Raw genomic sequence first — 56,457 nt, 5'->3', positions numbered from 1 at the left:
TAGGGCAGTTCAGGGAACCGCTGCTGCATTTCGGGATCGGCAACAAATCGACACGGATCGACAAAAACCTCGCCCCGGTCCAGGCGAGGATGCAGGACGTCGCCGAACACCTCCGTGGTGTAGGACATCCGCCATTCGGAGGTCAGAACGTGGATGCGCACGGCAGCGCAAAGCTCGTCTGCGACGTAGACGCCGAAATTCCAAACGTTGGGCGCGCTATCAAAACGGTCAGTTACTCGCTGGGACTCGGACGGTGGGATCAGTCCTGCTTGCAGATAGGCGCGGTAGCGCATCCGATACAGGGTTTCATTGTCCTCCGGCGTTTCGAGGAGGCGATAGTCGATGCGATCGAACAGCGCGGCTCCGCGCGGAAGGAGCGCCGTCTGCGGTTCGGCCCCGGACTTCATCTGCAATCTCTACGCTCCGAACAACCTCTGCGAGTAGGTAGAGATTAATGGTTCATTAACGGAATTGCAAAGACTTGAATCGGTTACGGTTAACCCCGTACGACTACGGTGATGCTGAACGAGCGGAAACGAAGGGATATTGAGAACTGGAAGTCAGGCGATCGATCGCGATACGGCGACCACCTGATCCTTGCCGCCGCGAATGCCGTGCGAGGCATTGAGCAATTGGCGCACCCGCACCGCCGGTACCGGCCGGCTGAACAGATAACCCTGTCCCTCGGTCACCGTACCGTCGGCACTGATCAGTTCGAGCTGCTCGTTGGTCTCGATTCCCTCGACCACGACGGACATGCCAAGGTCCGCCGACAGTCTTGCCACGCCGCGCAAAAGCGTCAGCGGCCGGTCGGCGTCGATGCCCTCCAGGAAGGAGCGGTCGATCTTCACCTTCTGCATCGGGAAATTGTGCAGATAGCTGAGGCTGGAGTAGCCGGTACCGAAATCGTCGAGCGAGATGCGCACGCCGAGCGCATGCAGTTGCGACAGGATGTCGTGCGTGAGCTGGGTGTTGCGCAGCAGCGAGGACTCGGTGATCTCGATCTCCAGCCGATGCGCCGGCAGGCCCGACACTTCGAGCGCGTAGCGGATTTCGCTCAGCACGTCCCGCTGGTGGAATTGCTGCGGCGAGAAGTTGACGGCGACGCTGACGCCCTCCGGCCACTTCGCGCATTCCATGCAGGCGCGGCGCAGGATCCAGCGGCCGAGATCGACGATCAGGCCCATGTCTTCGGCAACCGGGATGATGTCGACCGGCGAGACCGTGCCGCGCACCGGATGATTCCAGCGCAGCAGCGCCTCGCAGGTGGTGATCTTGCCGGATTTCAGATTGACCAGCGGCTGATAGAACAGCTCGAACTCCTCGTGAGCGAGCGCCTTGCGCAGGTCGAGCTCGAGGATGCGGCGGGCCTCGACGGTCGCCGCCATCTCGTCGCGGAAGAAGCAGAAGGTGCCGCGGCCGTCGGCCTTGGCGCGGTACAGCGCCATATCGGCGTTCTTGAGCAGCGTATCGGCGCTGGTGCCATCCGGCGAGGTCAGTGCGATGCCGACGCTGGCGCCGATCTCGACCAGATGGTTGTCGATGCGATAGCGCTCGCTCAGCCGCTCGACGATACGGCGGGCCAGCGCAGCTGCGTCCTCGGGCGAGGAGAGGTTCTGCTGGAACACGACGAACTCGTCGCCGCCGAAACGGGCGACGAAATCCTCGGGGCGCAGCATCTCGCGCAGACGGTTGGCCACCGCGCACAGGAGCTGGTCACCGCAGGGATGGCCCAGCGTATCGTTGACTTGCTTGAACTGGTCAAGATCAACGAACAGCAGAGCGGATAGACGCGCTGAATTCCGCGCGACGGCGAGCAACCGCTCGATCTCGTCGCGAAAATTGACACGGTTCGGCAGCGCTGTGAGGTCATCGTAGCGAGCCAGATGGCTGATCCTGGCCTCGGCGTTGCGCCGCTCGGTGATGTCCTCGAGCAGTACCACCGCGCCGCCATCAGCCATCGGCTGGACGGTCCATGACAGCGAACGGTTCCTTCGCGGATCGGGGTCGGTGGTGATGATTTCCTTCGCCTGCGCGGTTTCGATGTCGGCAATAATCAGGTCGCCGCTCGCGGCCGATATCGATCCCGCTTCGACGCATGCGGCGACGACGCCGCGCACGCTCGTGCCGTTCTGGGCGAGATTGTCGGGCAGGTCCATCATCGCGCCAAAGCGGTGGTTCATCACCGCGAGTTGGCCGTCGATGCGAAACATGCAGAGTCCGTGCGGCATGTTGTTGAGGGCCGTGTCGAACTGGCCGGCGAGCGCAGCCTCGCGCTCGCGTGCGATAACCGCGCGCAGAAATATCTTGTGCAGATTGCCGGAGAGCCGCATGACCGAGAGCAGGAACGCGGCGCACACGACGGACATTGCCACGTAATAGGGCGTGCCGCGCAGCGCCAGCGCGACCACAGCCGGGCCGAATATCAAGGTGGCTTGCAGACGAAATATCGACTGCCGTCCGTAAGCTCTCCCCGCTCCTCCGGCCACGATTCCGGTGGTGACCGAGAGGGCAATCATGTGAGCGATGGCGTCGTCATTGCTCAGCAGGGTCGTGGAGCACCATAGACCAATCACGACGGCCTGGATGAGCGCTCCGACTTGGTAGCGCATTTGCAGATTTGCCGCTTGTTCCGCGCTCAGGACCGATTTTCGGGCCTGGTACCGGCTCAAATCGAAGGCCCGTATAGCTCCTGCGAGAATGAGAAGAGGAACAAATCCCCAAATCAGCGTCTGTCCCGTCTTCAGCGCCGTCAAGGATGCCGCGAACGCCGAGAAGATGATGCCGGTAAGCACCGTGCCAGGAGCCTCGAACAGCGAATCGGTCAGCGCCGCCGAAATCGTCGGCGAGGCCTGCTCCTCAGGTTCTCCGCTCTGGCTTGCGAACTGCATTTGTATCTGTACGCGCGTCCTGTTTGGCGCGTAGTTTTACTCAACCCAGATGAAGCCTTTCTGAGGGAACATCGTTAAAGTGGAGTTGTTTTTCGGCAATGGCGAACCTATTTCTGCTGATATTTCAAGCTACTAGGCAAGCCTTGCCGAGCGCAAGGTGAAGGAAAGCTTGCTTTCCTCAGCGAAGCCGAAAAAATCTGCCCGCATTTTCGACAACGTTGCGCGTCTGACCGCGTAACTCTTTATTGGCCCGCCGTCGAAGACAATAGCGGCGACCACGCCGGGTCTGAGGCGAAGCCTGGCGTCGGCACCTTCAGCTCGTTGCGCCCCGAAATGTCGACGCTGTACAGCGACGGTCCGCTGTTGCCGCCGGGGTCGCGAAAGAACATCAGCACGCGGCCGTTCGGCGAGAAGGTCGGGCCTTCGTTGTGGAAGCCGGAGGTGAGCAGCCGCTCGCCGGAGCCGTCCGGCTTCATGACGCCAATCGCGAACTGCCCGCCGCCTTGCCTGGTGAAGGCGATGTAATCGCCCTTCGGCGACCACACGGGTGTCGAATAGCTGGCGTTGGTGTCGTCCTTGGAGAAGGAGATGCGCTGCGCCTGCCCACCGCCCGCCGCCATCACATAGATCTGCGACCTGCCGCCGCGATCGGATTCGAAGCAGATCCGGCTGCCATCTGGAGAATAAGAAGGAGAAGTGTCGATCGCCGGCGTGTCGGTGAGGCGCGTGGTCGAGCGCGAGCGCAGATCCATCACGAACAGGTTGGAATTGCCGCCCTGCTGCAGGCTCATGATGACGCGCTGGCCGTCCGGCGAGAAGCGCGGCGCAAAGGTCATGCCGGGGAAATTGCCGACGATCTCGCGCTGGCCGGTCTCGATGTTGAAGAGATAGACCTTCGGATCGCCCTGGCCGAACTCCATGTAGGTGATCTCTTGCGAGTTGGGCGAGAACCGCGGCGTCAGCACGAGGTCGGAGCCGCGGGTCAGGTAGCGGACATTGGCGCCGTCCTGATCCATCATCGCAAGTCGCTTGACGCGGCGCTCCTTCGGCCCGGTTTCGTCCACGAACACCACGCGGCTGTCGAAATAGCCCTTCTCGCCAGTCATCCGCTCGTAGATCTGATCGGAGATGATGTGGGCGATGCGGCGCCAATATTCCGGCGAGGTGAAATATTGCTGGCCGGCGAGCTGTTGGCCGGAGACGACGTCCCACAGGCGGAATTCGGCCTTGAGCCTTCCGTCGGGCTGCCGCGTCATGCGGCCGGTGACGAGGGCCTGCGCGTTGATGGTCTTCCAGTTCTGGAATTGCGGCGCGACGTCGATGTTGCTGATGCGCTCGATGAAGGCGGCCTGGTCGATCGGCGCGAACAGCCCCGAGCGCTTCAGGTTGTTGGTGATCACCTGCGTGACGCCGTTGCCGACGTCGCCGTCGGCGGGCGAGCCCGGCACGAAGTTGGTGATCGCGATCGGGATCGGCTGGAACGCCGTGGGATCGATGCGAAGGCGGGGCTCCTGGCCCTGCGCGCAGGCCCGGCCGCCCCCGAGCATCGCGAGCGTCGATCCGGTCAGGGTCATGAAGCGGCGGCGGTTCATCGATCGGACGTCATTCATTGCAAAATTCTTTTGTTCGGATGTCACAACATATCTTTCAGGCCGAAAGTCATGGGAATGAGCTTCCAGCTCTCGTACTGCTGCTTCGGCATGAACGAGTAGACCTGACACTGCACGATGGCGCGCTTGGCGCTCTCCGCCACCGCCTGGGCGATCGACCGCGACGGTCCCCTCACCGCGACGACGATCGGCTCGGAGGCGAGCGATCCATCGATCTTCATGGGAATGTCGATGTCGGCCTCATACTGCTCGGCATCCTGCCCGTTATAGGTCGGCGTGAAGCAGCGCTTGACTGCGCCTTGGAATGCACCACGCCAGGTCGCGACGTTGTTGGCGGCCGTCCCCGTCGCCGCTCCTAGCGAGGCCGACGCGTTCAACGTCGAGCCGGCGAGCTCGTGCCGGGTGGCAGCGCGCTTGTCGAGGTCGCGCTGGATCTGGGCGGGATCGAAGGTGCGCTCCTTGGGCTTCGGCTGCTGCTGCGGCTGCACCGCCGCGACCTTTTGCTCAACCGGCTTTGGCGGCGGCTTCTTGGTCTCCAGCTTCTTCTGGAGCTCGGCGATCGGATCTTCCTTGGCCGGATCAGGCTTCTTTTCCTGCGGCTTCGGCTCTTCCTTCGGCTTTGCCTCGGCAACGGGCTTCGGCGGCTCGGGCTTCTTTTCGACCGGCTTCTCGACGGGTTTTGGCGGCGGCTCGGGCGTCGAGTTGGTCTTGATCAGCTCTTTCTTCTCGGTGACCTTGCCGACAGCGTCTTCCTCGGGCTTGGGCTCCGCGATCTTCTCCACCTTCGGCTTCGGCTTGTCCTTGTCGCCGGTCTTCTGCCCTGCCATCATCTTCGCGAGCTGATCCGAGGAGATGATGTCGATCGGAAGCGACTCTTCCGGCGCCACATAGGCCTTGCTGCTAAAGGTGACGAGCCCCCATCCCAGCACAAGGACGTGGAGAGCAATCGACGCAACGAGTGTCTTGTCGACCTTCACCTTCACGGCCTACCCCTGATCCGCTTCCGTGACGAGCGCCAGCTTCTTGAAGCCCGCGCCGGATAACAGGCCCATCACCCTGGCAACCGTTCCGTAATCGGCCTTCTTGTCGGCGCGCAGATAGATGCGTTCCTCGAGCCCTCCGCGGGCGTCCGTGATCGCCTTGAGCTTCGGCACCAGCTCGTTGATCGCGATCTCGGCGTCGTTGATGAACACCTTGCCCTTGATGTCGACTGACATCTGGATCGGCTTCTGGTCGTTCTGCTCGAGGCTTTTCGCCTGGGTCTGCGGCAGATCGAGCGGCACGCCGACGGTGAGCAGTGGTGCCGACACCATGAAGATGATGAGCAGCACCAGCATGACGTCGACCATGGGAGTGACGTTGATCTCGGCCATGACCGGCTTGCGCCGGCTGCGGCGCCCGCCGCCTCCGGACGAACTCGCGACGTTCATGCCCATGGTCTGGTGCCCAATTTGCCCTTCACACTATACATGCCGTCGGTCAGCCCCGCTCGTCGATCTGACGCGACAGGATGGCGGAAAATTCATCCGCGAAGCCCTCGAGCCGCTGGGCCTGCCGGTTCACCTCGGAGGTGAACTTATTGTAGAAAATAGTGGCAGGAATGGCGGCGATAAGGCCGACGGCGGTCGCAAACAGCGCCTCGGCAATACCGGGAGCCACCACCGCCAGAGAGGTATTTTTCGACGCCGCGATCGACTGGAAGCTCGACATGATGCCCCAGACCGTGCCGAACAGGCCGACGAAGGGGCCGGCGGAGCCGACCGTCGCGAGCACCAAGAGCCGGCGTTCCAGCCGCTCGACCTCGCGCGCGATCGACACGTTCATCACCTTGTCGATGCGCATCTGGAGGCCCGCGACCGAGCGGGCATGGCTCTCGAAGGAACGCTTCCATTCGCGCATCGCCGCGACGAAACAGGCCGCCATGGAATGGGTCGGCTTGGCCGAGAGCGTGCGATAGAGCTCCTCGATCGATTCGCCGGACCAGAAGGCCTGCTCAAATCGGTCCATCGAGCGCCGCGTGCGCGCGTAAAGAAAGATCTTGTCGATGGCGATCGCCCAGACCCAGACCGAACAGGACAGAAGTCCCAGCATCACCGCCTTCACGATCCAGTGAGCCTGCCAGAACAGCGCAATCAGCGACACGTCGGCGGAGGCAGCAACCGGAAGGGCTGACTGAGCCACGTCGGCCGGATTCATAAGCAGTATCCTCTCAAGGCGATCGTTACCTGACGTCCTTCGGCCAGCAAATGGCTGCCGGTGTTCCCCAACAGCCGCGCTAGAACCGGCGCGGCTGGCAAGCCCGCTCAAAGCCTTGTCTTTTTGGGGTGCAGGGCTCGTCCAAAGGCTCTTCCAAAGCCGGTCGCCTGCATTCCCCGCCAAGATGTCAAAACTATGGGCTTCGACACGGCTTCGGGCGCGACTGTCCGCAATTACCAGAGCCCGGCGTTGGTTAATGCCGGGTTACCGCCAGCGAGTTTGGCTACGGGAAAGGCAGGCAACGCAGGGGGATGGAGGCAGGCAGGGTCCGCGGCGTCGGGACAGGGGAGTTCCGCCTCCTCCGTCCCGTGCCTGCAGGAACCAGCTCTCGCCCGGAAAAGTTGTCCCAGAAATTCATTTTTGCGAGGTTTTCCATGAGCATCAACCCCAAAACGACCGCCGCAGTCGGCGACCACCCTCTGCACCCCATGCTGATTCCATTCCCCGTCGCGTTCCTGGTCGGCGCGCCCATCGCCGATCTGGCATTCATCGGAACCGGCGATACTTTCTGGGCGCGCGCCGCGATCTGGCTGATCGGAGCCGGCATCGTCATGGCGCTCGTTGCTGCTGCGGCCGGCTTTACGGACTTCTTCAGCGAGCCCCGGATCCGCCGCCTGAATGATGCCTGGTACCACATGGTCGGCAATCTCGCGGCGGTCGTGCTGGCGCTGGTGAACTTCTATCTCCGCTACGCGCAAGGCACTGAAGCTGCGGTCAAGCCGTGGGGCGTGGTGCTGTCGCTCATCGTCGTCGGTATCCTCCTGTTCACGGGATGGAAGGGCTGGGAAATGGTGTATCGGCATCACGTCGCGGTGCTGGACGCGCCAGGCCAGACCAGTTCGGAGCCGGTCACGCCACATCGTGGCGGCGAGAGCCACCGGCGGGCCGCCTGACGCCGTGCCGATGCTGATGTTCTGAAAGGCTTGTGACCTCCGCCGATCGCCACATTGGCGCCGATCATCATGCCGGTGGCACGGTCGAAATCCTCGGCGATCGGCCGCTGCGCTCGACCTGGCGTGCGCTCGGTGCCGTTTCCGTGAGACTACGTGCTTGCATAGCAGGCATTCAGGACCATATGTTCGTCGAGCTTCGGCCGACTGCTTTGGCCGAATGTACCAGCAAAGCATCTCGTTCGCGACCCCGCGGTGGCACGCCATCAGCGGGGTTTTTCACAGGCGGCCGACTTTGGCGCCGCCGGAGCGAAACGCATCATCTTCGTTCAAGGTCACTCTGAAAACATGTCGCCCAACACCGCCGCCGACGACCAGCATGACGACATCATGTATCCCTCCGCCCTGCCGTTTCTGCTGGTCCATCTCGGCTGCGTTGCAGCGATCTGGTCAGGCATCGATTGGCAGGCACTCGTGATCTGCGTCTTACTGTATTGCGTGCGGATGTTTGCGATCGGAGCCGGCTACCACCGCTACTTCTCACATCGGGCGTTTGCGACCGGCCGAGTGTTTCAGTTTATCCTGGCCTGCCTCGCGCAGAGCAGCGCGCAGAAGAGCGTCCTGTGGTGGGCGGCCAAGCATCGGCACCATCACCTGCATTCCGATACGGAAACCGACGTGCACTCGCCGCGTCACCGCGGCTTCCTCTACAGCCATCTCGGCTGGATTTTTTCCCGGCAGCACGACGCCACCGACCTCGTCAAGATCGCCGATTTCGCCGCTTATCCGGAGCTGATGTGGCTGCATCGGCTCGAGCTGCTGCCGGCCTTTGTGCTTGCAGCGCTCTGCTTCCTGGTGGCGGGCTGGTCAGGTCTGGTCGTCGGCTTCCTCTGGAGCACGGTGCTGGTCTATCACGCGACCTTCTGCATCAATTCCCTCGCCCATGTGCATGGACGCAAGCGGTACGTGACGGGTGATGATTCCCGCAACAATTGGCTGCTGGCGTTGTTCACCCTGGGCGAGGGCTGGCACAACAATCACCACGCCTACCAGAGCAGCGTGCGACAAGGCTTTCGCTGGTGGGAGATCGACGTGACCTATTACGTCCTGAAGGTCTTGTCGTGGGTCGGCGTCGTCTGGAACATGAAGGCGCCGCCCGAACAGGTGCTGCGCAACGAGCAACCGCTCGGCTCGCGGGTCATCAATCGGGCGGCCCGCGAACTTGCCGGACGTTTCGATGCGCAGACCTTGGCGCATGCGATCTCGTCGGCGCGGCGCCGGGCCGACCTCGCCCAGCTGCAACTGCCGACGCTGCACGACATCCTCAACCGCGCGCACGAAGGCGTCGATGCGCTGACGCATCTGCATCTGCCGAAGATCCCGAGCCGGGACGAGTTTCTCGCCGAGGCCAAGGCGATGTTCGCGCGAACACGATCGCTCAACGAAATCGTGGACCACGCCTACGAACACTTCCTGGCGTCGGTCCGCGCGCAGCTCGCGACCACGACCTGAACGTTGCGGCTGACCGCCGCGCTTCCCTGAAAACCAAACCGCCCGCCTGCGGGTTGCGCAGGCGGGCGGCTCGGGGCCATCAGGACTTTGGGGGCATGCGCCTGAAGGCTTTGAGAGGTGTCAACCCTGCTGCTGGTCTGTCGGCGGCGGGGTCGGACGCGTCTTGTGCTGCGCCATGAACTGGTCGAACTCTTCCTTGTCCTTGGCGTGACGCAGCCGGGTCAGAAAATCCTTGAACTCGCGCTGCTCTTCCTCGAGCCGCTGCAGCGTCTCGGCGCGATATTCGTCGAAGGCGCGGTTGCCGGATGACGGCGGGCCGAAGCCAAAGCCGAAGCCACGGCGCTCCATGCGATCGCGCATGCGGTCCATCCTGTACTGCATCTTCTCCATCTTGTTCTGCCAGCGATCCTGGTGGCTCCAGCACGACATTCTTCTGCTCCCGAGTGTGAAAAAGAGAAGGGCAAGTCCGATCGGCCACCAGATGATGAAGCCGAGAATGGTCACGGCGATCCAGCCGGGATGCCAGGGCGTCTCCAGCATGTGAGGACGCTGGTACTGTTGGTATTGGTCCGAGGGGCCGCGCCATCGATTGACATCAGCGGTGTAGGCCATTTCCATCTCCATGACGGCATCAGCGCCGTTGTGAATGTAAATAACATTTACATAGCTAGACCATCCCGCGATTTTGTCAAGCCAGCCGCCAGACAGGGGCGCCGAATTATTTGCGCAATTTTATTTCGGCTTGCCCCAGGGGCCGCCGGGCGGCACGCCTGAACCGGAGGACGCCTCCGGTGGCACCGGCGGCGGCTCGGCGCTCTTCTTCTGCGGGCGGCGATCGGTTGGGAAGCCGAGACCGCGCAGATAGATCAGCACCTCGGCTTCGAGCAGTTCATCCGGCGACATCGGCAGTTTTCGTCGCGCGGCATCGCCGCGGGAAAACAAGGAGGCCACGCCATGCGCCATCGACCAGATGTGCAGCGCCATCATCATCGCCGGCGGCCGCGGCGTGCCAGGAGGCGCCAATGCCGCGAGCCGCTCCGCGGCGGCGCGAATGATGTTGAAGGCGCGCTCGCTGGCGGCCTGTAGCGCCGGATTGGCATCGACCGGCAGGCCGGACTCGAACATCGCGTTATAGAAAGCGGGCTCATCGCGGGCGAAGGCAAGGTAGGCCTTGCCGACGCGCTCGAACGCGGTGACCGTGTCGGGACGCCCATCGTCCCAGGCCGAAGTCAGGCGCGCCTCGAACTGCTCGAAGCCGCGCTGGGCGATCGAGGACAACAGCTCGTCGCGGTCACGAAAATGCCGATAGGGCGCCGCCGCGCTGACCCCGGCCATGCGCGCAGCATCGGCAAAGGTGAAGCCGGCCGCGCCCTTCTCGGCAATCAGCCCGAGAGCGGCCTGCAACAGGGCCTCCTTCAGATTGCCGTGGTGATAGCCGCGCTCGGCGCGGCGTTGCTCCTTGCGCCAGCTCATGTGAACGACTTTTACATGAGCCGGGCGTGAAGGTCACTAGCGGCGATGAGGCATCATTAACCCGTATTTCGCACGTCCAGGCCGGTCCGATGCGTCAGTATCGGGCCCAGGAAGGAAGTTCGGCCGAAAGCTACATCTGCGGAATGGGCAGCACGGGCATGACTTCGATCGCCTCGCCCGGGAAGATCGCAAAATGCGGATGGTTCTCGAACAGCCTGGCAGCTTCCTCTTGCGAGGCAGCCCGCACGACCGTGAAGCCGGTCAGGGCATTGCTGACCTCGGTGATGCCGCTCGCGTCGATCCTGCGGGTCTTGCCAAGCGGGCCGCCCATCTCGACGATGACGGCTTGGTGCTTCTCGACCCAGCCGTGCCAGGCGGCCATGCCCTCCTGCTCCCTTGCTTTCCGTTCGGCCTCGGGCAGCGCGCGCCAGGCCGCCATTTTCGTACCCGTCATGCTGCCGAGATAGACAGCGAGAAATTTCTGTTCGGTGCTCATCGGTTCTCTCCTTGTTGATCGATTGACGCTAGCCGCGATTCATCGCGACCCGCTGTGGCTACTTCTTCAGGTCGTCGAATCCGGCGGCGGCGTGCTGCACGTCGGGGGGAAAGTCGCTCATCTCCTGCACCTGCCGGATCTCGATGATTTCGTTCGGCGAGGCCGGACACTTCTTGGCCCATGCGATCGCTTCCTCGCGCGAGGCGACCTCGATCATCCAGTAACCACCCAGGACCTCCTTGGCCTCAGTGAAAGGCCCGTCGGTCACGACAGGCACGCCGGTCGCAAACGAGACCCGTGCGCCCATCGAGGGCGGATGCAGGCCGTCGAGCGTGATCAGCACGCCGGCATCCTTCAGCGCCTCGTTGTAGCGCATCATCGCAGCAACGCGTTCTGGATCGAGCTGCACGTCCGGCGGAGCGCTCTCGTAACCGAGCGGGATCATGAGCATCATAAATCGCATGAGAGTTCCTCGTTATTCGCTATCATTTCCGCGGCGCGACGAAGTCACGAGCCCGGAATCCATTCATCCACCATTGCTGCCGCGCAACGGATTCCGGACCGCGCTATCCGCGCCCCGGAATGACGGCGGCGGAGAGCTATTTTTTCGCCGCATGGGCGCGCGTGCGCTCTTCCTGCTCGCGCAGTTCGGGGGTGAAGGCTTCGCCAAAATCGTCGGCCGAAAACACTTGGCGGATCTCGATCTCGGAGCCGGAGTCGAACGGCGCACGCTTCATCCAGGCGATAGCCTCGTCGAGCGATGCAGTCTTGATCAGCCAGAAGCCGGCGATCAGATCGGGGGAGAGATCGAACGGACCGCGGGTGACGCTCGCCTCCGACCGCGCTGAATATCTGACCCGGGCGCCCTTCACCGTCGGATGCAGGCCCTCGCCGGCCTCGATCACGCCGGCCTTGGCCATCTCCTCGTTGAACCTGCCCATGGCCGCCAGCATCTCCGTGCTCGGCATCTTGCCGGCCTCGGTATCCTGGTTTGCCTTGACGATCACCATGAAACGCATCGACGTGCTCCGTGATATGCATGGAAGGGGGCCGGTCCGGCCCCTGCTCCCAAGTAAGACGAATGCGATCTCCTCGAGCCGACACCGAGCTGGAGATAATTTGGTCGCTCTGGAAGCCAGTCGCCGCGGCTTCGGCGAAAACGGCTGTCGATGCGGCCGAGCCCCAGTTTCCGACGTGAAGAACTCGACCTTGCGAAGCCTCGATCCGCCACGCGGGGAAACTTGACAAGACCTGATGCCGGTGAACCGAGGCCAGGCGCGGCATCGGCGGCACCAAGTGATCCCCCGTCCCCCCCCCCGGCAACCGCGAGGTGACGGGGATTGACTGTCGGTTGCCCTTCTTGTCGGAACGAAAGCAAAGTAAAAGGCATGGGCCGCCGTGCGGCTTACGTTTCCGACAGAAAGACAGATCGGCCAATGCCGCAAGCCCCACAAAAAGTCGCCCTCGTCACCGGAGCCGCGCGCGGCATCGGGCTTGCGACCGCGAAGAAGTTCCTCGCCGAGGGCTGGCGCGTGGCGCTGCTCGACGTCGAGAGCGAACTGCTCGGCCGCGCGGTCGCCGAGATCGGCCAGAGCGAGGCGACGCTGGCGCTGACCTGCGATGTCTCAGACAAAGCTGCGGTCGGCACTGCAATGGCCGCGCTCGAACGGCAATTCGGCCGGCTGGATGCGCTCGTCAACAATGCCGGCATCGCGGTGTTCGCGCCGCTGATGGAGACGTCGGAGGCTGACTGGCGCCGCGTGCTCGAAGTCAACCTCACCGGCCCGTTCCTCTGCACGAAGGCGGCGGTGCCCTTGATGCGCGACGGCATTGGCGGCGCCATCGTCAACATCACCTCGATCTCGGCGGTGCGCGCCTCAACGCTGCGCTCGGCCTACGGCACCAGCAAGGCGGGGCTGGCGCACCTCACCAAGCAGCTCGCGGTCGAGCTCGCCTCCTTCAATATCCGCGTCAACGCGGTCGCTCCGGGGCCTGTCGACACCGCAATGGCGAAGCAGGTGCACACCAAGGAGATCCGCGCCGACTATCACGACGCCATTCCGCTCAATCGTTACGGCCTGGAACAGGAGCTCGCGGACGCGATCTACTTCCTGTGCTCGGCAAATGCGAGCTACATCACCGGCCAAATTTTAGCCGTTGATGGCGGCTTCGATGCGGCGGGTATCGGCCTGCCGACACTGCGCGGCCAGCGGCGCAACGGGTAGGCACAGGATATGTAAGGTGGGCAAAGGCGTACGCGCCGTGCCCACCCTCGTTCCGGACTAGCGGTGCCAATGCTGGCACGCGGAGCCTGTCATCGGGCGCGCATTCGCGCGACCCGGTGGCTTTGCCACCCTATGATGTCGAGAGTTCGGAGAGTGCCATGCGACGCGTCACTTTCAAAACCTGGCTGCTCGCGACAGCTCTGCTCGCCTCTGCGCCCGCGGCCGCGGAGATCCGCATCATCCAATCGCCGGGCGGACAGGTCGGGCCGTTCCTCGACCTGTTCGAGCAGGTGCGCGAGAGCGGCGAGCGCGTGGTGATCGACGGTCCTTGCCTGTCCGCCTGCACCCTGGTGCTGAGCATCGTGCCAGGCGAGCGCATCTGTGTCACCAAGCGCGCGGTGCTCGGCTTCCATGCCGCGCGTTCGGTCGACCGGCGGGGGCACATCTATGCCGAGCCGGAGGCATCGGTCGCGGTGCTTGCCGCCTATCCCGGCCCGGTGCGCGACTGGATCAGCCGCCGTGGCGGCCTCACTTCGCGGTTGCTCTTGCTCAAGGGGCGTGATCTCGCCGCGATCTATCCGCGCTGCCGCTGACGAATTTGGCAGCCGCCGCTCTAACGGCCCTTGGCTCGGCTGGTCCGAGGCCATACGGCCGGTTCCCTGTGCTCGCACGCTATGTGCGCACCGGGGTCGTTCGCCATCACGCGCTGGCCGGCTTCAAAAGAGAGTCTGAATCACCGGCACCAGCTTCATGCTGACGCAAATGAGCATCCCCCAAAGAGCAAAATTGATCTGTAGCGCCGCCGCCATCGGTCGCTCCCCTTCCAAGTGACGTCCATCCCAGTTTGTAGATTTTATGACTCACAAATAGCGATTCTGGCGTGCAGATCACAGCCCAATATTGCGTCAATTGTTGTGCGATGCAGTCCGCATCGTTTCACGAAGCGGCCTCACTGCTCGCGCAAAGTGATGCGAATCGTCAATTCATTCCTCGGCCATGCCGGCCAACTGGTTTGCCTTAAGTTCCATTTGACCGACGCGATGCAAGTTTTCCCGCGCGGATCTTGCGCATCGCGCACCGAACTTCGGGTCCGGCATGATACGACATGGCTTCATCTTGCTCACTTCCTGCACAACGCTGCTTGGATGCGCAGTCGCACCGGCGCAGGAGCGTCGCCCGATCGCGTGGGATGGCCTCGGCCAAGACCCCAACAGACGCCCGAACCGCCCTCACATCGCGAAACGGCACGCAACGAATCCCGTCCCCGCGGCAAATGATCCCAATCGGGAGCGGGAACGCGTGCTCGGCACCCTGCGGCCATACTCCGAGGCGTGGTGGGCGGTCCATGACGAGATCGAAGCGGAGAATGACAGGCAGCTCGGCACGAAGCTCGTGATCTGCCCTCGCTGCGTGCAAGCGTCGCCGGCGGGCGCGGACGTGACCGGATCAATCCGATGAGAGGGAACGGCCGATCCGCGCGTGACGGAGCGGCTCCGCGCTCCGTACGATCCATTATGTGTATGTGTCCCCTCTCCCGCGGCTTTGGAGAGAGGGGATCACATTCAATCGATCATGTGGGCGATCGCGCCTGTCACATTCCTTCCGCCGGGCAGTTCACCATCCAGGGAATGCCGAACTTGTCGACGCACATGCCAAAACCCTTGGCCCAGAACGTCTTGCTGTATGGCATGGTGACGCTGCCGCCGTCGGCGAGCGCGTTGAACTTGCGCTCGCCATCCCCGGGGTCCTTGACCGTGAGCGAGATCGAGAAGCCCTGTGGCTTTTGAAAATGCTCGGGCGGCGCGTCGGAGGCCATTAATATGCTGCCGTCGGGCAGCGACATCCGCGCATGCATGATCATCTTCTCGCGCCCGGGCGAGGCGGGCACCTCCGGCGGCGCGTCCGAGGCGCGCATCATCGCATCGATCTTGCCGCCGAGAACCTTGACGTAATAGTTGAACGCAGCTTCGCAGGTGTCCTGATAGAACAGATAGGGATTGAGCATCGTTTCTCTCCTCTTCGCTTCCAGTGAGACTTATTGTTTCTCCGTGAGCTTCTTCAGGCTGACGAGGCCGACCTCGAAATCCTTGCCGATCATGCTGTCCATGTTGATGAACACCTGCATCAGCTTGGACAGGAACGGGGCCGGACCATACATCGCCCATGTGATCAGTGTGGCATCACCTTGCGGCACAAAGGTGAACTCGGCGCTGTTGTGGCCTTCGAACGGGCGCTCGAAATCAAGCTTGATGCGGAGCCTCAAAGGCGCGTTCGCCTCGAGGATCTCCATGTGGCCGGCGCCGACATTGTTGTTCCCGTCCCAGGCATAGGTCGCGCCCTTGCCTTCCGCGGCTCCGCCGAAGGTCCGCCTCATGGCGGGATCGCGGCTCTCGTAGGGCGACCAGGCGGTCCAGCGGTGGAAATCGGCCACCTGCGGATAGATCGCGTCGGCCGGCGCTTTCACGGTGAGAGTGCGCTCGACACGGAATGTGTCGGGTTTCGTCAGGGCAAAGACGAGCACGGCCGCAATTCCGGCCGCGAGGACGATTGCGATGACGGCAATGGCTTTCAGCATGGAATGGCTCCCGGGGTACAGGTATAGGACGAACGAGCGAGGCCCCGGCCGACAAGATCGAAACGAAATTTTTGGCACGCTGCCCGCCCCACGTCATGGCCGGGCCATCCACGTTCTTCGACGCCGATGGCAAGACAGGGATGCCCGGGACAAGCCGGGCATGACGACCGCGACGGTTTGCGCCCTATTTCGCCTTGGCGCTTTCCTTCGGCTTCGGCTGGCTGTCCCGGATCAGGCGATCGAGATGCATGCGGATGTGGGCGGCTTCCGCGGAGGTGTTGGCGAGTGCGATGGCGCGGTCGAAGGCGATGCGGGCCTCGTCGTTGCGGCCGAGCTGCATCAGGAAGGCACCGCGCACGCCGTAGAAATGGAAGTAGTTGGCAAGCTTCGGCGCCAGCGGCTCGATCAGGTCCAGCGCGGCCTGCGGTCCGCGCACCTTGGAGACCGCGACGGACCGGTTGAGCGTCACCACCGGCGAGGGCTGCAGCACTTCGAGCGCGCCGTAGAGCAGGTCGATCTGCGTCCAGTCGGTCTCCTCTGGCGTCGGTGCCCGCGCATGCAGCGCGGCGATCGCGGCCTGGATCTGATAGGGCCCGCTGTGGCGGTGGCGCATCGCCTTGTCGATCAGGGCAAGGCCCTCCGCGATCATGGTGCCGTTCCACAGCGAACGGTCCTGGTCCTCCAGCAGGATCAGCGACCCGTCCGGGGCAAAGCGGGCGGCGCTGCGCGCATGTTGCAACAGGATCAGCGCCGTCAGGCCCATGATCTCCGGCTCGCTCTGGAACAGCCGCAGCAGCAGCCGCGCCAGCCGGATCGCCTCTTCACACAGCGGCTTGCGGAGCTCCGCGGTTTCGCCGCTCGCCGAATAGCCCTCGTTGAAGATCAGGTAGATCATTGCCGCGACGCCGGCGAGCCGCTCGGAACGCTCGACCGCGCCGGGCGCTTCGAAGGGTACGCCGGCGTCGGCGACCTTTGCCTTGGCGCGGGTGATGCGCTGCTCCATTGCGGCTTCCGAAACCAGGAAGGCGCGCGCGATCTGCTTCACGGTGAGACCGGAGACGATGCGCAGCGCCAGCGCGATCTGCTGCGTCGCCGGCAACTGCGGATGGCAGCAGATGAACATCAGGCGCAAAATATCGTCGCGGTAGTGCGAGCCGTCGAGCCGCTCCGCGAGCGCGCCCTCGGCGTCGTCGAGATCGGAGATCGCTTGGTCGTCCTCTGGCAGCGGTTGCTGCTTGCGGGCGCGGCGGACCTCGTCGATCGCGACGTTGCGGCCGACCATGATCAGCCAGGCTGCGGGATCGCGCGGCGGCCCATTCTGCGGCCAGGTTTTCAGCGCGCGCAAGCAGGCGTTCTGAAAGGCCTCTTCGGCGGTGTCGAGATCGCGGAAATAGCGCAGCAGGGCGCCGACCGCCTGAGGGCGCGCCGAGGTCAGCGCAGTCTCGATCCAGCCGGTGTCGGCCTCGCTCACGTCAGATCCCTCCGGGCCTGAACACGCCGACGGGGCGCACCTCATAGGCGCCGCCGGGATTGGCAGCGCCGAGGTCGCGGGCGACATCGAGCGCGTCGTCGAGGTTCTTGCAGTCGACGATGTAGAAGCCGAGGAGTTGCTCCTTGGTTTCCGCATAGGGGCCGTCGAGCACCAGCGGCGGGTCTTCCTTGCGCAGCGTCGCCGCCGCGGTGGTCGGCAACAGCCGCGCCACCGGCCCGAGCCGGCCCTGCTTGGTGAGCTTCTCCTGCACCACGGCGAGCTTCTTCATCACGGCCTCGTCCTGGTCCTTGCTCCAGGAGCCGACGAAGTCCTCATCGTGGTAGCAAAGAATGGCATAAAGCATAGGCGACACTTCCCTCGTCTGTTCTAAAGACGCGCCAATATGCCTCGCCCCGACAGGGCTGCGGAAAAAATTTGCAAGAAAAATCCGGCAGATCGTGCCAAGGAGGGCCTTCTCAAGCGGAACTCGACGAGGCACTTCGAATGACCCTGGGCACACTGGCCGTCCTGATCAACAGCACGCAGCAGAACTGGCTGCCGGAGCGCTGGAAGACCCGGTTCGAGACGGTCTGCGGCGGCCGTCCCGTGGTGCTGCTGCCTGATGCGGGGCTCGATCCGGCCGAGGTGCACTATGCCGCCGTGTGGAAACCGGTGCCGGGCGATCTCGGTGCCTTCCCCAATCTGCGTGCGATCTTCAATCTGGGCGCCGGCGTGGACGCGCTGATGGCCGACAGGAGCCTGCCCGATGTGCCGCTGGTGCGCGTCGCAGTGCCCGACCTGACCAACCGCATGACTGAATATGTCGTGCTACATGTGCTGATGCACCATCGCCAGGAACTCTATTTGCGCCAGTGCCAGCGCGAGAAGCGCTGGGAGCCGATTTATCAATGGCCTGCAAGCGCGGTCACAGTGGGCATCATGGGGCTCGGCACGCTGGGCAGTGATGCGGCCGACGTGGTGCGCCGGCTCGGCTTCCGCGTCACCGGCTGGAGCCGCAGCCCGCGCGCGATCGAGGGCGTGGAATGCTTCCACGGCGCAGCCGGAATCGACGCGTTCCTGCGCGCGACCGACATCCTGGTCTGCCTGCTGCCGCTGACGCCTGACACGCACGGCATCCTCAACGGCGACGTCTTCACAAAGCTCAACCGCAGCAGCCCGCTCGGCGCGCCGGTGCTGATCAACGCCGGCCGCGGCGGCTTGCAGAACGAAGCCGACATCCTGGCCTGCCTCGATGACGGCACGCTGGGCGCCGCCTCGCTCGACGTTTTCGTCCAGGAGCCGCAGCCAGCGGATAGCCGGTTCTGGGCCCATCCCAAGGTGCTGCTGACGCCGCACAATGCGGCCGACACTGACGCGGATGCGATCTCGGCCTACGTCGCCGAGCAGATCGCGCGGTTCGAAGCGGGCGGCGTGCTGGAGAACGTGGTGCATCGGGCGAGAGGGTATTAGCGCTCCGTCCGGTTTGGCAAGACGCACGACCGCGCCTCACCCTCGATGTCGTCCCGGCCTGCACCGGACGGCTCAGTTTTTGGCCCCAGTCCCCACCATCACGTCGATCGCGCCGCTTACGATCGCCTCCAGCTCCTTGCGCGGAACGTGGGCGCGGGAGCGGATGGCGATCGTGTGCACGGTCGCGGATGCGACCTGCGCCAGCACCGCCGGCTCGGCGCTATCAGGCAGTTCGCCCTTCTCCTTGGCGCGGCGGAAGCAACTGGCAAAGGCCTTGTCGAGTTCAGTGAGACCGTCGAGCACCATGGCGCGGATCTCGGGATCACTCACTGCCTCGGATGCCGCAGTCACCACCGTGAAGCAGCCTCGCGGACCAGTGTCGCCCGAAAGATAGATGTTTAGCGCGGAGGCGAAGATGCGCTCGAGGCGCTGACGCACCGGCATTTCCTGACGAAAGATCTCCGCCATCGACGCGCGCGCTTCCTCCCGGTAGCGCTGGTAGCTCTTGATGTAGAGCTCGCGCTTGTCGCCGAACGCCCCATAGAGGCTCGGCCGGTTCATGCCGGTGGCTTCGCTGAGATCGTCCAGCGAGGTTGCGGCAAAGCCCTGCTTGCGGAACAGGTCGAGCGCCCTGCCAAGCGCGACGCCGGGCTCATAGGCACGCGGCCGGCCGCGGCGCCTGGGTCCACTGGCAGAAACTGGCGGCTTCGATTTTTGTACCATTTCGCAAGATAATCCTTGACCGGCCTTATATTATGCAAGACAGTATAAAAATCAATCTGGCCAGGTTGAGCGACACCCCAGAACGAATTGCCCCAGGAGGCTACAGATGGATCTCTATTTCTCGCCGCTCGCCTGCTCGATGGCGACCCGCGTCGCGCTGTACGAAGCTGGCGCTGAAGCGAACTATCTCGAAGTCGATCCGCCGACCAAGACAGTGCTGAGCGACGGCTCCGACTTCCGCACCGTGAACCCGATTGGCCTCGTGCCGACTCTGCGCACGGACGAGGGCGTGGTGCTGACCGAGAACGCCGCGATCCTGCAATATGTCGCCGATCGTTTTCCGCAATCCGGCCTCGGCGCCGCCGCCGGTATCGAGCGCACGCGGCTGCATCAATGGCTCTGCTTTGTCGGCACCGAGCTGCACAAAGCCCTGTTCGTCCCGTTGCTCGACCGCAAGGCGCCGCAGGAGGCCAAGGCCTATGCGCTGGAGAAGAACCTGTCGCGGCTCGACTATCTCGACAATCATCTCAAGGGACGTGAATTCCTGCTCCACCATTTCAGTGTCGCCGACGCCTATCTCGTCACGGTCATCAACTGGACCATGGCGACGCCGCCGATCGAGCTCGCGAAATGGCCGAACCTGAAGGCCTATTACGAGGGCCTGCGCCAGCGGCCCTCGATCGCACGCGCGATCGCGGAGGAGTTCGAGCTGTACAAGGCCGAGCTCGCGCGGAAGAAGGCCGCGGCGTAAGCCTGAGGCATCGAAATGCCGTCCCGACAGCTGCCGGGACGGCGCGAATCTATCCGTAGAGCACCCGCGGCAGCAGCGTGACAATGCCGGGCCACAGCGTCAGCAGCAGCACGAAGCCGATCATGATCATCAGATAGGGCATCGTCACGCGGGCGATGTAGCCGAGACCATCTTCGGTCAGGCCCTGGATCACGAACAGGTTGAAGCCGACCGGCGGGGTGATCTGCGCCATCTCGACGGCCAGCACCAGGAAGACGCCGAACCAGATCTCGTCGAAGCCCGCCGCCTTCACGATCGGCAGCACGATCGGCAGCGTCATCACGATCATCGAGAAGCCGTCGAGGAAGCAGCCGAGGACGAGATAGAAGACGACCAGCACCACGATCAGCATGAAGGGCGACAGGCCCAAGCCCTTCACGAAGGCGGCAATCGCCTGTGGGATTCCGAGGAAGGCAGCCGCGTTGCCGAGGATCGAGGCGCCGAGCACGATCAGCGCGATCATCGAGCAGGTGACCACCGAGCCGATCAGCACGTCCCGCATCACCTGCTGCGACATCGCTCCTTGCGCCCATGCGACAAGCGCGGCGCCGAGGACGCCGACAGCCGCAGCTTCCGACGGGGTCGCGAGACCGCCATACATGGAGCCGAGCACACAGACGATGAGGAACAGGGCCGGCGCAAGATCCTTCAGCGCCGCAAAGCGCTCGCTCCAGGGCAACTGCGAAAGCTTTGCTTCCGTCTCCGGCACCATGCTGCGGTTGAGGCTCGTGTGCAGCATCACCCAGGCCATGAAGGCGGCGGCGAGCAAGAAGCCGGGCAGCACGCCGGCGGTGAACAGTTTCAAAATCGAGACGTCGCCGAGCACGCCGTAGATGATCATGATGTTGGACGGCGGGATCAGGAAGCCGAGCGTGCCGGCGCCGGCGAGCGAGCCGATCGCGATGTCGCGCGAATAGCCGCGGCGCAGCAGCTCGTTGAGCGACATGCGGCCGATCACCTGCGTAGTCGCGGCCGACGAGCCTGAGATCGCGGCGAAGATGGTACAGCCGATCACGTTCACATGCAGCAGGCGACCGGGCAAAAGCCCAGCCCACGGCGCGAGTCCCTGAAACAGCGAACGCGACAAGCGGGTACGAAACAACAGCTCGCCCATCAGGATGAACAGCGGCAGCGCCAGCAGCTCCTGCGTGGTCAGGATGTTCCAGGCATATTGCGGCAGCAGCTTGTCGAGCGGGATCGAGCGGAACATCGCGAGCAGCAGCGTCGCGGTGAGCGCCAACGTCAGGCCGATCCAAACGCCGCAGGCCAGCAACGCGAACAGGATCACGAAAAGGGCAACGACTTCGATGGTCATGGGATCCGCTGTCCGGAGGCTGGCGCGTGGGCGATCATTCGACGGGCGAGGCCTTCATGCGGTGATCCTCCAGCGGCAGGCCGAGCACGGCCTGGATCGCGCGCGCCAGGAACTGAAGCGTCAAGAGCAGCATGCCGAACGTAACGACGGCTTGTGGAAACCATAGCGGCGTATCGCTCGAGGTCGAGACCTGGCCGCGCACATAGGCGCCGAAGGCAAACTTCGCCATGGCTGAGGTCAGGAACGCCATGAAAGCGAAGCCGGCAGCCGCCGACAGGACCTCGAGTACGCGCTGCACCGAGGCCGGCGCGTTCTTGAGCAGCAGGACGACTCGGATATGACCGCCGACACGCAGCGTCATCGCGGCGCCAAAAGTGAAGGACGCCGCCATCAGATAGGACGAGTATTCCCAGGCGATCGAGATCGACGGCGGGAAGAATGAAAAGAAGTTCGAGAGGAAGCGCGTTGCGACCTCGCACAGCATCAGCAGTGCCAGCATCAACAGACAGCCGCCGCCGATCCAGCCGTCGAGCCGGCCGAGGCGGTCGATGCCGTCGAGCAGGATGCGCAGCGGCGCCGGCGCCGCTGCATTGAGGCTCTGCGGAGCTTCGGGCGAGACGCTCACGACGCCTTCACCATCAGCCACGCTTCATTTCGGCGAGATAAGCCCGCACCGGCTTGTCGGCTGCCGGCACGCGTTTGAGGAACGCGTCGAGCTGCGGCGCGGTCTTGGCCCGAATGTCGGTCATCATCGCGTCCGAGACCGGCACCACCTCCATGCCGCCCTCCTTCAGACGATTGAGGCTGTCTACATCGGCCTTGAGCGAGTTGGCCCAGAAGCCCGGCTCCATCTTGCCGGCGATGCCGGCGATGAGCTGCTGCTGATCGGCGCTGAGCGCCTTCCAGGAATCGAGATTGACGGTGAGCATCTGCGACGACCAGACGTGGTTGGTTGGGTAGACGTATTTCAGGAACTCCCAGAATTTTCCGTCGACACCCGACACCGACGACGTCGAGACGCCGGCCACCGCGCCGGAAGCGAGCGCAGGGATGGTCTCGCCCCAGGGAATCATGACCGCGGCCATGCCGATCGCGTTCAGCATGTCGACGGCGTTCTTGTCGGGGACGCGGATCTTGATGTTCTTCAGGCCCTCGACGTTGGCGACCTTGACCTTGAGATGCAGATATTGCGTCGGCCACGGCACGATGTAGAGGATCTTCTGGTTGTTGCGGGCGACGACCTTCTCGTATTCGGGCCGCACGTATTTGTGCAGCACCTTCAGCTCGTCCATCGAGCCGCACAGGAAGGGGATGCTCTCGACGCCCATGAAGGGCTCGTCGCCGACCTGCTGGATGTTGAGGACGTCGGCGAGTGGCACCAGGCCATCGCGCACGGCGCGCAGATGCTCGGGGCCCTTGAAGCCGAGCTGGCCGCCGGCCTTCACCGTGATGTTGACCGTGCCGCCGCTCTGCTTCTTCACCTCCTCGGCGAAGGCAAAAGCGTTCTGGGTGTGGAAATTGCCGTCAGGCCAGACCGTCGACATGTCCCAGCTCACGCCCGCCGCCCGGGCGCGAGTGGAGATGTGGCCGGCCGCAAGCAGCGTGGCTGCGCCCGCGGTGAAGCTTCGTCGCGTGATCATTGCACCCCTCCGTTCGCTACGCGCGCGACGCCTGACGCGTCACCGCGTGTACCCGTAAACTGCAACCGCGTTGTCGGCAGACACGAGGCCGCTCTCGACATCGTCCTTGACGGCCGCTCGATCGCGTTCGATGGGCGCGCCGATCCCGGCACCGCCCGGTGTCAGCACCACCAGTCGATCCTCGGGCGGCACCTGCTGAAAGCCCTTGCCCCGCAGCTTCTTTCCAGACTTCAGGCCGACATAGCCGGCCTCGCCGTCCTTGCCGCCATCACGACCGCGCGGCGGATGATCGATACGGTCGAACGCGGCGAGAATGTCGAACGGGGCATCGACGCCGCTGCCGACCTCGATGATCTGACCGAGCCCGCCGCGGGTGCGCCCTGCTCCGCCGGAATCCGGACGCAGCTCCTTGCGCCAGAAGATCAAAGGCGTCTGCGTCTCTGCGATCTCGACCGGCGTGCCGCGCACACCGCTGGGATAGGCGGTGGCCGACAGCCCGTCCTTGTCGAAGCGCGCACCGGTGCCGCCATTGGAGGTCACCGCCATCGAGAACCCGTAATTGCCGCCGGCGCCGCTTCGCGTCTGTCCGCGGACGTTGAGATTCCACAGGCACGAGGTGCCTTCGGCCGGCACGCGCTCGGGGATGATCTGGCGCAGGCAGCCGAACACGACGTCGGGCAACATCTGGCCGATGATGTGGCGCGAGGCCACCGGCGCCGGCTTCGGCGCATTGAGGATCGCACCCGCCGGCGCCGACACCGTCAGCGGCGAGAGCGAGCCGGCGTTGTTCGGGATCTGCGAGGCAACGACGCAGCCGAGGCCGAACACCGTGTAGGCCGTGGTATAGGACAAGGGCACGTTGATGCCGAACTTGGAGGCGGCCGAGGTGCCGTCGAAATCGACGTGAATGCCTTTGTCCGAAATCGTCAAGGTCGCGGCAAGCGTGACCGGCGCGTCATAGCCGTCGACAACCATGGTGTTGCGCCAGCTTCCTTTCGGAAGTTTCGCGACCTCGGCCAGCACGGCCTCGCGCGAGCGTTCGCAGATGTAGTCGCCGAGCTCGTCGAGCGTATCGATGCCGAACTCCGTCATCATCTCGACCAGGCGCTCGCAGCCAACGTCGTTGCAGCCCGCGAGCGAATAGGTGTCGCCCTCGGTGTCTATAGGCAGCCGCGTGTTGGTGCGGATCATCGCCATCAGCGTCTCGTTGACGACGCCCTGATCGATCAGCTTCAGCATGGGGATGTAGAGCCCCTCCATGAACACGTCGGTGGCATCGGGACCGAAACCGATGCCACCGATGTCCATGAGATGGCTGGTGCAAGAGAAGAGTGCGACGACCTTGCCATCCTTGAAGCACGGCGTGGTGACGACGAAGTCGTTGAGATGGCCGGTGCCCATCCACGGATCGTTGGTGATGTAGGCGTCGCCTTCCTTCATCGTCTGAAGCGGGAAGTGGGCGATGAAGTGCTTGACAGATTCTGCCATCGAATTGACGTGGCCGGGCGTGCCGGTCACCGCCTGCGCCAGCATGCGGCCCTTGAGGTCAAACACGCCGGCAGAGAGGTCGCCGCATTCGCGCACGATTGGACTGAAGGCGGTACGGAGCAGGACCTGCGCCTGCTCCTCGACCACGGCGATCAGCCGGTGCCACATGATCTGGAGGTCGATCAGGCTCGCGCCGCTTGCCTTGTTCATGATCAGGCCGCCTTTCGTTCCATGACGATGCTCCCGGCACCATCGATATGGGCGTCAAAACTGGTCGAGACGAAGGTGGAGGTCTCGTCCTCCGCGATCACGGCAGGGCCTGCAATGGTCGCGCCGGGCGCCATGTCTTCGCGGCGATAGAGCGGGATCTCGATCACCTCGCCTGCGCGGCCATCGAAGAACTTGCGGCTGCCGGCTGCCTTTCCGGCGGGCTTGAGCGCGACGGCCGCGACCGCGGCTGGATTGCGCGCCTCGGTGGTCGCGAGCACCGACCAGCTCAACACCTCGATCGCCGCCCCCGGGATCGGCCGCTCGAACATCGCAGCATAATCCGCCTCGAATTTCTGGCGCAGGCCGGCGAGATCTGCGGTCGTCAGCCGCCGGTTCGGCAGCTCGACCGAGATCTCGTGGCCCTGGCCGACATAGCGCATGAAAGCGGCGCGCCGCTCCCGCACGGGCGCACCGGCGGCGCCGGGTTCGACCAGCGCACGCGCTTCGGTCGCCGTCTCCTGCAAGAGATCGGAGACCGCCTCGGTGTCGAAATCATCGAGTCGGACATGACGACTGCGCACCAGCTCGTAAGCGATGGGCGCCGCGAGGAATCCGACGGCCGATCCGACCCCGGCATTCGAGGGCACGATCACCCGGGAGACGCCGATCTTCTCGGCGACGCGCGCCGCATGCAACGGTGCAGCGCCACCGAACGCGATCAGCGTGTGCTGGCCGACCACGGCGCCGCGCTCGACCGCATGCACGCGCGCCGCGCTCGCCATGTTCTCGCAGACGACCTCATGCACGGCATAAGCGGCGGTTTCCGCAGACAGGCCGAGCGGCTCGCCGACATCGCGCAGCAGCGCCTGTTTGGAAAGCTCCGGGTCGAGCTTGATAGTACCCGCCGCAAAGGCGTCGGGATCGATCAAGCCGAGCGCAACGTCCGCATCGGTCACGGCCGGACGCTGGCCACCGCGGCCGTAGCAGGCCGGCCCCGGCTCCGATGACGCACTTTCCGGACCCACGGTGACGCGCTTCATCGCGTCGACATGGGCAATCGAGCCGCCGCCGGCGCCGATCTCGACCATCTCGATCACGGGGATGCGCACCGGCAGGCCGGAGCCTTTGAGGAAGCGCGCTGCGCGATCGACCTCAAACACGCGCGAGGTCTCAGGCTGATACTTCTCGATGAGGCAGATCTTTGCGGTGGTGCCGCCCATGTCGAAGGACAGCACCTTGGTCTCGCCAAGACGCGCCGCAATCTGCGCCGCGAAAATCGCTCCGCCAGCCGGACCGGACTCGACGAGACGCACTGGAAAGCGCCGCGCCGTCTCGATCGAGGTGACGCCCCCGCCGGAGGTGACGAGATAGATGGCGCCGCGGAACTGCTCGACCTGCAAGGCGTCCGCCATGCGGGCCAGATAGCCGTCGATAAGGGGTTGCACATAGGCGTTCGCAACCGCGGTGGAGGTGCGCTCATACTCGCGAATTTCCGGACACACGGCCGACGACACGGTCACGGAGATGCCGGGCATCTCCTCGCCCAGGATCGCGGCAGCGCGGCGTTCGTGCTCGGGATTGGCGTAGGAGTGCAGGAAGGCGATCGCGACGCTCTCGACGCCTCGCTCGCGCAATTTCGGCGCGAGTGCGCGCACAGCAGTCTCGTCCAGCGGGAGCCGAACGGCACCGTGCGCGTCGATACGCTCGGGGACGGTGAAGCGCAGACTGCGCGGCGCCAGCGGCTTCGGCTTGTCGATGCTGAGGTCATATTGGTCGTAGCGGCTCTCGGTGCCGATATCGAGCACGTCGCGAAAGCCCTCCGTCGCAATCAGCGCGGTTTTCGCGCCGCGCCGCTCGATGATGGCATTGGTCGCGAGCGTGGTGCCGTGAATGAAGACGTCGATGTCGCTGATATGCGCGCGCGCGTCAGCGAGGATGAGGCGCATGCCGTCCAGCACCGCCTGCTCGGGCCGCTGCGGCGTCGTCAGCACCTTGCGCGTCTTGCGCGCCTCGCCCACGTCCAGCACGATATCGGTGAATGTGCCACCGATATCGACGGCAAGCCGCACCTCGGCTCCCTCAAGCATTCCAAATTCTCCGCGCTGATCGTCAAGACTGAGGTCGAAAGCGCAGCAATTTCCATGCCATGGACGACGAGGACAACGCCGCGCCTGACTATTCTGCTTGGCACCTATGCAATAGGCAAGACGTGTTCGACGCCTGCGCGATCAGAGCAGGAATGCAAGCGCCGACTCGCAGCGCTCCTCGACCTTCAGCGTCAGGAGATCGTCGGCGCGGGTGCGGCCGAGATTGACTGCTGCAATCGGAATTTTGCGTTCCGCGGCAGCCTGCACGAAGCGGAATCCGGAATAGACCATCAGCGAGGAGCCGACAATCAGCATGGCGTCGGCCTGCGCCAGATGATCGTGCGCGGTGGCGACAATATCGCGGGGGACGTTCTCGCCGAAGAACACGACGTCGGGCTTGAGGATGCCGCCGCAGGCTTCGCAGGCCGGCACTTCGAAGGACGAAAACTCCTCGTGCTCCAGATCGGCGTCGCCATCAGGTGCATCGGCGGCATCGAGCCTCAGCCAGGCCGTATTCGCGCGACCAAGCGCGTGCTGAAACTCATCGCGCGGCGTCTTGCAGCCGCAGCCCATGCAGCGGACCAGATCGAGTCGGCCGTGCAGGTCGATCACCTGCCGGTGGCCGGCAGACTGATGCAGCCGGTCGACGTTCTGGGTCAGCAGCATCCCGCACCGGCCGTTCGCCTCGAGCCGGGCCAGCGCATGATGCGCATCATTCGGCTTGGCCTGGCCGAACCGCCGCCATCCGATCAGACTGCGCGCCCAATAGCGCCGGCGCGTATGCTCGTCCGACATGAAGGCCTGGAAATTCACCGGCTGGGTGCGCTTCCAATTGCCGTGGCTGTCGCGATAGTCGGGAATGCCCGAATTGGTGCTACAGCCCGCGCCGGTCAGCACGAACAGACGTTCGTGTCGGCCGATGAAATCCTGGAGCGGAAGGTTTGGCAGCGGAGCATTTATCATGGCGCAGATGTAGTTCGTGCGGGCGGGCTTTGCCAGATGATGATAGTCCGCAGCGCCCGGCCGCCTGCAGAGGTGGCTATCTCGGGGACCGGCGCACTGTGCTATCGAGGAGACGAGTTTTCTCTTCTGCTGCAATGCGGGCGGCTTGCTGCAATGTCAGCCGAAATTCGTCCCGTTTCTCGTGCACCGAGGCGATCGCAGGCCCGACCGCGACTCCGAGGCCGATCAGTGCGGCTTCGGAAAGTTGCAGGCTTGCCTCGATGGTTTCCGGCACCGCATCGGTTGCGCCGATCGCATAGAGGTGGCGGGCATGATCGGCGTCCCGCGCACGTGAGACGATCAACACGTCCGGCCGCACTGCGCGGATCCGCTCAACGACAGCATCGATTGCTGGTCGCGACTGAATGGTGATGATCACACCGGTCGTCTGCATCAGGCCGCAGGCTTCGAGAAAGCCCGGTTCTGTCGCATCACCAAAATAGACCTTATGACCATCGCGGCGGTCGCGCGCCACGGCGACGGCTTCGTTGTCGACCGCGATGTAGTTTAGGCCGTGGCTGGTCAGCAGCGAACAGACGACTTTTCCAACGCGGCCGTAGCCGACCACGATGGCCTGCGCCCGGTCCCCGGGTGGCCGAACCGTCAGTTCGGGATCGAGGGTTCGCTCGCCACCCAGTTTCGCGGCCAATCGTCGCCCGAGCATGCCCAAAAACGGCGTCAATGCCATCGTTACGGCGGTGATGGCGATGGCAAAGCTCGACACGCGCGGTTCAATCAGGCCGAGGGCCGCCGCCATCCCGATGCTTACGAAAGCGAATTCGCCAACTGGAGCCAGCAGGCAGCCGACCTCGATCGCCGATGGCCACGAGAGCCTGAAGAGGCGGCCCAGGATGATGAGCACGATCGCCTTGCCGGTCAGAACCCCGATGACGGCGGCCAGCAACCAACCAGGCTCGCGCATGAACACGCGGACGTCGATGGCCATGCCGACGGTGAAGAAGAAGATGCCTAGCAGCAGGCCCTTGAACGGCTCGACGGTGGCCTCAATGGCCTTGCCATACTCCGTTTCAGCCAGCATCAGCCCTGCAACGAATGCTCCGAGCGCCATCGATAGGCCGGCTTGGTGCGCGGCAAGGCCTGCGCCGACGATGACGAACAAGGTTGCCGCGACGAACAACTCCGTCGAATGAGTGCCCGCAACCATCTGGAACAGCGGACGCATCAGCAGCCGTCCGATCAGAATGAGAAAAGCGACCGCCACTACAGCCTTCAAGATCGCACTGGAGATGTGCGTCACGACGGAGCCGTCGCTGCCCGCGCCGAGCACCGAGACGAACACGAGAATGGGAACCACTGCAAGATCCTGGGCCAGCAGCACCGAGAAGCTGGCGCGCCCCGCAACGGTCGCGAGCCGCCTGTCGCTGGACAGAAGCTCAAGCACGATAGCCGTCGAGGACAGCGCAAGGCTTGCGCCGAGGATCACGGCGGTATGGGAATTCTTCCCCGCGAGAAGCGTCGCGCCGAAAATGATCGCGGACGTCGCCAGCACCTGCAGGCCGCCAAGCCCGAACACCAGGCGCCGCATCGTCACGAGCCGCCTGAAGGACAGCTCGAGCCCAATCAGGAATAGCAGGAACACGACGCCGAGATTGGCGATACCTTCGACGTTCTGCGCGTCCACCACGGTGAACCAGTACAGGAACGGGAGGTCCTGAACGAGCGAGCCGAGTCCGAGAGGGCCGAGGATGGCGCCGGCACCAAGATAGCCCAACACCGGATTGATGCCCCAGTGGCGGACGATCGGCACCACGACGCCGGCAGTGCCGAGGACCACCAGCGCGTCACTGTAGGCATTGATGTTTATGGTTGTGGTCACGAAGCCTTCATGTGTCGGCGCTTACCACTAGCGGCAGCGTCGTCCACGATCGATAGCACACGGCGCCGCAGACCCCTACCGGGCTCCGACGGCCTTTGCCGCGCGGGCGTTGGTGGCCAGCACGCCCAGCGAGAAGGCTTGCCTCGCGACCACGATCTAATCGTTGCAACCGGTCGGGCCGTCGCAGATGCGCACGCTCCCAAGCTGACGTTCAGCTCGCCCAATTCTCCCGGAATTCGGGGAACAGCGTCAGGCCTCCGCAGGCATAGATGGTCTGTCCGGTGATGTAGCTCGCATCATCCGAGGCGAGGAAGGCGAACACCGCGGCGATCTCTTCCGGCGTGCCGACACGTCCGAGCGGAATGTGGGAGGTGACGATGCCGCGCTTCTCGGGATCACCGGTCCAGGCCGCGTTGATCGGCGTATCGATCGCGCCGGGTCCAACCGCATTGACGCGAATGCCGCGGCCGGCGAATTCGAGGGCCAGCGTACGCGTCAGATTGGCCATGCCGCCCTTGCTGATCGAATAAGCGAGATAGCCGGGCTTTGGGATGATCTGGTGGACGCTGGAGCAATTGATGATACTGCCACCTCCGCCGCGGGCGACGAAATGCGCGAGCGCCTTCTGGGCGCAAAGCACGGCGCCATTGAGATTGACGTCAATGATGCGACGATAGGTTTCGACGTCGAGCGCATCGCTCCGCGATTCCCGCTGGAAGCCGGCATTGTTGACCAAGCAGTCGAGGCGCTTCCAGCGCGCCAGGACCGTCTCGAACATCGCGGCGATGTCCTGCTCGTTGCCGACATCGGCCTTGACGATGATGTGATCGAGCCTGCCATGACCCCGATCGCCCGATGCCGTCCGCGCCAGCGCAAGCGTCTCCTCGGCTCTTTCAGGATGATCGAAATAATTGATGGCGACGGTCGCGCCTTCCTGGGCGAGCCGGATGGCGACGGCGCGGCCGATGCCTTGCGAGGCGCCGGTCACCAGCGCGTATTGGCCCACGAGGCGCGAGGGAAAGGAGGTTGAGGTTTGTGGCATGAGTTCTCTCCGGGATGCTTGATCATCGGCGGAACTGGCTTTTTGTTCCATCCCTCAGCGCATTGCTTCGATTCGCTCGGCGCCGCGTGCGAGTGGCGAGGTCAGAATCTGATGCAGGATGATGGCGCCAAAGGTCGCGGTGCCGATTCCGCCGATGGTGAACGCACCGAATTTGAGCGTGAGATCGCCGGCGCCTGCCGTGAGCGCCACCGCGACGGTAATCAGGTTCGCGGGATTTGCAAAGTCGACCTTCTTCTCGACCCAGATCCGTCCCGCCATCGCCGCGATCAACCCGAACAGCACGATCGAGAGCCCGCCGATGACGGGACCTGGGATCGACAGGATGAGCGCGCCGAATTTCGGCGAGAAGCCGAGCAGGATCGACACCGTGGCCGCGAAGGCGAACAACAAGGTGGAATAGACCTTCGTCGCCGCCATGACGCCGATATTCTCGGCATAGGTGGTGACACCGGTGCCGCCGCCGCAGGCGGCCACGATGGTCGCGAGGCTGTCGGCAAACAGGGCGCGGCCGAGATAGCGATCGAGGCTCCGGCCCGTCATGGCGCCGACCGCCTTGATGTGACCGAGGTTCTCGGCGACGAGAACTATCGCAACCGGCGCGATCAGGAAGATTGCATCGGCATGGAAGCTCGGCGCGGTGAAGTTGGGCAGGCCGAACCACGGCGCGGCCGAGAGTTGCGCGAAGTCGATCGGTTTGCCGAAACCGAGTCCGTTCGCGAACAGCAAGTACAAAAATATCCGCCGATGGCGCCGGCAATGATCGGCAGGCGGCGCCACAGGCTTGGCGCGGCAACGGCGACCACGCCGATCATCAGAACGGTCGCAAGCCCGATCCAGGTGTCGAACGTGCCGGCGCTCACCGCCTTGACCGCCACCGGCGCAAGGTTGAGCCCGATCGCGGCGACCACGGCGCCGGTGACCGCCGGCGGCAGCAGCTTCTCGACCCAGCCAACCCCCGACCACATCACGATCAGCGCAATCACGCCGTACAGCACGCCGGCTCCGACAATGCCGCCGAGCGCAACTGACAGGTTCGGGTTCGGCCCCTGCCCCACATAGCCGGTGGCAGCGATGACGACGGCGATGAATGCAAAGCTCGAGCCGAGATAGCTCGGCACGCGCCCTGCGACGATGACGAAGAAGATCAGCGTGCCAATGCCGGAGAACAGGACCGCAACATTGGGATCGAACCCCATCAGTAGCGGCGCGATGATCGTTGATCCCGACATTGCGACGCAATGCTGGAGACCGGAGACAACGGTCTGGCCCCAAGACAGCCGCTCCTCCGGCATGATCACGCCCGAGGTCTTGAGTTTCCATCGCGGAAAATAGCCTTGCACGCGTTCTTCGGAGCCTGTTGTCGACATGTTTCCCCCGACTTGCGGTGCAGCAGTCGATCTTCGTGCGATCCGACAAAAATGTGATTGTCGCTTCCGCGGCGGCCATCACATGATGCAAATCAAGCAAGATCGATACATTCCCGGCCTACAATATGACACAAGTCGCGGTCCAGCCAGCCGTCCTCCGCCGGCACCAGCCCTGGTACAAGATCCTCTACGTCCAGGTCCTGATCGCGATCGCGCTCGGCGTGCTGATCGGTTATTTCTTTCCCGATCTCGGCAAGGCCTTGAAGCCGCTCGGCGACGGTTTCATTGCGCTGATCAAGATGATGATCGCACCGGTGATCTTCTGCACCGTGGTGCACGGCATCTCCTCGATGGGCGATCTCAAGCGTGTCGGCCGGGTCGGGCTGAAGTCCCTGATCTACTTCGAGACGGTCTCGACCGTCGCGCTCGCGGTCGGTCTGCTCGTCGGGGAGATTCTCCAGCCCGGGCACGGCTTCAACATCGATCCCGCCACGATCGATCCGAAATCGGTGGCCACCTACGTCACCAAGGCCAAGGAAGAGGGCATCGTCGCCCATCTGATGGCGATTATCCCCGACAGCTATCTGGGCGCCATCGCGCGGGGCGACCTGCTTCAGGTGCTGTTGATCTCGATCCTGTCGGGCTTCGCCATCGCCTTCCTGGGCAAGGCCGGTGAACCAATAGCGGACGCGATCGACAAGGCCGCAAAAATGTTCTTCGGTATTATCCGCATCATCGTGCGCGTGGCGCCAATCGGCGCTTTCGGCGCGATGGCATTCACCGTCGGCGCCTACGGTCTCGGCTCGCTGCTCAACCTCGCCGCCCTGATCGGCACGTTCTACCTGACCAGCATCCTGTTCGTGCTGATCGTGCTCGGTGCGATCGCCCGGCTCGCCGGTTTTTCGATCCTGCGCTTCATCGCCTACATCAAGGACGAGTTGCTTATCGTGCTCGGCACCTCGTCCTCGGAGACTGTGCTGCCGCAGATGATCCAGAAGATGGAGCATCTCGGTGCCTCGCGCTCGGTCGTCGGCCTGGTCATCCCCACCGGCTACAGTTTCAACCTCGACGGCACCAACATCTACATGACACTGGCAACGCTGTTCCTGGCGCAGGCGACCAACACCCATCTGACGATCTGGCAGGAGCTCGGCATTCTCGGCATCGCCATGATCACCTCGAAGGGCGCCTCGGGCGTCACCGGCGCCGGCTTCATCACGCTCGCCGCGACGCTCTCGATCGTGCCCGACATCCCGATCCAGTCGATCGCGATCCTGGTCGGCATCGACAAGTTCATGAGCGAGTGCCGCGCATTGACCAACCTGATCGGCAATGGCGTTGCCTGCGTCGTCATCAGCATCTCCGAAGGCGAGCTCGATCGCGACGCGCTGCACGAGACCATGGCCCACCCGCTGGAGATCGGCGAGGCGTTGGAACCGGTCGGCAGGGCGTAGCGGTTCCGACGCGGTAGTTTCCCGGAATGGAAAAGCGGTGAGATACGCGTCACAACAATGGCATTGGGATCACCGATTGATAGTCAATCTTTCCGCCCGACGCGCTGGGGGCAGGGCGTCGGGCTTTTGGAGATCTTCACCATGATCAGCCGCCGTGTCGGGAGGTAAGGCGGGATCAGATGATCCCGTCTTTGACGCGAATCTCCTTGCCGGCAAGTTCGAGCCGGCGCGTGATCCCGATCGCCTGCAGGAATGCCTCGTCGTGACTGACGACGAGCAGTGCGCCGTCATAGGCCCTCAGGCCAGCTTCAACGGCTTCGATAGACTCGATATCGAGATGAGTGGTCGGCTCGTCCATGATCAGCAGGGACGGCGGCGGCGTCCCACCCAGCACGCAGGCGAGGCCAGCGCGAAACATTTGCCCGCCGCTCAGGCCTCCGACCAGCTGCAAGGCAGCATCGGCGCGAAACATGAAGCGAGCCAGGGCTGCATGGCAGGCGTTAGGATCCGCTTTCGGATTGAGACGCCTGAAATTCTCAAAGATAGAGATCGCAGGATCAAGCAGGCTGACCTTCTGGTCGAACAGCGCGAAGTCGGGCCTGACCCGGACCGTACCCGCGACAGGGTGCAACTCGCCTGCAATGAGTTTCAGCAGCGTTGTCTTGCCCGAGCCATTCGGTCCGACGACCGCAACGCGCTCCGGACCGACGATCGTGAGCGAGAGATCGCGCAAGACGGGCTGCTCCGGCCGATAGCCGGCGCTGACCCCGTCGAGCCAAACCATCTCCCTGCCCGCCGGCAGGCCGGTCGCGGGCAGCTTGACCGACAGCGGTTGAAGAACCTCGATGCGTCGGCGTGCCGTATCGACGGCCTCGACCGCTTCCGCGCGCCGCCGCTCGGCGATTTGTGCATTCTTGCCCCCGCTGTCCTCGCTGCGGTCCTTGCGCGCGCCGGCCAGGATACGCGGCATGTCACCCTTGGCGCGCTTCTTCCTGCCGCCGCTATCCTTGCGCGCCTTCCGTTCAGCTGTTTCCTGCGCCTTGCCGTCAATCTCGGACAGGTATCTCTCGGCATGCGCGAGGTCGTGCCTGACCGCAGCGAGCTCGACGGCCTTCTGCGCGCGAAAACTGCTCCAGTTGCCGCCGTATCGGGTTGACCCGAGCGATGTCAGCTCGACGATCGCATCCATCGTTTCGAGCAAGTTCCGGTCGTGGCTGACGACGATCGCGCCGCCGCGCCAGGCAGCAAGGAGATCAGTCACCGCCCCGCGTCCATCCTGGTCGAGATTATTGGTGGGCTCATCCAGCAGCAGGAAGTCGGGCTCGGCAAACACCAATGCGGCGAGACGCACGCGCGTGATCTGGCCGCCGGACAGGCGGGCGAGCTCCGTATCGGGACAGGGATCGAAGCCGAGGCGCCCCAGGGCCTTCTCAAGCCGCCCTTCGAGCGTCCAGTCGATCGCGGCGATCTCGTCGGCCGAGGCGTCGCCCCGCTCAGCGCGGCTAAGCAGCTCCAGAGCCCGCCGCGCGCCGAACACATCGGCCACCGTCGCATCTGCAAGCGGTTGGACGTTCTGGCGCAACAGGCCGACGGTCCCGTTGACAAGAATGCGCCCGGACTGGGGAACATGCTCGCCCAAAATCGACGCGAGCAGCGTCGTCTTCCCGACACCATTGCGGCCGACGAGACCGGTCCGTTCGGCCGCGAAAGTCAGATCGATGTTGGAGAGAAGAGAACGGCCGTCAGGCGTGGACAGCGACAGATTCGACAGGATGATCGAAGCAGGCATGGAATTCCCCGTGAGCAAGGCGGATGGGCTTTGCGGTTGGGGTAAAATCCATGGCTGCGAAGTTCCTGATTGAGAGCTCCCTAGTAGTCCCGCAGAAGCGCAAGATCAAGCGCAGCTCGAAGGGCGCGACAGCGCGAGGAAAGCGCTGACGTCCCTATCGGTCTGCACGATCAGCCCTTCACGGCGGTGACCACCACCTCGATCAGCGCGCCGCCGCCGAGATCGGCGACGCCGACCGTGGCGCGGGTCGGCAGATCGTCGCCGAAGAACTCGGTCCAGGCCGCGTCCATCTCCTTCTTCTTGGACAGATCGGTGACGAAGATCGAGGCGCTGACCACTCGGCTCTTGTCGGTTCCCGCTTCCTTCAGATAGCCGGCGATCTTGCCGAGGATGTTGCGGGTCTGGTCGCCCATCGAGACCGAGGTGTCGTCGGCGATGGTGCCGCCGAGGAAGACGAATCCATTGGCTTCGACGGCGCGGTGCATGATGGGCGTGCGGATGCTGCGGGTGATGCTCATGATGTCCTCTTGTTCTAGAGCGTGGAAGGATGGAAGCGGTCGATGCCGAGATCGCCGACGCGGGTCTGGGTGCCGCCGTTGACGATCAGCTCCGCCATCACGGCGCCGGCGCCGGGGCCGAGCTGGAAGCCATGCAGCGAAAAGCCGAACTGGTGATAGAGGCCCACGTGACGTGAGCTCGGGCCAAATACGGGGATGTCGTCCTTCATCCTGGCCTCGATGCCGGCCCAGGCCCGCACGATCATCGCGCTGCGCATCACCGGAAACAGCTCGAACACGGTGCGGGCGCTGATGGCGAGGCTCTTCCAGTCGAGCACCGTCTCGTTGCGATCCTGGCTCGGCGTTGCCAGATGGCCGCCGCCGATCAGCACGGTGCCGTTCGAGAATTGCTTGAAGGACAATTTGCGGCCGCGCAGGATCACGACGGGATCGATGAAGTGCGGCACGCGCGAGGTGATCATCAGCATCGGCGCCACGGTTTCGACCGGAACGGGTTCGCCGAGGGCGGCGGCGATCTTCCCGGCCCAGGCGCCCGCCGCGTTGACCAGCACCGGTGCGGCATAGGTGTCCGGGCCGACATCGACGTGCCAGAGACCGCCGCTGTGACGGATGTTGCCGGCCGCCTCGCCCTCGCGCACGATGGCGCCGAGCTGCTCGGCCTTGCGGCGGAAGGCGGTCGTCGTCTGCGCCGGATTGGCTGCGCCGTCACGACGCGACACGACGCCGCCGGGACAGGTCTCGGCCACGGCCGGCACCAAACGTCGCAACTCGGCCGCATCGATCAGCTCTTCATGGGTGAAGCCGAGCGCGTTGAGCTCGGCCACGCGCGCGCGGCAGACGGCCAGCTCCTCTTCGTTCTCCGCGACGAGGACCTGGCCGTAGCTTTCAAAGCTGCAATCGTCGTCGACGAGCTCCGAGATCCTCTCCCAAATTCCCATCGAACGGACTGAGAGCGGAATCTCTGGGATGTGCCGGGCGAGTTGGCGCACGCCGCCGGCGTTGACGCCGGAAGCGTGGCGGCCGGCATAATCCTTCTCGATCAGCACCGGCTTCATGCCGGCAAGGCACAGATGCAGCGCGGTCGAGCATCCGTGGATGCCGCCGCCGACGACGATTGCATCCACGTTTCTGGTCATCCGCGCACCACCGCCTTGACGTCGGCCTCGCTCTTGGGAACGGCGGCGAGCTCGGCGAGCGTGATCGGCTTCACCGGCGCGCGCAGCCGGTAATAGCCGATCTCCTGCGGGGTCTTCCCGCGGGCCTGCGCCATCAGCTCGGTGACGGTGAGACCGCAGAGCCGGCCCTGGCACGGACCCATGCCGGTGCGGCGATAGGCCTTGAGCTGGTTCGGCCCAGTCGCGCCGATCGCGACTGAGTCGAGAACGTCCCTTGCGGTGACCTCCTCGCAGCGGCAGACGATGGTATCGCCCGAGGGAATGCGGAACTGCGGCGACGGGCGGAACAGCGTATCGAGGAAGATGCGGCCGCGCTCGGCCTTAGCGAGATCGGCACGAAGCGCCGACATTGGCGCGAGCTTCGCGGCAGCCGCGGGCGCCAGTGCTTCCACTGCCGCGCGCGCCGCGATGCGGCCGCGCGCCACGGCCGCGCTCGCGCCGCCGATGCCAGCGCCGTCGCCGGCAATCGCGATGCCGGCGACCGACGAATCCCCGTTAGCATCGAGCACCGGCGACCAGCACAATTGCAGCTCGTCCCAACGATGCTCGACGCCGGCCGACATCGCCAGATTGACGTTGGGCACAACGCCCTGATGCAGCAGCAACAGATCCGAAGGAATGGTCTCGCGCTTGCCGCCGGCGACATAGCTCACGCTCGCGAGCTGACCGTCGCCGGATGCAGAGAGCTCGGTAACGCCGGAGACGACCTGCACTTTCGCCTTCACCTCGCGCATCATGGATAGCCCCTTGGTGAAATAGGGCGAGGTCAGAAAGGCGAAGGCGTGCGGCAGCGCGGCGAAATAATTGCCGCGCTCGGTCGTGTCGAGGATGCAGTCGATGCGGCCGCCGAGGCGCAGGATCTGCGCGGCGAGCAGCCAGAGCAGCGGCCCCTGCCCTGCGATCAAGGTGCGTCCGTCAGGCACCAGCGCCGACGATTTCAGCATCGTCTGCGCGGCGCCCGCGGTCATCACACCGGGCAGCGTCCAGCCGGGAATTGGAAACGGCCGCTCCAGCGCGCCGGTCGCGACGATCACGCGCTGCGCCGTAACGAAGGCAGAGGCGCCGCCGATCGAGACGGCGATCTCGAGGTTGCGATCGAGGCTCCAGACCGTCGCGCGATGGATGACCTCGGCATTGCTGGCGCGCAGCGCCTGCACGAGATCGGCGCCCGCCCAATAATCGGCGCCGAGCTGATTGCGCTCTGTCAGGGGCGTCGAGCCAATGGCGCGGAAAACCTGACCGCCCGGACCGATATTCTCATCGAGCAGCAGCGTCGACAGGCCGGCTTCGGCTGAGGTCGCAGCGGCCGCGAGGCCGGCGGGACCTGCGCCGATCACCACGATGTCGTAGGCTTCGCGCTTGGGAGCCACAGTCATTTGCCGATCTCCCGCTTGCCCTTTTGGATCTCGATTCTCATGCCCTCTGCGACGGGCACGAGACACCCCTGGCGATTGCCGATGCCATCGATGGTGACGAGGCAATCGAAGCACACCCCCATCATGCAATAGGGCAGGCGCAGCGCGCCGCTCACTGCGGTGGACCGCCGCGCATCAACGCCGGAGGCCAATAGCGCCGCAGAGACAGTGTCGCCCTGACGTGCTGCAACGGCAGCGCCATCGACGAAAATCTGCACTTGTGGCCGTTTGTCCTGTTCGGATCGCCTAAACATGGGGAATGCCTCTTGGCTCCTTAAGAAGTTCTAGAGCGTGATGGAATCTTGTTCGGCTGCGCGAGGGTTCACCTCTGCCCAACGGGGAGAGGTGATTTGAGCTCTGGGCCAGCATCGATTCAAATCGAGCCTCCTATTTCTAATAACCGCTGTGGTTCGCAGCGCCCGCACCGCCAAAACGACTCGCCGAGAACGCGCCGACCAGCTCCGGCTCGAGCGCGCCCTGCGCCACCATGCGCGCGATCTCGAACGCGTGGTTGGAGGCGAGCGTCACGCCGGAATGACAGCAAGCGACGAAGGCGCCGGGATGCGTCTCCGACTGGTCGTAGATCGGAAAGCCGTCTTGCGGCATGACGCGGATTCCGGCCCAGCTCCTGATAACGTTGAGCCGCGACAGATGCGGAAACATCCGCTGGGCGCGATCGGTCATCACGGCGCTGACGGAATGCTTCAGCGCGCGGTCGTCGAGCTCGTCCTCCTTGCTGTCGCCGATCATCACCGTGCCCTCGTCGGTCTGGCGGATCGTGGTCAGCGGATGTGGCAGGAACGGCATGGTGCGCTCGGTCACCACGATCTGGCCGCGGGTTGGGCCCATCGGCGCGTAGAGCCCGACCATCGGCGCCAGCGTCTGGTTGGCATTGCCGGCGGCAAGCACGACCTTCGCGGCGCGCAGCTCGCCGTTCGGCGTGGTCAGGCGGAATTCGCCGCCGCTCTTGCTGATCGCCGACACCGGACGTTCCGGAAAATAATCGATGCCGAACGCCCTGAAACCGGTGTGGAAGGCGCGGAACGTGCGCAGCGAATTGACGTGGCCGTCGAGCGGGCAATAGCTGCCGCCGGAAACTTCGGGGCCGATCAGCGGCAGCGACTTCTTCACTTCGGATGCGGAGAGCATCTCCATCTTGTAGTCGGCCGCGCCGACCTGGTTGTGCATGCGTTTGACCAGCTCGGTGCGCTGGCCGAGTTCGTCCTCGCCGAGGGTGAGATGGAAGCCGCCATTCTGCTGAAGAGAGACGTCGAGCCCGGTCTGCTGCTTCAGCTCCGACGCAAGTCGGCTCCACGCCTGCGACGCCTGCACGGTCCACACCGTATAGGCGGGCATGCCGAGCCCCTTGCTCTGCACCCAGACCAGCGCGAAGTTCGCGCGCGAGGCGCGCTTGGCGATGTCGCCTTCGTCGAGCACCGCGACTTTTTTGCCGAGCCGGCCGAGGCCCCAGGCAATGGCGGAGCCGAGCAGCCCGCCGCCGACGACGGCGACGTCGTATTCAGATTTTTGCTTTGACGCGTTGTCTCTACGCGAGCCGGCGTCCACTTCGCTCGAAAACGCTTTAGACATAGATTTTCCTATCGTCCCGTATCGCCCTTGCCGGCGAGCACACGGTCGAGCCCGTAGAAGCGGTCGAGCAGAATGAGGGCGGTCATGGTGATCGCGATCACGCAGGCCGAGACCGACGTCACCAGCGGATCGATGTTGTCCTGGATATAAAGGAACATGCGCACCGGCAACGTCTCGGTACCGGGCGCCGCGAGGAAGACGGTCATGGTGAGATCGTCGAAGGACTGGATGAAGGCGAGCGCCCAGCCGCTGATGACGCCGGGCAGGATCAAGGGCAGCGTCACGCGGCGGAACAACGTCCAGCCGTTGGCACCGAGCGAAATCGCGGCCATCTCGACAGAAAGATCCATGCCGGTGGCCGCCGCCAGTGTTAGTCGCAGCGCGAACGGAAACACGATGATGACATGCGCGATGATGAGCGCCGCGAAGCTGCCACTCATGCCGGCGGAGGTGAAGAAACGCAGAAAGGCGATGCCGAGCACGACATGCGGAATCATCAGCGGCGACAGGAACAGCGCGGCGAGCGCATCGCGGCCGCGGAAGCGGTAGCGCGCGATCGCCAGCGCCGCCGGCACCGCGAACAGCAGCGCCACCAAGGACGACAACGCGCCGAGCCCAAGGCTGACCCAGAACGCATGGACGAATTCGGGGTAGTTGGCGATCGTCCTGAACCAGCGTAGCGAAAATCCGTTGGTCGGCAGCGACAGGAAGCCCTCGGGTGTAAACGCGACGAGGCAGACCACCAGGATCGGTGCCACCATGACGATGACGAAGATGGTGTGGAAGATCAACGCCAGCGGCCCGTTCCGTCTCATCGGAACACCTCCGCATAGCGGCGCTCGATCAGCGCATTGCTGCCGACCACAATCAGCACCAGCGCGACGAGAAGGAGCGTCGCGACCGCTGCACCGAGGGGCCAATTCAGCGTGTTGAGAAACTCGTCATAGGCGAGCGTCGCGGCGACCTTGAGCCGGCGGCCGCCGATGATCGCAGGCGTCGCAAAGGCGCTGGCCGAGAGCGAGAACACGATGATGGCGCCCGACAGCACGCCCGGCATGATCTGGGGCATGATGATGCGGCGGATGATGGTCGCGGGTCCCGCGCCAAGCGACGTCGCGGCGTTCTCGATCTGCGGATCGAGCCGCTGCAGCGCGGCCCATACCGACAGCACCATGAACGGCATCATCACATGCGCGAGCGCAACGACCATGCCGGTTTCAGTGAACATGAAGGGAATGGGGGAGCGGATCACCCCGAGCGACATCAAGAGCTTGTTGACCAGTCCGTTATTGCCGCCGAACAGCAGCGCCCAGCCGAGCGTGCGCGCCACCACCGAGATCAGCAGCGGCCCGAGGATGATCAGCAGGAAGAAGCTCTTCCAGCCACCGCTCATGCGGTTGAGGATGTAGGCTTCAGGCGCGCCGAGGACGGCGGTGAGTAATGTGGTCAGGATCGCGATTCGAAAGGTCCGCCAGAACATTTCGGCGTAATAGGGATCGGTCGCGATCTCGTGCCAGTTCTTGAGGATGAAGACCGGTTCGATGCCTTTGTACTGGCCCCAATCGTGGAACGACAGCATCACGGTCATCGCCAGCGGAATCAGCAGCACGCCGACGAACAGCATCAGGGCGGGCGCAGTCAGAGCCCACGGCGCACGCGCGTTACGTTCCTCGGCGGCCGCGCTCATGCGACGCCCCTCGCACGCACACTCATGTCCTCGGGACGCCAAGCCAGACGCACCGCCTCACCTTCGGCCGGCTGCGCCTTGCCGTCATTCTGGCGGATCACGATCGCCGGACCGCATTCGCTCTCGCACTGGAACAGCCAGTGATTACCTTGGAAGATGCGGGTGACGATCTTGGCGCTGAGGCCGGCATCGCCGAAGCCGATCCTTTCAGGGCGAATGCTGACAGTGACAGGGCCGCTGAGACCCGCCGGCGCCGGCGCGCTCCAGGAGCCCGCGGTCAGCCGCGCCGGCGTGACGGTCCGATCGATCGCCGCCGCAAAGTCGTTGGTCTTGCCGAGGAACTGCGAGACGAAGGCCGAGGACGGCTTCTCATAGGTCTCCTGCGGCGTGCCGATCTGCTCGATGCGGCCCTGGCTCATCACCACGATGCGGTCGGACAGCGACATCGCCTCGTTCTGGTCGTGAGTGACCAGGATCGTGGTGGTGCCGATCGTGCGCTGGATCTGGCGCAGCTCGATCTGCATCTCCTCGCGCAGCTTTGCGTCGAGGTTGGACAGCGGCTCGTCGAGCAGGAGGACGCTCGGCTTGATCACCAGCGCGCGCGCCAGCGCCACGCGCTGCTGCTGGCCGCCGGACATGCGGCGCGGATGACGGTCCTCATAGCCGGCGAGGCCGACCATCGCCAGCGCGGCACGGACGCGCTCGGCTTTTTCAGCGCGCGACACCTTGCGCATCTCGAGGCCGAAGGCGACGTTCTCCGCCACGGTCATGTGCGGAAACAGCGCGTAGCTCTGGAACACGATGCCGAGGCCGCGCTTGGCCGGATGGATCGCGGTGAGGTCCTTGCCCTCCAGCCGGATCGCACCGCGGGTGGGATCGAGGAAGCCCGCGATCATCTGCAACGTCGTGGTCTTGCCGCAGCCGGAAGGCCCGAGGAAGGAGATGAACTCCCCCTTCCTCACCGACAGACTGAAGTCATCGACCACGGTCTGCGCGCCGAACTGTTTTGCGACCCGATCAAGCTCGAGATAGGCCATGCGCTGTCTCCGCTACGGACGATCAGATCAGCGCTCGACCTCGCGATTCCAGCGCTTGGTCCACTCCTCGCGCTTCTCGTTGATGACGGTCCAGTCCGGATTATAGAGCTTCGCCGCGCGCTCGCCGATCGGCGCCATCTTGCCGAGCTCGGGCGGGATCACCAGCGATTTCAGCACCGGGCCGTAGCCATAGTCCTTCAGCATCACCAGCTGGATCTTGGGATCGAGCAGCATCTTGACGAAGCTCGCGGCCAGAGGAGAAGCGTTGGGCTTGGCGATTGGACATGCCGTCGTCAGCAGCGTCGCGGCGCCTTCCTTCGGATAGACGAAGTCGACGGGAAAGCCGGTATTGGCGAAGCTCTGCACGCGGCCGGTACCCCACACCGCGATCACGGCCTGGCCGGACTGGAACAGCTCGGTCATCTTGCCGGGCGACGGCTCATAGGCGAGCACGTTCGGATTGATCTGCTCCTTGAAGATCTTGAAGCCTGAATCGACGTTGGTCTCGCCGCCGCCATTCATCTTCGACAGCATCACCAGGGCTTCGAGGCCGTAGGTGTTGTTGATCGGGGGGATGACGAGTTGCTTCGCGTATTTCGGGTCCTTCAGATCGTTCCACGAGGTCGGCGGCGCCCAACCTTTCTCTTTGAACACCTTGGTGTTGTACATCAGGCCGGTCGCGACGATGCCGATCGCGACCGCACGATCATCCTTGAAGCGGGCGGTGTCGTAGAGATCGGCCGGCAATCCGTCGAGCTTGCCGCAGAAGCCGAGCTGCATCGCCTGGTACATCGGGCCGTCATCGACGATGGCGACGTCGATCTGCTGGTTGCCCTTCTGCGCCTGGAGCTTTGCCAGTGTGTCGGTCGAGTTGCCGGCGACGTACTCGACCTTGACGCCGTTCTCCTTCTCGAAAGCGGGGATCACCTCGTCGCGGATCGTCTTCTCGAACGAGCCGCCATAGCCGGCGACATAGAGCGTCTTTTGCTGGGCCGAGGCGGCCGACGGGGCGGCAATCAGCGCCGCGATGCTGACCGCGGTCAGAAGGCGAAAAGTCTTCATGTGGACCGATCTCCATACCGGAATGAGGTGACGTGCCGACAAGTCTCCGGCCGAAGCACCTTCCGCATTTCCTTCCGCGCAAATTCCTCTCCGACCAGGGCTCCGGCCCCTGCTCGGCGGGTTTTGGCGCGATTTGGAGGTTTGAACGTCTCCAATCTGCCGAAAAAGCGGGCTGGCTCCAGCTCTGATGAAAAAGATCGCAAAACCAAGCTTCCATCGTCCAATGAATAATGGCACCCTCTGCATGCCGAAATGTTATGAGTGGAATTCGAGATGGCGCGGATCAATTCGCGGCAGGTTGAGGCCTTTCGGGCGACCATGCTGACCGGCAGCGTCACCGAGGCGGCAAAGCTGATGGTGGTGACGCAGCCCGCCGTCAGCCGGTTGCTGCGCGACTTCCAGGCGCTGCTGAAGATGGAGTTGTTCGAACGACGCGGCACCGGTCTCGTGCCGACCGCGGCGGCCATGGCGCTCTACACCGAAGTCGAGCGCTCGTTCGTCGGTCTCGAACGCATCACCGCGGCGGCCGAAGAAATCCGCGGCCGGCGCACCGGCTCGCTGCGCATCGCCGCGCTGCCGGCGCTCGCGAACGGCTATCTGCCGCGGCTCGCCGGGCAGTTCTTGAAGGAGCGGCCCAACCTCAACCTCGCCTTCTTCGGCGTGATCTCGCCGATCGTGGTCGACTGGGTGCTGAACAATCAATGCGACATCGGCTTTGCCGAGGTGCCGATCGCCCATTCCGGGCTGCCGAGCCTGCGGCTGCCGGCGTTGGCGCGTGTCGCGGTGCTGCCGACCGGACATCGTTTGGCGGAGAAGGAAGTGCTGGAGCCGGGCGATTTCGAGGGCGAGACGTTCATCTCGCTGTCGGCGGGATCATCGAGCCGGCACCTGGTCGACCAGGTCTTCCATCGCAGCGACGTTCGCCGCGTGCTGCGGGTGGAGACCACGCTGTCGGAGATCATGTGCGGCATGGTGTCGTCGGGGCTTGGCGTGTCGATCTGCGATCCCTTCACCGCACAGGAATTTGCAACGCGCGGCGTCGTCGTGCGCCGCTTCCTGCCGCGCATCGACTTCGAGTTCTCGGCCGTCTTCCCGGCCCAGCGCAGCCCCTCGCCGGTGGCGCTGGATCTGGTCGAGACCATGCGCAAGGCGCTCACTGAGCTCGAGGACAAGTCCGCACATGGTTTTGCGCCTGGTTGATTTGGACGCCGTGCGGGTCCTGTTGTATGCTGCCTGCCTCCGCAGGTAGCATATGGCACGCATCACCATCGTCGAGACCGGGCTCGTTCCTCAAGAGCATCGCGAGCGGCACGGCTCGTTTCCGGACATGTTCGAGCGCATGATCCTCGCCGAGGACCCTATGGCTACAATCGACATCGTCAGCATTCCGAATGGGGATGCGCTGCCCGATCCGCGCGGCTTGGAGGCCATCCTGATCACCGGCGCGGCGGCCGGCGTCTATGACAGGCTCGACTGGATCGCGCCGCTGGAAGATTTCGTGCGCACGGCTTACGCCAACAAGACGCCGATGGTGGGCGTCTGCTTCGGCCATCAACTGATCGCACAAGCGCTCGGCGGCACTGTACGCAAGTCGGAGAAGGGTTGGGGCATCGGCCGGCACGTTTATCAGGTGCTGCCGGAGAATGGCGTCGTCGACGGCGAAGCCATCGCAATCGCCGCCTCGCATCAGGACCAGGTGATCGAGCCGCCGAACGAGGCGCTGACGATCCTGTCGTCGGACTTCACGCCGCATGCCGGCCTGCTCTACGCCAACGGCACCACGCTGACCGTGCAGCCGCATCCGGAGTTCGACGTGGCGTTCGCACAGGTGTGTTGCGACCTGCGCGACGGCAAGGCGCCGGATGATGTCGTCGCAACGGCGCGAGCGTCACTGACGCAGCCGATGGACAACGCGAAGCTCGGTGGGGCGATCACAAGGTTCTTGACGCGCAAATCCATCCCCTCATCCTGAGGAGCGCGCTCTCGCGCGCGTCTCGAAGAATCGAGGCCCCCACCGCAACGGCGAGGCCTGCATGGTTCGAGACGCCGCTTCGCGGCTCCTCACCATGAGGGTTGAGGGCTCAGAACGGACTCTCGCCCAGCCCCGGCACATCTGCCGGCCGCGGCCCCGGCGCGGGCCAGTGAAAGCGGCGGTCCTTCTCGGCGATCGCAATGTCGTTGATCGAGGCCTCGCGCCGCTTCATCAGGCCGTGCTCGTCGAATTCCCACTGCTCGTTGCCGTAGGAGCGATACCACTGACCTTTGCCATCATGCCATTCGTACTGGAAGCGCACCGCGATACGATTGCCGTCGAAAGCCCAGAGGTCCTTGATCAGTCGGTAGTCGTGCTCCCTCTCCCATTTGCGGGTGAGGAATGCAACGATTGCCTCACGGCCCTGAAAGACTTCAGAACGATTGCGCCAGCGGCTGTCCTCGGTATAGGCGAGCGCGACGCGCGCCGGATCGCGCGAATTCCAGGCGTCCTCGGCCATGCGCGCCTTTTGCGCAGCGGTCTCTCTCGTGAAGGGCGGAAGCGGCGGGCGCGACATGATGGCCTCATCGGTTGGTTGGGGCCGCAATCTATCGCTGCAATTGGTGGAGTCGATAGGCCACTGCAAATCGGGCGATCACGAAATCAGATCGGCCTTCATCAAGGTCCGGATCGATTTCGGAATCGGCTGCGCGCGACCGCCGCTGATGAAGGCGACGCGCACTTCCGCTTTCACCAGCACGTCCTCAGCCCGGCGCACCTCCTGCGCCAGCATGATGGAAGCGCCCTTCACCGCGATCGGCCAGGTCACGACATCGAGCACGTCGTCCATCCGCGCGGGCTTCAAAAAGTCCAGATGCATCGAGCGCACCACGAAGGCGAAGCCGGCGCCGTCGGTCTCGGGCTGCTCGAACAGCGCCTGCTGCTCGGCGCCCATCAGCCGCAGATGATTGGTCCGCCCGCGCTCCATATAGCGCAGATAATTGGCATGATAGACGATGCCGGAGAACTCTGGCTTGCCAACATCGCAACACAGCGCCTTGATTTCATTGGGACGTTGGAGGGCTATAGCGTAAACAAGCGTCGATTTTTCTACGCTCCTCCTATGGCGAACCGCAGCGCCTTCGGGATACGTTGCGCTTTTCCGCCTGAGATAAACGCCGCGCGCACGCGGGCCGTGACCAAAAGATCGTCCCCGCGCCTGCATTCCTGCAGCAGGGTAATCGACGCACCCCTTACCTCTTCTGGAACCGTGACAACTTCAAGTAGGTCGTCCAGGATTGCTGGCTTTAGAAAATCGATACTCATCGAACGGACTACGAAAGCAAAGCCTGGCGCATCTTCCTGCGCTTCTTTGAGGAGCTCTTGCTGATTCGTTCCGAGCAGACGCAAGTAATTTGTTCTGCCGCGTTCCATGAAGCGCAAGAAATTCGCGTGATAAACAATCTGGCCGGCGTCCGTATCTTCGAAATAGATACGGACCTGCATATGATGGCGGCCATCGCGAATTTCGCCGTCAAGAGATACTGGCACAGGGGGATTTCTCTTATTGCACTTCTCGCACTTCGGGGCCGATTGTCTTGCATAGAGGCACCTTCCTCAGCAAGCGCCATCGCTTTGGGTTTGAACTTTGCTTGGGATGCACCTAGAACCACAGTCGCCGGCGAACTTCATCAGAAATGAGTCAGAGCCCAACATTGACCCCACGCTCGATGTATTTTCGGCAATTGTTCAACGGCTTCGCCATTGCCCGCCGGGGTCAACCTTCTTCGGCGCCGACAAGGGGTCAATCAGCGCGCCGAATGACAGGCAGAGCTCGTATGCCATACGCATGTGCCTAAGATAAGCGATCCGGCAGGACATTGCGACTGTTCCCCTGGGAACAACTCGGGCTGGCCAATGGCGGGCTAGTAAGTAGGGGCGTCTAATGAGTACCCGCAGTCGAGCAGTCATTCCTGCTGCTGCTATTCGCAAACGTCTTCAGAGCATCGTTTCTGCACTCGTTGAATTAGAGGAAGTCCGAGCCCGAGTTCTCGCGGCTGAGAAGAGCGCAAAACCAACGAGGCTCAAACAGAAAAGCAAGCGTCCACGCCGAGCCAAGCTTACCGGCCGAAGGCGCTAGTGGCCATCGGCATTGCTTGCGGCCCCCGCGGCCGGCTTCAGGAACGATTGAGTTCGCACTCGGTTCGACTGTTTGTCTTGCGTGCCATCGTCTTGCAAGACCTGTTGCGAACCTTAGCTCCAGCGCGTTCTTTCGCATCGGATTCACAACTTTGAATCCCTGGAATAATTTCTGGGTGCTGTCCTAGTCAGACACCCCTCGTTTGGAGCGATTAATCCCCCAGCACCTGCCGAACAACAGGTGCTCCCTAACGTTCGCAGAATCCGCAGAAAGCCGCCCGCCTCCCCCGCAAGCGGCGCCAAGAAAGATACGATCGCGACTATGTCAGCCCACGTCGCGAGTTGACTGAATGATCGAACCGGGTGCCGGTCGACGAGGAGGCGTGCTGAAAAGTCAGCAAATATCATTCGCCGAATAGTACATCGAGCGTCTCCATGATCTCACTGGGGTGCAGGAATGAGGTCGCGATGATGAACAGCAATCGAGGACGAGTTTCAATTGATGCTTGAAACCGCCATCGATCTTGCGATGCAAGGTTTCGATCCGACCAACGTGCTTCGCGCGTTCGCCTAAGTTGCGGAATTTCATGCCCTGTTCGGAGAGCTATCCCATGCGTTGCGCGTTTACGAAAGCGTTATCAGCCGATCGCTGGAGCCGAACACTATTACGTTCGCAGAGTTGCCCGAGAACTACCGTGGCGGCTGAACACTCGGTTCACAGGGATCGGCTGCGTTAAGGTAATGAGAAAACAGTGATCTGCCCTCCCAGCGTCGTAAAATCGCGTAGCCCAGCGTAGCCCCCAACAGCACCCAAACCCGCAGTTGGCTCGGTAAGACCGGCTGCAAGGCCGATACCGGCCCAGCCGCCGACGCCCGATAGAACGGCAATGTACTGCTTGCCTGCATACTCGTACGTCGTCACGTTTCCAATGATTCCTGAGGGCGTCTTGAACTTGTAAAGCTCGTTGCCCGTCTTCGCGTCGACAGCTTTGAGATACCCTTCGAGTGTGCCGTAGAACACAACGTTTCCCGCCGTTGCTAGTGCGCCGGACCACACTGAGAACTGCTCTTTGTTCGACCAAACGATTTTGCCAGTACGTGCGTCCCAAGCAATGAAGTTGCCCATATGATTCTCGCCACGAGGCGGATACATTGACAGTGTAGCGCCGACATAAGGCTGCCCTGCTGTGTAGCTCACCTTGAATGGCTCGTAGTCCATGCAGACGTGGTTCGTCGGGACGTAGAACAGGCCCGTATCAGGCGAGAATGCGGCCGGCTGTTGGTCTTTGGTTCCAAGTGCAGCTGGGCAGATCCCAGTCACATTCACGCCCGTCTGGAGGCTTCTGAACTACTCGCCTGGGCGACCTCCTATCCCGAATCGAGCCGAGTGGAGGCGCTTTCGCCCGGCATATTTCGGCCGCAGCCCCAGCGTGCCGAAACTCAGTTGTAAAAGATCAGTGGCAAGCAGCTGTAGGTCCAGCAGAACAGGGTGGCCAAGCCGCCCAGAACGATGATGTCTTCAGTCATGTCGAGTGCTGCCATTTCCGGGTATCGATCGACAGAATTTGCGAAGGCTAAGATCAGGACCAGAGGACGAGCACAACGGCAACGCGCCGGACACGAAGGCGGCGACACGCTCGGTTGTGCCGAAGCAACCGTTCTACCGAGGCTTAGGCGCGCGCCAGCCTTCATTTCTAATCTGAGGACCTGGTAGATCACAGTCGGTGTGATTGGAGCCGAGCGCTAAGAATCGGAGCAGGGGAAGACGTTGTTTTGGAGGAGCTAGCCCAAATCGGCGCACCACTCAATCTCCAAGCATAGGCCCAGCCCACTGGCTCTGGCCAAACGGCCTAGTCCTGGTGGGGAGCGAGGGTGAACTGGAAGACGGCCCCCCGAGGCTTATTCCTCGTGACCCACAACTGGCCGCCATGAGCTGCGATGATCGACCGACAAATGGCCAGGCCCATCCCTAAGCCGTGCGATTTGGTCGTGTAGAACGCTTCGAAAACGAGTTCTTCACTCGTCGGGTCGAGCCCCGGGCCCGAGTCTCGCACGGAGACGCGTACATCACCCGCAACATCCCTTTCGGTACTGATCTGCAGCTCCCGCCAGCCATCCTCAACGCTGTTCACGGCGTCGATGGCATTGAGGATCAGATTCAGGAGCACCTGCTGCAGCTGAATGCGCTCACCTTCGATCTGCGGCAGGTCCTCCGCCAGTTGCGTCTGTAGCGAAATCTCATGCCTCACCGCCTCGCTTCGGACCATAGCGACGACGTCCAGGACGGCTTCGTTGAGGTCGAGGCGGCTTTTGGGTACCGGCGCTTTCCTGACCATAGAGCGGATACGGTCGACGATCTCGCCAGCTCGTCGGCTATCTGCGACAATGTGCTCGAGGGACTCGCGGGTCTTATTTAGATTGGGCGGGTTAGCGCCGAGCCAGTTCAAGGCGGCGTCCGCATTGGTGAGCACAGCCGAGATCGGCTGATTGACTTCATGGGCAATCGAAGCCGTCAGCTGCCCAATCGTCGCGACACGACTGACATGAGCGAGTTCGACCTGGGTCTTTTGCCGTTCCATGACAGCCTTCTTGAAAACTTCGACCGCACCCGCCATCGCGCCGATTTCGTCACGCCGATCAATCCCGGGCACGTCGATGCTAGTGTCGCCCTTTGCGAGTGCGGTCATGGCGCCGGTCATTCGGGTGATCGGCGTCGCGATAACGCGCGTCAGTAGGATGCCCATCAATACCGCAATCAGGAGCGAGGCTGCGGCGCCCAGCGCGGTCGCCGTGTATGCAGTGGCGTACGCCTGCTTCTGCACGGCGTCACGCCTGGCCAACAGATCGCGCTCAGCCTTCTCGATTTCATTTGCCTTGGCACGGATTGCATCCATGGCAGCTTTGCCGGTCGCCCCCTCCAACGTGCGCGCCTCCTCGCGAGTCGCGGGATTCGCCATCAGCGCGATCTCGCGCTCGGCGGTCTCGATGCGCCACATAGTCGCCAACTTGTTCAATTCATCAAGCCGGTGTTGCTGGTCCTGGTTATCCGATGTCTGTGCTCTAAGTTTCCGGATCGCCGCGATGAACTTGTCGCCGCCCTCGCGGTATGGATCCAAGAATTTCTCATCGCCGCTGATCAAATAACCGCGCAAACTCGTTTCTTGATCAAGCGCTGCGGCCACCGCCATCTCTAGCGTGTCCAACACGTCAGTGGTATGGACACGCCAGTTTTTGGCCTCTTCGATCACGCCAAGTCTGTCATATACGATTGCGCCACTCACAAATATGACGGCTATCACGGCTGCAAACGCGGCCATCAATTTGTGCAAGATCAGTAAATTCGAGAAAGGGGACACGTGACCCTCAACGCCGAAATCCGCGACCAACCAGCTGGCTAACTCAAGATTGCTCCCAAGCGGTGGCATTCGCAAGAATTTGGCATGGGGCTGTGATAGGGGCAAAGCAGTGCAGCCTTCCCCTGAGTGGAGCATACAGCATCTCGTCGGACAACTGGGAAATTCTAGGCATGCGGTGCCGTCAGACACAACAGGGCCCTCATACCGATGCGACCTTCATGATCTCCAATGTTCCGCGCCAGATCATCTCCACTGCCACATAGAGAATGACGGCCAGTCCGACGTAAGCGAGCCATCGATGAGTTTGCAGAAGGCCGGCAATGAAAGAAGCGGCCAGGCCCATCATCGCGATGGAAAGCCCCAAGCCGAAAATCAAGACTACTGGATGATCGCGTGCCGCCCCTGCGACGGCAAGGACGTTGTCGAGAGACATGGAAGCGTCGGCCACGATAATCTGCCAACTCGCTTGGAAGAGCGTTTTGCGAGGTTTGCTTTCTGCAATGGCCCCTATGGTCCCTTTCCAAACAGTTGACCCTGCGGGAGACGTGCGCAACTCTCGCCACATTTTCCAACATACCCACAGCAACAGGATCCCGCCAGCGAGCAGAAGGCCGACGATCTGCAGGATTTGCGTGGCTATCCCCGCTAAGAGAAGACGCAGTATCGTCGCGGCGACGATCCCGATCAAAATGGCCTTGGATCGTTGCCCTTGAGGAAGTCCCGCTGCAGCAAGGCCGATGACGATGGCGTTATCACCAGCGAGCACAAGGTCAATCAGAACGACCTGCACGAGTGCGCTAAGAACATCCGTATGAAGATGGTCTATCAAGGGTCATGGCCCCAGGTTCGGCTCCGAGCGAGGCGCGTATTTATCTGCCAGCCCGACCCATTCGAGTCACCTCCAGAGCCCCAATACAGATCCAGTTCTAGTCCATCGCGGCTCGATCGCTAAGGTATCTATCTCCGGCAGCGGCGTCCGAATGCGGTCCAGCGGTCTGCCCGAAAAGCAGTGCTACCTGATCTGGCTCGCCAAAAATCGCTGCGGCGCAACCGATCATTGTGAACGCACCTGCGATATCCCACAGAGAAATTTTGCCTACCGTTGCAGTCCCTGACTTTGCCAGGGCCAAGAGCGCGGTGATCATCGCATCCGAGAAAAACAGAAGACTCAGCGCTGGTAAGACGAGTTGCCATTCCAGCAGGAATATTATCAAAAGGGCCGGAGCCGCGACCAGCATGCTCAACAGCACGAAGATGCAGAATGTCTCTCGCCAAGGAGCATTCCAACTTGCATGAGAAGCGATCATTCGATCCTCCTGCATACGAGCATCTCATAGGGCCACTTACTTTGTGGAACCACCCTGGTCCAGTTGGCTGTTCTTTTGGTTCTTGCAGCTAATGTTTTTTGGTCCTACTGCGCCGCCCCTCAATCAGCGTAAGAACGCCAGCGGTCATTACGGCAACAACGACGATGGCTGCCAGCCCCTCGACCGAGGCCAGGGACTCAAACCACTTGATCCAAAGCTCAATCATGTGCTGGCCCCTCTGAAGAGCGCACCCACGATCGTAAAATTGCCTCTTTAAAGACGACCAGTGCAATCAGAAAGACAATGCTACGCATTGTCGCGCGCGTTTTAACCGCGCGGCAAGATGACCGCGAGCCGTTAGCACGCACACCCCCCCTTCTATTGGAACGTGGCGGCGCGAGTGCAGGTGGGTGGTTCGACGCCCTCAAAACCGAGAAGTTCGGTGGCGTTGCGGCCTGATCACCCACAGGACGCGCGCCCGTCAAAACATCGCCGGCGACGGCTGAGCCCGGAAGTGTCGAGGTGCCGCTGCATCGCTGTTCGCTACGCTAATGTCCTTACCTGATGCCGACCACCGATTAGAAGCCGCCGGGCACGTCGGACACCTCCAAGCGCGGCGATCGCGCATGCCGCCGCCGGAACGTCGCTCTAAACAGGCTGTTGAAAAAGGCGCTCGTCGTGGACCAACGATCGTGATTCATTGGCTCCGACGAGATTCGTGGATGGTGTGTGCGCGGCGGCGACAATCGAACGGGTGAGCTGTTTAGCTACGTTGATCTGGAGGCGCGGGTGCGGCGTGATCATCCGCTGCGAGCGATCCGGACGATCGTGAACGAGGCGCTGGCGGTGCTGGAGCGCGAGTTTGCCGCGCTCTATTCGCCGATTGGGCGGCCGTCGATCCCGCCGGAGAAGCTGCTGCGGTCGATCCTGTTGCAGGCGTTTTATTCGATCCGCTCCGAGCGGCTTCTGATGGAGCGGCTAGAATACGACCTCCTGTTCCGCTGGTTCGTCGGAATCGGCGTTGACGACGCGGCCTGGGACCATTCGGTGTTCTCGAAGAACCGCGACCGGCTGCTGGAAGGCGACATCGCGGCGAAGTTCCTGGCAGCGGTGCTGGCGCAGCCCAGGGTGAAGAAGCTTCTATCGAGCGATCACTTCTCGGTCGATGGCACGCTGATCGAGGCCTGGGCCTCGATGAAGAGCGTCAGGCCGAAGGACAGCTCTGGCGAGCCGCCGGCGCAAGGCGGTGGCCGCAATGCCGAGGCGGACTTCCATGGCCAGAAACGCTCGAACGCCACCCATGCTTCGACTACCGATCCCCGATGCCAGGCTCTACCGCAAGGGCAACGGCAAGGAGACAAAGCTGTGCTTCATCGGGCACGGGCTGATGGAGAACCGCCACGGCCTGCTCATCGACGCCTGCCTCACGCTGGCGGACGGGCATGCCGAACGGGTGGCGGCGCTGCACATGATCGAGCCTTATGCCGACCGGCCGACGGCGATCACGCTCGGCGCCGACAAAGCCTACGATGCAGAAGACTTCGTCAATGAGTTGCGCTCGATGAACGTCACGCCGCATGTTGCGCAGAACACCAGCGGCCGCAGCTCGGCGATTGACGGGCGAACGACCCGGCACGGCGGCTATGCCGTCAGCCAGCGCATCCGCAAGCGGATCGAGGAGGCATTCGGCTGGATCAAGACGGTCGCCGGGCAAGAGAAGACCAGCTTCCGTGGCCGTGATCGCGTCGCATGGGCCTTTACCTTCGCTGCCACCGCCTACAATCTGGTGCGACTGCCCAAGCTGATCGCGGAGACCGGCTGATGGCCAAGGTGCCCGGCTTCGCCAAGGCCTTTGCCGGCCGCTGGCGCATCGTCGAGATGGACGTCTGGGACAGCGACTTCCTCGATCTTGTCGAAGAGGCGCATCTCACCTTCGAGGGCAAGTCCGATGGCGAAATCGCCTTTGGGGCTCTCAAGGGCTTCCTCGACGTCCGCTACGGCGCGCGAGACGGTTCGGCCTGTGCGGAGTTCTCATGGGAAGGGCACGACGAGAATGACCCTGCCTGCGGTCGCGGATGGGTCATGATCGGCACTGCGGGCAGGCTCGTCGGCCACTTCTACATCCACAATGGCGACGACTCAGCCTTCGTTTGCGAACGCGGATGAGTTCTTCAACAGCCTGCTAAAGCCGGGTCTACTCGCCCGCCTTGTGCGGTATCGCCTTTTCGCAAATACGGCTGATGAGCGAGGAAACTTTTGCGGGCCGGTGCGTTCGTTGTCGTACAAAGTGCGCGCTGCGATGGGGAGGACTGCTATGCGAACCACAATCGTTGCGATGCTTGTAGCTGTTGGAATTACGTTCGCCTTACCGGGGCTGGCCCAGCAGCCGACGGCACCGAACCCGCAGATGCAGGAGGAGGCGGACAAGGGCATCAAGACCCGCCAGTCCGGCGAGTCCGGCTATGTCGGTGAGCAGGAAAAGCCAGGTGCTTCTGCTCATCCCCCTGGAAAGACTGACACTGCTGCGCCGACAACCGGCTCGACCAGTGGCACCTCCACGGGGGCGCCAGGTAGCGGCGAAAAGCAGCGGTGAGCTGAGCCTCGCCAAGGCAGGCGCGACCGCGCGCCTGCCCTGTAGTCCATTGCTCTTGCGTCTCGCTCGAGAAGACACACGTGCCTGACTTCGAGGCTCTACAGTGGGGCTAGAGACGGACCAATGCGAAGTCCGAAGCAAACGCGACGGTCGCTTTTTTTCGCCACGCTCGGAGCGTTTCTAACGGTGAGGAGGTTCGCTGCGGCGCAGGAAGACCAGCCCGGCAGCAGCGATCGGCCGAGGAAAGGCGACCTTCTTGTGGTCTCAGAGGGTGACCGCGCCGGCGGCATCATCGTGCCCGATGACGTGAGGCTCGGTGAGGCGCCGCTGCATGCCTGGCCAAAGGACGCAAAGACTTCGGTTGTCCGCAACGGCTCGCGGCTGAACGAAATCCTTCTCATAAGGCTTGATCCCGGGGAGATGGACGAGGAGACGCGCTCGCGCTCCACGCAGGGCATTGTAGCCTATTCGGCGATCTGTACTCATGCCGGATGTGCTGTCACCGGCTGGCTGAAATCCGAGGCCGGCGACAACGACGTGCTCAAATGTTTTTGTCACAATTCCGAGTTCGATCCGCGGGAAAGCGCGCAAGTCGTGTTCGGACCCGCGCCCCGGCGTTTGGCAGCGCTGCCGCTTGCAACCGCCGACGGCTCGCTCACCATCGCTGCAGCATTCGTTGGAAAGGTAGGTGCTCAACAAGGAGGGTGACGAGTAGTCGCATCGGATTCCCGTGCCACAGTTGGTCGCATTATTTATGGTCGGCAAGAGAAAGAGCTTAGGGAGATGACGTCCATGACCAAAAGGCAATGGCTATTGTCCGGTTGTGTTGCGTGCACGACCTTTTTCTCGGCCGCCGCATTCGGCGGGCCGATTGAAAATTACAGTCCAGTGACACAAGCCAGGCTGGAAAATCCGGAACCTAGTAACTGGATGCTGTACCGACGCACCTACGACGGGCAGGGCTACAGTCCG

At 63.3% G+C, this 56,457-nt stretch carries 53 protein-coding genes and 5 pseudogenes (1 of these 58 only partly in view); 15 read left to right on the top strand and 43 right to left on the bottom strand.

From position 1 onward, the window contains the following. From IVA96_RS06505 to tolQ, 6 genes are all read right to left on the bottom strand, one after another. On the bottom strand, window positions 1-407 hold the 5' portion of the coding sequence (locus tag IVA96_RS06505) for a hypothetical protein (protein WP_247280278.1). The gene continues 328 nt to the left of window position 1, outside the view; 407 of the gene's 735 nt are visible here — the first part of the coding sequence; the start codon lies at window positions 405-407; its stop codon lies beyond the left edge, outside the window. 153 nt (window positions 408-560) lie between these two features. Continuing rightward, window positions 561-2,891, bottom strand: a complete 2,331-nt coding sequence (locus IVA96_RS06500; RefSeq protein WP_247280198.1) for an EAL domain-containing protein — start codon at window positions 2,889-2,891, stop codon at window positions 561-563. 242 nt (window positions 2,892-3,133) lie between these two features. Then, complete coding sequence (tolB, locus tag IVA96_RS06495) at window positions 3,134-4,501, bottom strand: Tol-Pal system beta propeller repeat protein TolB (RefSeq protein ID WP_247280199.1); 1,368 nt, start codon at window positions 4,499-4,501, stop codon at window positions 3,134-3,136. Between the two features lie 23 nt (window positions 4,502-4,524). Further along, window positions 4,525-5,484: a protein TolA gene (locus tag IVA96_RS06490; protein ID WP_247280200.1), complete on the bottom strand. Its 960-nt coding sequence runs from the start codon at window positions 5,482-5,484 to the stop codon at window positions 4,525-4,527. A gap of 3 nt (window positions 5,485-5,487) precedes the next feature. After that, entirely contained in the window at window positions 5,488-5,937 is a 450-nt protein-coding gene (gene tolR, locus IVA96_RS06485) for a protein TolR (protein WP_028173005.1), read from the bottom strand. A 43-nt stretch (window positions 5,938-5,980) separates the two neighbouring features. Next, entirely contained in the window at window positions 5,981-6,697 is a 717-nt protein-coding gene (gene tolQ / locus IVA96_RS06480) for a protein TolQ (RefSeq protein WP_028180156.1), read from the bottom strand. 434 nt (window positions 6,698-7,131) lie between these two features. Here tolQ and IVA96_RS06475 point away from each other — a divergent pair, with 434 nt between their 5' ends. Continuing rightward, window positions 7,132-7,650, top strand: coding sequence for a DUF2231 domain-containing protein (locus IVA96_RS06475; RefSeq protein ID WP_247280201.1), 519 nt, complete (start codon window positions 7,132-7,134; stop codon window positions 7,648-7,650). Between the two features lie 345 nt (window positions 7,651-7,995). Then, a complete protein-coding gene (locus IVA96_RS06470; RefSeq protein ID WP_247416217.1) occupies window positions 7,996-9,159 on the top strand; it encodes a fatty acid desaturase in 1,164 nt (387 codons plus the stop codon). 120 nt (window positions 9,160-9,279) lie between these two features. Here IVA96_RS06470 and IVA96_RS06465 read toward each other — a convergent pair whose 3' ends face one another. The 5 genes from IVA96_RS06465 to IVA96_RS06445 form a co-directional block, all read right to left on the bottom strand. After that, entirely contained in the window at window positions 9,280-9,771 is a 492-nt protein-coding gene (locus IVA96_RS06465) for a DUF2852 domain-containing protein (protein ID WP_247280203.1), read from the bottom strand. 120 nt (window positions 9,772-9,891) lie between these two features. Further along, entirely contained in the window at window positions 9,892-10,632 is a 741-nt protein-coding gene (locus tag IVA96_RS06460) for a TetR/AcrR family transcriptional regulator (protein ID WP_247280204.1), read from the bottom strand. Window positions 10,633-10,762: 130 nt separating this feature from the next. Next, the gene (locus IVA96_RS06455) at window positions 10,763-11,128 is read right to left on the bottom strand and encodes a hypothetical protein (protein ID WP_247280205.1); all 366 of its coding nucleotides are present in this window, start codon (window positions 11,126-11,128) and stop codon (window positions 10,763-10,765) included. A gap of 58 nt (window positions 11,129-11,186) precedes the next feature. Next, window positions 11,187-11,591 (bottom strand): YciI family protein, encoded by a 405-nt coding sequence (locus IVA96_RS06450; protein WP_247280206.1) that lies wholly within the window; start codon window positions 11,589-11,591, stop codon window positions 11,187-11,189. A gap of 136 nt (window positions 11,592-11,727) precedes the next feature. Further along, window positions 11,728-12,147: a YciI family protein gene (locus tag IVA96_RS06445; protein ID WP_247280207.1), complete on the bottom strand. Its 420-nt coding sequence runs from the start codon at window positions 12,145-12,147 to the stop codon at window positions 11,728-11,730. Between the two features lie 417 nt (window positions 12,148-12,564). Here IVA96_RS06445 and IVA96_RS06440 point away from each other — a divergent pair, with 417 nt between their 5' ends. The 3 genes from IVA96_RS06440 (at window position 12,565) to IVA96_RS06430 (ending at window position 14,811) form a co-directional block, all read left to right on the top strand. Next, complete coding sequence (locus IVA96_RS06440; protein ID WP_247280208.1) at window positions 12,565-13,353, top strand: SDR family oxidoreductase; 789 nt, start codon at window positions 12,565-12,567, stop codon at window positions 13,351-13,353. A gap of 158 nt (window positions 13,354-13,511) precedes the next feature. Beyond that, complete coding sequence (locus tag IVA96_RS06435; protein ID WP_247280209.1) at window positions 13,512-13,946, top strand: hypothetical protein; 435 nt, start codon at window positions 13,512-13,514, stop codon at window positions 13,944-13,946. A 502-nt stretch (window positions 13,947-14,448) separates the two neighbouring features. After that, a complete protein-coding gene (locus tag IVA96_RS06430) occupies window positions 14,449-14,811 on the top strand; it encodes a hypothetical protein (RefSeq protein ID WP_247280210.1) in 363 nt (120 codons plus the stop codon). Window positions 14,812-14,944: 133 nt separating this feature from the next. On the opposite strand, the gene IVA96_RS06425 is transcribed toward IVA96_RS06430, so the two are convergent. The 4 genes from IVA96_RS06425 to IVA96_RS06410 all read right to left on the bottom strand — a co-directional run bounded on the left by IVA96_RS06425 (window position 14,945) and on the right by IVA96_RS06410 (window position 17,763). Then, entirely contained in the window at window positions 14,945-15,358 is a 414-nt protein-coding gene (locus IVA96_RS06425) for a VOC family protein (protein ID WP_247280211.1), read from the bottom strand. Between the two features lie 30 nt (window positions 15,359-15,388). Further along, window positions 15,389-15,928, bottom strand: a complete 540-nt coding sequence (locus tag IVA96_RS06420; RefSeq protein WP_247280212.1) for an SRPBCC family protein — start codon at window positions 15,926-15,928, stop codon at window positions 15,389-15,391. A 184-nt stretch (window positions 15,929-16,112) separates the two neighbouring features. After that, window positions 16,113-17,399 (bottom strand): RNA polymerase sigma factor, encoded by a 1,287-nt coding sequence (locus IVA96_RS06415; protein WP_247416214.1) that lies wholly within the window; start codon window positions 17,397-17,399, stop codon window positions 16,113-16,115. Window position 17,400: 1 nt separating this feature from the next. Further along, window positions 17,401-17,763, bottom strand: coding sequence for a YciI family protein (locus IVA96_RS06410; protein WP_247280214.1), 363 nt, complete (start codon window positions 17,761-17,763; stop codon window positions 17,401-17,403). A gap of 140 nt (window positions 17,764-17,903) precedes the next feature. On the opposite strand from IVA96_RS06410, the gene IVA96_RS06405 reads away from it, so the two are divergent. Further along, window positions 17,904-18,869, top strand: coding sequence for a glyoxylate/hydroxypyruvate reductase A (locus IVA96_RS06405; protein WP_247280215.1), 966 nt, complete (start codon window positions 17,904-17,906; stop codon window positions 18,867-18,869). Window positions 18,870-18,941: 72 nt separating this feature from the next. Here the strand turns inward: IVA96_RS06405 and IVA96_RS06400 are convergent, their stop codons facing one another. Continuing rightward, window positions 18,942-19,592, bottom strand: a complete 651-nt coding sequence (locus tag IVA96_RS06400; RefSeq protein ID WP_247280216.1) for a TetR/AcrR family transcriptional regulator — start codon at window positions 19,590-19,592, stop codon at window positions 18,942-18,944. A 106-nt stretch (window positions 19,593-19,698) separates the two neighbouring features. Here IVA96_RS06400 and IVA96_RS06395 point away from each other — a divergent pair, with 106 nt between their 5' ends. Continuing rightward, a complete protein-coding gene (locus IVA96_RS06395; protein WP_247416212.1) occupies window positions 19,699-20,343 on the top strand; it encodes a glutathione binding-like protein in 645 nt (214 codons plus the stop codon). A gap of 49 nt (window positions 20,344-20,392) precedes the next feature. Here the strand turns inward: IVA96_RS06395 and IVA96_RS06390 are convergent, their stop codons facing one another. The 9 genes and pseudogenes from IVA96_RS06390 to IVA96_RS06350 all read right to left on the bottom strand — a co-directional run bounded on the left by IVA96_RS06390 (window position 20,393) and on the right by IVA96_RS06350 (window position 32,391). Continuing rightward, window positions 20,393-21,697 (bottom strand): TRAP transporter large permease subunit, encoded by a 1,305-nt coding sequence (locus IVA96_RS06390; RefSeq protein WP_247280218.1) that lies wholly within the window; start codon window positions 21,695-21,697, stop codon window positions 20,393-20,395. A 34-nt stretch (window positions 21,698-21,731) separates the two neighbouring features. Beyond that, window positions 21,732-22,343 (bottom strand): TRAP transporter small permease, encoded by a 612-nt coding sequence (locus IVA96_RS06385; RefSeq protein ID WP_247280219.1) that lies wholly within the window; start codon window positions 22,341-22,343, stop codon window positions 21,732-21,734. Beyond that, window positions 22,336-23,337, bottom strand: a complete 1,002-nt coding sequence (locus tag IVA96_RS06380; RefSeq protein WP_247280220.1) for a TRAP transporter substrate-binding protein — start codon at window positions 23,335-23,337, stop codon at window positions 22,336-22,338. Before IVA96_RS06380 ends, IVA96_RS06385 begins: the two co-directional genes overlap by 8 nt. Window positions 23,338-23,376: 39 nt before the next feature. Then, window positions 23,377-25,035 (bottom strand): hydantoinase B/oxoprolinase family protein, encoded by a 1,659-nt coding sequence (locus IVA96_RS06375; protein WP_247280221.1) that lies wholly within the window; start codon window positions 25,033-25,035, stop codon window positions 23,377-23,379. Window positions 25,036-25,037: 2 nt separating this feature from the next. After that, window positions 25,038-27,122 carry a hydantoinase/oxoprolinase family protein gene (locus tag IVA96_RS06370; RefSeq protein WP_247280222.1) on the bottom strand — a complete coding sequence of 695 codons (2,085 nt, stop codon included), beginning with the start codon at window positions 27,120-27,122 and terminating at the stop codon, window positions 25,038-25,040. 141 nt (window positions 27,123-27,263) lie between these two features. Next, the gene (locus IVA96_RS06365) at window positions 27,264-28,085 is read right to left on the bottom strand and encodes an NAD-dependent protein deacetylase (RefSeq protein ID WP_247280223.1); all 822 of its coding nucleotides are present in this window, start codon (window positions 28,083-28,085) and stop codon (window positions 27,264-27,266) included. A gap of 76 nt (window positions 28,086-28,161) precedes the next feature. Then, on the bottom strand, window positions 28,162-29,919 hold the full coding sequence (locus IVA96_RS06360) for a cation:proton antiporter (protein WP_346347886.1): 1,758 nt from the start codon (window positions 29,917-29,919) through the stop codon (window positions 28,162-28,164). 253 nt (window positions 29,920-30,172) lie between these two features. Beyond that, on the bottom strand, window positions 30,173-31,003 hold the full coding sequence (locus IVA96_RS06355; protein ID WP_247416208.1) for an SDR family oxidoreductase: 831 nt from the start codon (window positions 31,001-31,003) through the stop codon (window positions 30,173-30,175). Between the two features lie 54 nt (window positions 31,004-31,057). After that, window positions 31,058-32,391: pseudogene (locus IVA96_RS06350) on the bottom strand (solute carrier family 23 protein). A gap of 125 nt (window positions 32,392-32,516) precedes the next feature. On the opposite strand from IVA96_RS06350, the gene IVA96_RS06345 reads away from it, so the two are divergent. Continuing rightward, window positions 32,517-33,845, top strand: a complete 1,329-nt coding sequence (locus IVA96_RS06345; RefSeq protein WP_247416206.1) for a dicarboxylate/amino acid:cation symporter — start codon at window positions 32,517-32,519, stop codon at window positions 33,843-33,845. Between the two features lie 175 nt (window positions 33,846-34,020). Here IVA96_RS06345 and IVA96_RS06340 read toward each other — a convergent pair whose 3' ends face one another. From IVA96_RS06340 to IVA96_RS06295, 10 genes are all read right to left on the bottom strand, one after another. After that, window positions 34,021-35,634, bottom strand: coding sequence for an ABC-F family ATP-binding cassette domain-containing protein (locus tag IVA96_RS06340; protein ID WP_247280228.1), 1,614 nt, complete (start codon window positions 35,632-35,634; stop codon window positions 34,021-34,023). 170 nt (window positions 35,635-35,804) lie between these two features. Beyond that, window positions 35,805-36,152 carry a RidA family protein gene (locus tag IVA96_RS06335; RefSeq protein WP_247280229.1) on the bottom strand — a complete coding sequence of 116 codons (348 nt, stop codon included), beginning with the start codon at window positions 36,150-36,152 and terminating at the stop codon, window positions 35,805-35,807. A gap of 14 nt (window positions 36,153-36,166) precedes the next feature. After that, window positions 36,167-37,288 carry an FAD-dependent oxidoreductase gene (locus IVA96_RS06330; protein ID WP_247416204.1) on the bottom strand — a complete coding sequence of 374 codons (1,122 nt, stop codon included), beginning with the start codon at window positions 37,286-37,288 and terminating at the stop codon, window positions 36,167-36,169. Then, the gene (locus IVA96_RS06325) at window positions 37,285-38,703 is read right to left on the bottom strand and encodes an NAD(P)/FAD-dependent oxidoreductase (RefSeq protein WP_247280231.1); all 1,419 of its coding nucleotides are present in this window, start codon (window positions 38,701-38,703) and stop codon (window positions 37,285-37,287) included. The genes IVA96_RS06330 and IVA96_RS06325 overlap by 4 nt, the downstream gene beginning before the upstream one ends. After that, window positions 38,700-38,996 (bottom strand): (2Fe-2S)-binding protein, encoded by a 297-nt coding sequence (locus IVA96_RS06320; RefSeq protein ID WP_247280232.1) that lies wholly within the window; start codon window positions 38,994-38,996, stop codon window positions 38,700-38,702. Before IVA96_RS06320 ends, IVA96_RS06325 begins: the two co-directional genes overlap by 4 nt. 139 nt (window positions 38,997-39,135) lie before the next feature. Then, window positions 39,136-40,332, bottom strand: coding sequence for an FAD-dependent oxidoreductase (locus IVA96_RS06315; protein ID WP_247280233.1), 1,197 nt, complete (start codon window positions 40,330-40,332; stop codon window positions 39,136-39,138). Between the two features lie 8 nt (window positions 40,333-40,340). Continuing rightward, the gene (locus tag IVA96_RS06310) at window positions 40,341-41,147 is read right to left on the bottom strand and encodes an ABC transporter permease (RefSeq protein WP_247280234.1); all 807 of its coding nucleotides are present in this window, start codon (window positions 41,145-41,147) and stop codon (window positions 40,341-40,343) included. After that, the gene (locus IVA96_RS06305) at window positions 41,144-42,019 is read right to left on the bottom strand and encodes an ABC transporter permease (RefSeq protein WP_247280235.1); all 876 of its coding nucleotides are present in this window, start codon (window positions 42,017-42,019) and stop codon (window positions 41,144-41,146) included. Before IVA96_RS06305 ends, IVA96_RS06310 begins: the two co-directional genes overlap by 4 nt. Continuing rightward, window positions 42,016-43,056 (bottom strand): ABC transporter ATP-binding protein, encoded by a 1,041-nt coding sequence (locus IVA96_RS06300; protein WP_247280236.1) that lies wholly within the window; start codon window positions 43,054-43,056, stop codon window positions 42,016-42,018. Before IVA96_RS06300 ends, IVA96_RS06305 begins: the two co-directional genes overlap by 4 nt. A 27-nt stretch (window positions 43,057-43,083) precedes the next feature. Further along, window positions 43,084-44,118, bottom strand: a complete 1,035-nt coding sequence (locus IVA96_RS06295; RefSeq protein WP_247280237.1) for an ABC transporter substrate-binding protein — start codon at window positions 44,116-44,118, stop codon at window positions 43,084-43,086. A 273-nt stretch (window positions 44,119-44,391) separates the two neighbouring features. On the opposite strand from IVA96_RS06295, the gene IVA96_RS06290 reads away from it, so the two are divergent. Together IVA96_RS06290 and IVA96_RS06285 are read left to right on the top strand one after the other, a co-directional pair. After that, window positions 44,392-45,318, top strand: a complete 927-nt coding sequence (locus tag IVA96_RS06290) for a LysR substrate-binding domain-containing protein (RefSeq protein WP_247280238.1) — start codon at window positions 44,392-44,394, stop codon at window positions 45,316-45,318. A 52-nt stretch (window positions 45,319-45,370) separates the two neighbouring features. Next, window positions 45,371-46,090, top strand: a complete 720-nt coding sequence (locus IVA96_RS06285) for a type 1 glutamine amidotransferase (protein WP_247280239.1) — start codon at window positions 45,371-45,373, stop codon at window positions 46,088-46,090. A 109-nt stretch (window positions 46,091-46,199) separates the two neighbouring features. On the opposite strand, the gene IVA96_RS06280 is transcribed toward IVA96_RS06285, so the two are convergent. From IVA96_RS06280 to IVA96_RS06245, 8 genes and pseudogenes are all read right to left on the bottom strand, one after another. Further along, window positions 46,200-46,667: a nuclear transport factor 2 family protein gene (locus tag IVA96_RS06280; protein WP_247280240.1), complete on the bottom strand. Its 468-nt coding sequence runs from the start codon at window positions 46,665-46,667 to the stop codon at window positions 46,200-46,202. Between the two features lie 78 nt (window positions 46,668-46,745). Next, window positions 46,746-47,177: a YbgC/FadM family acyl-CoA thioesterase gene (locus IVA96_RS06275; RefSeq protein WP_247416337.1), complete on the bottom strand. Its 432-nt coding sequence runs from the start codon at window positions 47,175-47,177 to the stop codon at window positions 46,746-46,748. Window positions 47,178-47,200: 23 nt separating this feature from the next. Next, the gene (gene ybgC, locus IVA96_RS06270; RefSeq protein WP_247280257.1) at window positions 47,201-47,641 is read right to left on the bottom strand and encodes a tol-pal system-associated acyl-CoA thioesterase; all 441 of its coding nucleotides are present in this window, start codon (window positions 47,639-47,641) and stop codon (window positions 47,201-47,203) included. An 837-nt stretch (window positions 47,642-48,478) separates the two neighbouring features. Continuing rightward, window positions 48,479-48,711 (bottom strand): annotated as a pseudogene (locus IVA96_RS06265) (ion transporter); the annotation flags it as partial. A 251-nt stretch (window positions 48,712-48,962) separates the two neighbouring features. Then, a pseudogene (gene xoxF5, locus IVA96_RS06260) lies at window positions 48,963-49,553 on the bottom strand (lanthanide-dependent methanol dehydrogenase XoxF5); the annotation flags it as partial. A 526-nt stretch (window positions 49,554-50,079) separates the two neighbouring features. Further along, window positions 50,080-51,585: a CHASE3 domain-containing protein gene (locus tag IVA96_RS06255; protein ID WP_247416201.1), complete on the bottom strand. Its 1,506-nt coding sequence runs from the start codon at window positions 51,583-51,585 to the stop codon at window positions 50,080-50,082. Between the two features lie 199 nt (window positions 51,586-51,784). Beyond that, the gene (locus IVA96_RS06250; protein ID WP_247416199.1) at window positions 51,785-52,414 is read right to left on the bottom strand and encodes a TerC family protein; all 630 of its coding nucleotides are present in this window, start codon (window positions 52,412-52,414) and stop codon (window positions 51,785-51,787) included. A 97-nt stretch (window positions 52,415-52,511) separates the two neighbouring features. Next, window positions 52,512-52,892 carry a hypothetical protein gene (locus IVA96_RS06245; protein ID WP_247416196.1) on the bottom strand — a complete coding sequence of 127 codons (381 nt, stop codon included), beginning with the start codon at window positions 52,890-52,892 and terminating at the stop codon, window positions 52,512-52,514. 729 nt (window positions 52,893-53,621) lie between these two features. Between IVA96_RS06245 and IVA96_RS06240 the strand changes: the two are divergent. The 5 genes and pseudogenes from IVA96_RS06240 to IVA96_RS06220 all read left to right on the top strand — a co-directional run. Further along, window positions 53,622-54,714 (top strand): annotated as a pseudogene (locus IVA96_RS06240) (IS5 family transposase). After that, entirely contained in the window at window positions 54,714-55,058 is a 345-nt protein-coding gene (locus tag IVA96_RS06235; RefSeq protein WP_247280263.1) for a hypothetical protein, read from the top strand. Before IVA96_RS06240 ends, IVA96_RS06235 begins: the two are co-directional and overlap by 1 nt. A 148-nt stretch (window positions 55,059-55,206) precedes the next feature. Then, window positions 55,207-55,485, top strand: coding sequence for a hypothetical protein (locus IVA96_RS06230; RefSeq protein WP_247416193.1), 279 nt, complete (start codon window positions 55,207-55,209; stop codon window positions 55,483-55,485). 123 nt (window positions 55,486-55,608) lie between these two features. Beyond that, complete coding sequence (locus IVA96_RS06225) at window positions 55,609-56,193, top strand: ubiquinol-cytochrome c reductase iron-sulfur subunit (RefSeq protein WP_247416190.1); 585 nt, start codon at window positions 55,609-55,611, stop codon at window positions 56,191-56,193. 84 nt (window positions 56,194-56,277) lie between these two features. After that, window positions 56,278-56,457 (top strand): annotated as a pseudogene (locus IVA96_RS06220) (PQQ-dependent dehydrogenase, methanol/ethanol family); the annotation flags it as partial.

Source organism: Bradyrhizobium sp. 159, from assembly GCF_023073795.1.
In the GTDB taxonomy this organism is placed as follows: domain Bacteria; phylum Pseudomonadota; class Alphaproteobacteria; order Rhizobiales; family Xanthobacteraceae; genus Bradyrhizobium.
This window is presented reverse-complemented; position numbering and strand designations above follow the sequence as displayed.

Excerpts from the sequence above, each read along its gene's own strand:
- IVA96_RS06445 (WP_247280207.1), bottom strand. The coding sequence starts at position 12,147 with ATGCGTTTCATGGTGATCGTCAAGGCAAACCAGGATACCGAGGCCGGC.
- IVA96_RS06455 (WP_247280205.1), bottom strand. The coding sequence starts at position 11,128 with ATGAGCACCGAACAGAAATTTCTCGCTGTCTATCTCGGCAGCATGACG.
- IVA96_RS06420 (WP_247280212.1), bottom strand. The coding sequence starts at position 15,928 with ATGCTGAAAGCCATTGCCGTCATCGCAATCGTCCTCGCGGCCGGAATT.
- IVA96_RS06390 (WP_247280218.1), bottom strand. The coding sequence starts at position 21,697 with ATGACCATCGAAGTCGTTGCCCTTTTCGTGATCCTGTTCGCGTTGCTG.
- IVA96_RS06370 (WP_247280222.1), bottom strand. The coding sequence starts at position 27,122 with ATGCTTGAGGGAGCCGAGGTGCGGCTTGCCGTCGATATCGGTGGCACA.
- IVA96_RS06290 (WP_247280238.1), top strand. The coding sequence starts at position 44,392 with ATGGCGCGGATCAATTCGCGGCAGGTTGAGGCCTTTCGGGCGACCATG.
- IVA96_RS06365 (WP_247280223.1), bottom strand. The coding sequence starts at position 28,085 with ATGATAAATGCTCCGCTGCCAAACCTTCCGCTCCAGGATTTCATCGGC.
- IVA96_RS06310 (WP_247280234.1), bottom strand. The coding sequence starts at position 41,147 with ATGAGACGGAACGGGCCGCTGGCGTTGATCTTCCACACCATCTTCGTC.
- IVA96_RS06400 (WP_247280216.1), bottom strand. The coding sequence starts at position 19,592 with ATGGTACAAAAATCGAAGCCGCCAGTTTCTGCCAGTGGACCCAGGCGC.
- IVA96_RS06465 (WP_247280203.1), bottom strand. The coding sequence starts at position 9,771 with ATGGCCTACACCGCTGATGTCAATCGATGGCGCGGCCCCTCGGACCAA.
- IVA96_RS06325 (WP_247280231.1), bottom strand. The coding sequence starts at position 38,703 with ATGACTGTGGCTCCCAAGCGCGAAGCCTACGACATCGTGGTGATCGGC.
- IVA96_RS06315 (WP_247280233.1), bottom strand. The coding sequence starts at position 40,332 with ATGTCTAAAGCGTTTTCGAGCGAAGTGGACGCCGGCTCGCGTAGAGAC.
- IVA96_RS06245 (WP_247416196.1), bottom strand. The coding sequence starts at position 52,892 with ATGATCGCTTCTCATGCAAGTTGGAATGCTCCTTGGCGAGAGACATTC.
- IVA96_RS06395 (WP_247416212.1), top strand. The coding sequence starts at position 19,699 with ATGGATCTCTATTTCTCGCCGCTCGCCTGCTCGATGGCGACCCGCGTC.
- IVA96_RS06305 (WP_247280235.1), bottom strand. The coding sequence starts at position 42,019 with ATGAGCGCGGCCGCCGAGGAACGTAACGCGCGTGCGCCGTGGGCTCTG.
- IVA96_RS06470 (WP_247416217.1), top strand. The coding sequence starts at position 7,996 with ATGTCGCCCAACACCGCCGCCGACGACCAGCATGACGACATCATGTAT.
- tolB (WP_247280199.1), bottom strand. The coding sequence starts at position 4,501 with ATGAATGACGTCCGATCGATGAACCGCCGCCGCTTCATGACCCTGACC.
- IVA96_RS06440 (WP_247280208.1), top strand. The coding sequence starts at position 12,565 with ATGCCGCAAGCCCCACAAAAAGTCGCCCTCGTCACCGGAGCCGCGCGC.
- IVA96_RS06430 (WP_247280210.1), top strand. The coding sequence starts at position 14,449 with ATGATACGACATGGCTTCATCTTGCTCACTTCCTGCACAACGCTGCTT.
- IVA96_RS06280 (WP_247280240.1), bottom strand. The coding sequence starts at position 46,667 with ATGTCGCGCCCGCCGCTTCCGCCCTTCACGAGAGAGACCGCTGCGCAA.
- tolQ (WP_028180156.1), bottom strand. The coding sequence starts at position 6,697 with ATGAATCCGGCCGACGTGGCTCAGTCAGCCCTTCCGGTTGCTGCCTCC.
- IVA96_RS06460 (WP_247280204.1), bottom strand. The coding sequence starts at position 10,632 with ATGAGCTGGCGCAAGGAGCAACGCCGCGCCGAGCGCGGCTATCACCAC.
- IVA96_RS06375 (WP_247280221.1), bottom strand. The coding sequence starts at position 25,035 with ATGAACAAGGCAAGCGGCGCGAGCCTGATCGACCTCCAGATCATGTGG.
- IVA96_RS06500 (WP_247280198.1), bottom strand. The coding sequence starts at position 2,891 with ATGCAGTTCGCAAGCCAGAGCGGAGAACCTGAGGAGCAGGCCTCGCCG.
- IVA96_RS06330 (WP_247416204.1), bottom strand. The coding sequence starts at position 37,288 with ATGACCAGAAACGTGGATGCAATCGTCGTCGGCGGCGGCATCCACGGA.
- IVA96_RS06295 (WP_247280237.1), bottom strand. The coding sequence starts at position 44,118 with ATGAAGACTTTTCGCCTTCTGACCGCGGTCAGCATCGCGGCGCTGATT.
- IVA96_RS06475 (WP_247280201.1), top strand. The coding sequence starts at position 7,132 with ATGAGCATCAACCCCAAAACGACCGCCGCAGTCGGCGACCACCCTCTG.
- IVA96_RS06320 (WP_247280232.1), bottom strand. The coding sequence starts at position 38,996 with ATGTTTAGGCGATCCGAACAGGACAAACGGCCACAAGTGCAGATTTTC.
- IVA96_RS06355 (WP_247416208.1), bottom strand. The coding sequence starts at position 31,003 with ATGCCACAAACCTCAACCTCCTTTCCCTCGCGCCTCGTGGGCCAATAC.
- IVA96_RS06405 (WP_247280215.1), top strand. The coding sequence starts at position 17,904 with ATGACCCTGGGCACACTGGCCGTCCTGATCAACAGCACGCAGCAGAAC.
- IVA96_RS06335 (WP_247280229.1), bottom strand. The coding sequence starts at position 36,152 with ATGAGCATCACCCGCAGCATCCGCACGCCCATCATGCACCGCGCCGTC.
- IVA96_RS06235 (WP_247280263.1), top strand. The coding sequence starts at position 54,714 with ATGGCCAAGGTGCCCGGCTTCGCCAAGGCCTTTGCCGGCCGCTGGCGC.
- IVA96_RS06230 (WP_247416193.1), top strand. The coding sequence starts at position 55,207 with ATGCGAACCACAATCGTTGCGATGCTTGTAGCTGTTGGAATTACGTTC.
- IVA96_RS06435 (WP_247280209.1), top strand. The coding sequence starts at position 13,512 with ATGCGACGCGTCACTTTCAAAACCTGGCTGCTCGCGACAGCTCTGCTC.
- tolR (WP_028173005.1), bottom strand. The coding sequence starts at position 5,937 with ATGGGCATGAACGTCGCGAGTTCGTCCGGAGGCGGCGGGCGCCGCAGC.
- IVA96_RS06225 (WP_247416190.1), top strand. The coding sequence starts at position 55,609 with ATGCGAAGTCCGAAGCAAACGCGACGGTCGCTTTTTTTCGCCACGCTC.
- IVA96_RS06450 (WP_247280206.1), bottom strand. The coding sequence starts at position 11,591 with ATGCGATTTATGATGCTCATGATCCCGCTCGGTTACGAGAGCGCTCCG.
- IVA96_RS06380 (WP_247280220.1), bottom strand. The coding sequence starts at position 23,337 with ATGATCACGCGACGAAGCTTCACCGCGGGCGCAGCCACGCTGCTTGCG.
- IVA96_RS06340 (WP_247280228.1), bottom strand. The coding sequence starts at position 35,634 with ATGCCTGCTTCGATCATCCTGTCGAATCTGTCGCTGTCCACGCCTGAC.
- IVA96_RS06410 (WP_247280214.1), bottom strand. The coding sequence starts at position 17,763 with ATGCTTTATGCCATTCTTTGCTACCACGATGAGGACTTCGTCGGCTCC.
- IVA96_RS06345 (WP_247416206.1), top strand. The coding sequence starts at position 32,517 with ATGACACAAGTCGCGGTCCAGCCAGCCGTCCTCCGCCGGCACCAGCCC.
- IVA96_RS06425 (WP_247280211.1), bottom strand. The coding sequence starts at position 15,358 with ATGCTCAATCCCTATCTGTTCTATCAGGACACCTGCGAAGCTGCGTTC.
- IVA96_RS06300 (WP_247280236.1), bottom strand. The coding sequence starts at position 43,056 with ATGGCCTATCTCGAGCTTGATCGGGTCGCAAAACAGTTCGGCGCGCAG.
- IVA96_RS06285 (WP_247280239.1), top strand. The coding sequence starts at position 45,371 with ATGGCACGCATCACCATCGTCGAGACCGGGCTCGTTCCTCAAGAGCAT.